Origin of the sequence: Aureimonas flava (assembly GCF_003583935.1) — a bacterium.
GTDB lineage: Bacteria > Pseudomonadota > Alphaproteobacteria > Rhizobiales > Rhizobiaceae > Aureimonas > Aureimonas flava.
The window spans coordinates 223,864-278,363 of the sequence record NZ_QYRN01000004.1 but is presented as its reverse complement, the minus strand read 5'-3'; the positions used below and the strand labels follow the sequence as shown (position 1 = coordinate 278,363).

The 54,500-nt window shown below is 68.4% G+C and carries 58 protein-coding genes and 1 tRNA gene; 30 read left to right on the top strand and 29 right to left on the bottom strand.

Annotated features, from left to right (window positions below):
* Positions 1-55 precede the first annotated feature (55 nt).
* From D3218_RS09020 to D3218_RS09005, 4 genes are read right to left on the bottom strand one after another with little or no spacing between them, the layout of a single operon-like run.
* Positions 56-706, bottom strand: a complete 651-nt coding sequence (locus D3218_RS09020) for a hypothetical protein (protein WP_136625076.1) — start codon at positions 704-706, stop codon at positions 56-58.
* The gene (locus D3218_RS09015) at positions 681-1,610 is read right to left on the bottom strand and encodes a DUF1376 domain-containing protein (RefSeq protein ID WP_119539681.1); all 930 of its coding nucleotides are present in this window, start codon (positions 1,608-1,610) and stop codon (positions 681-683) included. Before D3218_RS09015 ends, D3218_RS09020 begins: the two co-directional genes overlap by 26 nt.
* Positions 1,611-1,614: 4 nt before the next feature.
* Positions 1,615-2,211 carry a hypothetical protein gene (locus tag D3218_RS09010; protein WP_119539679.1) on the bottom strand — a complete coding sequence of 199 codons (597 nt, stop codon included), beginning with the start codon at positions 2,209-2,211 and terminating at the stop codon, positions 1,615-1,617.
* Positions 2,211-2,402 carry a DNA-binding protein gene (locus D3218_RS09005; RefSeq protein ID WP_119539677.1) on the bottom strand — a complete coding sequence of 64 codons (192 nt, stop codon included), beginning with the start codon at positions 2,400-2,402 and terminating at the stop codon, positions 2,211-2,213. Before D3218_RS09005 ends, D3218_RS09010 begins: the two co-directional genes overlap by 1 nt.
* A gap of 106 nt (positions 2,403-2,508) precedes the next feature.
* Here D3218_RS09005 and D3218_RS09000 point away from each other — a divergent pair, with 106 nt between their 5' ends.
* Both D3218_RS09000 and D3218_RS08995 read left to right on the top strand, forming a co-directional pair.
* Entirely contained in the window at positions 2,509-2,931 is a 423-nt protein-coding gene (locus D3218_RS09000; protein ID WP_119539676.1) for an Arc family DNA-binding protein, read from the top strand.
* Positions 2,932-2,935: 4 nt separating this feature from the next.
* Positions 2,936-4,171 (top strand): tyrosine-type recombinase/integrase, encoded by a 1,236-nt coding sequence (locus tag D3218_RS08995; RefSeq protein WP_119539674.1) that lies wholly within the window; start codon positions 2,936-2,938, stop codon positions 4,169-4,171.
* Positions 4,172-4,345: 174 nt separating this feature from the next.
* On the opposite strand, the gene D3218_RS08990 is transcribed toward D3218_RS08995, so the two are convergent.
* The 9 genes from D3218_RS08990 to D3218_RS08950 all read right to left on the bottom strand — a co-directional run bounded on the left by D3218_RS08990 (position 4,346) and on the right by D3218_RS08950 (position 12,335).
* Entirely contained in the window at positions 4,346-4,537 is a 192-nt protein-coding gene (locus tag D3218_RS08990; protein ID WP_119539672.1) for a helix-turn-helix domain-containing protein, read from the bottom strand.
* Positions 4,538-4,609: 72 nt separating this feature from the next.
* Positions 4,610-5,104 carry a hypothetical protein gene (locus D3218_RS08985; protein WP_119539670.1) on the bottom strand — a complete coding sequence of 165 codons (495 nt, stop codon included), beginning with the start codon at positions 5,102-5,104 and terminating at the stop codon, positions 4,610-4,612.
* 73 nt (positions 5,105-5,177) lie between these two features.
* A complete protein-coding gene (locus D3218_RS08980; RefSeq protein WP_119539669.1) occupies positions 5,178-6,077 on the bottom strand; it encodes a carbohydrate ABC transporter permease in 900 nt (299 codons plus the stop codon).
* Positions 6,078-6,088: 11 nt separating this feature from the next.
* Positions 6,089-7,030: a carbohydrate ABC transporter permease gene (locus D3218_RS08975; protein WP_119539667.1), complete on the bottom strand. Its 942-nt coding sequence runs from the start codon at positions 7,028-7,030 to the stop codon at positions 6,089-6,091.
* 76 nt (positions 7,031-7,106) lie between these two features.
* On the bottom strand, positions 7,107-8,423 hold the full coding sequence (locus D3218_RS08970) for an ABC transporter substrate-binding protein (protein WP_245414981.1): 1,317 nt from the start codon (positions 8,421-8,423) through the stop codon (positions 7,107-7,109).
* An 85-nt stretch (positions 8,424-8,508) separates the two neighbouring features.
* Positions 8,509-9,567 carry an ABC transporter ATP-binding protein gene (locus D3218_RS08965; protein WP_119539664.1) on the bottom strand — a complete coding sequence of 353 codons (1,059 nt, stop codon included), beginning with the start codon at positions 9,565-9,567 and terminating at the stop codon, positions 8,509-8,511.
* Positions 9,568-9,702: 135 nt separating this feature from the next.
* Positions 9,703-10,473 (bottom strand): SDR family oxidoreductase, encoded by a 771-nt coding sequence (locus tag D3218_RS08960; protein ID WP_119539662.1) that lies wholly within the window; start codon positions 10,471-10,473, stop codon positions 9,703-9,705.
* 44 nt (positions 10,474-10,517) lie between these two features.
* A complete protein-coding gene (gene denD, locus D3218_RS08955) occupies positions 10,518-11,507 on the bottom strand; it encodes a D-erythronate dehydrogenase (RefSeq protein WP_119539660.1) in 990 nt (329 codons plus the stop codon).
* Between the two features lie 51 nt (positions 11,508-11,558).
* Positions 11,559-12,335 carry a FadR/GntR family transcriptional regulator gene (locus D3218_RS08950; RefSeq protein ID WP_119539898.1) on the bottom strand — a complete coding sequence of 259 codons (777 nt, stop codon included), beginning with the start codon at positions 12,333-12,335 and terminating at the stop codon, positions 11,559-11,561.
* A gap of 221 nt (positions 12,336-12,556) precedes the next feature.
* Between D3218_RS08950 and D3218_RS08945 the strand changes: the two genes are divergently transcribed.
* Both D3218_RS08945 and D3218_RS08940 read left to right on the top strand, forming a co-directional pair.
* On the top strand, positions 12,557-14,191 hold the full coding sequence (locus D3218_RS08945; RefSeq protein WP_119539659.1) for a peptide chain release factor 3: 1,635 nt from the start codon (positions 12,557-12,559) through the stop codon (positions 14,189-14,191).
* Between the two features lie 106 nt (positions 14,192-14,297).
* Positions 14,298-14,885, top strand: a complete 588-nt coding sequence (locus D3218_RS08940) for an NADPH-dependent FMN reductase (protein ID WP_119539897.1) — start codon at positions 14,298-14,300, stop codon at positions 14,883-14,885.
* 16 nt (positions 14,886-14,901) lie between these two features.
* On the opposite strand, the gene pncA is transcribed toward D3218_RS08940, so the two are convergent.
* Complete coding sequence (gene pncA, locus D3218_RS08935; RefSeq protein WP_119539657.1) at positions 14,902-15,531, bottom strand: bifunctional nicotinamidase/pyrazinamidase; 630 nt, start codon at positions 15,529-15,531, stop codon at positions 14,902-14,904.
* Between the two features lie 119 nt (positions 15,532-15,650).
* Between pncA and D3218_RS08930 the strand changes: the two genes are divergently transcribed.
* Complete coding sequence (locus D3218_RS08930) at positions 15,651-16,073, top strand: DUF4174 domain-containing protein (RefSeq protein ID WP_119539655.1); 423 nt, start codon at positions 15,651-15,653, stop codon at positions 16,071-16,073.
* 10 nt (positions 16,074-16,083) lie between these two features.
* Here D3218_RS08930 and D3218_RS08925 read toward each other — a convergent pair whose 3' ends face one another.
* Complete coding sequence (locus D3218_RS08925) at positions 16,084-16,914, bottom strand: polyphosphate kinase 2 family protein (RefSeq protein WP_119539653.1); 831 nt, start codon at positions 16,912-16,914, stop codon at positions 16,084-16,086.
* Between the two features lie 145 nt (positions 16,915-17,059).
* Here D3218_RS08925 and D3218_RS08920 point away from each other — a divergent pair, with 145 nt between their 5' ends.
* Together D3218_RS08920 and D3218_RS08915 are read left to right on the top strand one after the other, a co-directional pair.
* Positions 17,060-20,374, top strand: a complete 3,315-nt coding sequence (locus D3218_RS08920; RefSeq protein ID WP_119539651.1) for a DEAD/DEAH box helicase — start codon at positions 17,060-17,062, stop codon at positions 20,372-20,374.
* Positions 20,375-20,634: 260 nt separating this feature from the next.
* Positions 20,635-21,672 carry an SOUL family heme-binding protein gene (locus D3218_RS08915; RefSeq protein WP_119539649.1) on the top strand — a complete coding sequence of 346 codons (1,038 nt, stop codon included), beginning with the start codon at positions 20,635-20,637 and terminating at the stop codon, positions 21,670-21,672.
* Between the two features lie 133 nt (positions 21,673-21,805).
* Here D3218_RS08915 and D3218_RS08910 read toward each other — a convergent pair whose 3' ends face one another.
* Entirely contained in the window at positions 21,806-22,150 is a 345-nt protein-coding gene (locus tag D3218_RS08910) for a cupin domain-containing protein (RefSeq protein WP_119539647.1), read from the bottom strand.
* Between the two features lie 288 nt (positions 22,151-22,438).
* Between D3218_RS08910 and rplM the strand changes: the two genes are divergently transcribed.
* The 4 genes from rplM to argC all read left to right on the top strand — a co-directional run bounded on the left by rplM (position 22,439) and on the right by argC (position 25,439).
* The gene (gene rplM / locus D3218_RS08905) at positions 22,439-22,903 is read left to right on the top strand and encodes a 50S ribosomal protein L13 (protein WP_119539646.1); all 465 of its coding nucleotides are present in this window, start codon (positions 22,439-22,441) and stop codon (positions 22,901-22,903) included.
* Positions 22,903-23,379, top strand: coding sequence for a 30S ribosomal protein S9 (gene rpsI, locus D3218_RS08900; protein WP_119539644.1), 477 nt, complete (start codon positions 22,903-22,905; stop codon positions 23,377-23,379). The genes rplM and rpsI overlap by 1 nt, the downstream gene beginning before the upstream one ends.
* A 115-nt stretch (positions 23,380-23,494) precedes the next feature.
* Entirely contained in the window at positions 23,495-24,466 is a 972-nt protein-coding gene (gene speB, locus D3218_RS08895) for an agmatinase (RefSeq protein ID WP_119539642.1), read from the top strand.
* Positions 24,467-24,515: 49 nt separating this feature from the next.
* On the top strand, positions 24,516-25,439 hold the full coding sequence (gene argC, locus D3218_RS08890; protein WP_119539641.1) for an N-acetyl-gamma-glutamyl-phosphate reductase: 924 nt from the start codon (positions 24,516-24,518) through the stop codon (positions 25,437-25,439).
* 7 nt (positions 25,440-25,446) lie between these two features.
* Here argC and D3218_RS08885 read toward each other — a convergent pair whose 3' ends face one another.
* Complete coding sequence (locus D3218_RS08885; RefSeq protein ID WP_119539896.1) at positions 25,447-26,496, bottom strand: COX15/CtaA family protein; 1,050 nt, start codon at positions 26,494-26,496, stop codon at positions 25,447-25,449.
* A gap of 264 nt (positions 26,497-26,760) precedes the next feature.
* On the opposite strand from D3218_RS08885, the gene D3218_RS08880 reads away from it, so the two are divergent.
* Positions 26,761-26,976: a DUF2842 domain-containing protein gene (locus D3218_RS08880; protein WP_119539639.1), complete on the top strand. Its 216-nt coding sequence runs from the start codon at positions 26,761-26,763 to the stop codon at positions 26,974-26,976.
* 34 nt (positions 26,977-27,010) lie between these two features.
* Here the strand turns inward: D3218_RS08880 and D3218_RS08875 are convergent, their stop codons facing one another.
* Positions 27,011-28,960 (bottom strand): coiled-coil domain-containing protein, encoded by a 1,950-nt coding sequence (locus tag D3218_RS08875; protein ID WP_119539637.1) that lies wholly within the window; start codon positions 28,958-28,960, stop codon positions 27,011-27,013.
* 185 nt (positions 28,961-29,145) lie between these two features.
* Here D3218_RS08875 and D3218_RS08870 point away from each other — a divergent pair, with 185 nt between their 5' ends.
* Positions 29,146-29,706 (top strand): polysaccharide biosynthesis/export family protein, encoded by a 561-nt coding sequence (locus D3218_RS08870; RefSeq protein WP_119539635.1) that lies wholly within the window; start codon positions 29,146-29,148, stop codon positions 29,704-29,706.
* A 126-nt stretch (positions 29,707-29,832) separates the two neighbouring features.
* Entirely contained in the window at positions 29,833-31,362 is a 1,530-nt protein-coding gene (locus D3218_RS08865) for an undecaprenyl-phosphate glucose phosphotransferase (RefSeq protein WP_119539634.1), read from the top strand.
* Between the two features lie 97 nt (positions 31,363-31,459).
* On the opposite strand, the gene D3218_RS08860 is transcribed toward D3218_RS08865, so the two are convergent.
* From D3218_RS08860 to D3218_RS08835, 8 genes are all read right to left on the bottom strand, one after another.
* Positions 31,460-31,804: a RidA family protein gene (locus tag D3218_RS08860; RefSeq protein ID WP_119539633.1), complete on the bottom strand. Its 345-nt coding sequence runs from the start codon at positions 31,802-31,804 to the stop codon at positions 31,460-31,462.
* A gap of 72 nt (positions 31,805-31,876) precedes the next feature.
* Positions 31,877-32,050: a hypothetical protein gene (locus tag D3218_RS19695; RefSeq protein ID WP_168990466.1), complete on the bottom strand. Its 174-nt coding sequence runs from the start codon at positions 32,048-32,050 to the stop codon at positions 31,877-31,879.
* Positions 32,051-32,376: 326 nt separating this feature from the next.
* A complete protein-coding gene (locus tag D3218_RS19690; RefSeq protein WP_168990465.1) occupies positions 32,377-32,541 on the bottom strand; it encodes a hypothetical protein in 165 nt (54 codons plus the stop codon).
* 58 nt (positions 32,542-32,599) lie between these two features.
* On the bottom strand, positions 32,600-32,869 hold the full coding sequence (minE, locus tag D3218_RS08855; protein WP_119539632.1) for a cell division topological specificity factor MinE: 270 nt from the start codon (positions 32,867-32,869) through the stop codon (positions 32,600-32,602).
* The gene (gene minD, locus D3218_RS08850) at positions 32,866-33,681 is read right to left on the bottom strand and encodes a septum site-determining protein MinD (RefSeq protein ID WP_119539631.1); all 816 of its coding nucleotides are present in this window, start codon (positions 33,679-33,681) and stop codon (positions 32,866-32,868) included. Before minD ends, minE begins: the two co-directional genes overlap by 4 nt.
* A 60-nt stretch (positions 33,682-33,741) precedes the next feature.
* On the bottom strand, positions 33,742-34,509 hold the full coding sequence (gene minC / locus D3218_RS08845; protein ID WP_119539630.1) for a septum site-determining protein MinC: 768 nt from the start codon (positions 34,507-34,509) through the stop codon (positions 33,742-33,744).
* Positions 34,510-34,659: 150 nt separating this feature from the next.
* Positions 34,660-35,412 carry an SDR family NAD(P)-dependent oxidoreductase gene (locus tag D3218_RS08840; protein ID WP_119539629.1) on the bottom strand — a complete coding sequence of 251 codons (753 nt, stop codon included), beginning with the start codon at positions 35,410-35,412 and terminating at the stop codon, positions 34,660-34,662.
* 102 nt (positions 35,413-35,514) lie between these two features.
* Positions 35,515-35,994 (bottom strand): TspO/MBR family protein, encoded by a 480-nt coding sequence (locus tag D3218_RS08835; protein WP_119539628.1) that lies wholly within the window; start codon positions 35,992-35,994, stop codon positions 35,515-35,517.
* A 109-nt stretch (positions 35,995-36,103) separates the two neighbouring features.
* Here D3218_RS08835 and D3218_RS08830 point away from each other — a divergent pair, with 109 nt between their 5' ends.
* From D3218_RS08830 to D3218_RS08790, 9 genes are all read left to right on the top strand, one after another.
* On the top strand, positions 36,104-37,273 hold the full coding sequence (locus tag D3218_RS08830) for a glycosyltransferase family 4 protein (RefSeq protein WP_119539627.1): 1,170 nt from the start codon (positions 36,104-36,106) through the stop codon (positions 37,271-37,273).
* A 135-nt stretch (positions 37,274-37,408) separates the two neighbouring features.
* A complete protein-coding gene (locus D3218_RS08825; RefSeq protein WP_119539626.1) occupies positions 37,409-38,542 on the top strand; it encodes a DegT/DnrJ/EryC1/StrS family aminotransferase in 1,134 nt (377 codons plus the stop codon).
* A gap of 120 nt (positions 38,543-38,662) precedes the next feature.
* Entirely contained in the window at positions 38,663-38,893 is a 231-nt protein-coding gene (locus D3218_RS08820; protein ID WP_136625075.1) for a hypothetical protein, read from the top strand.
* Positions 38,890-39,204 carry a hypothetical protein gene (locus D3218_RS08815; protein WP_119539623.1) on the top strand — a complete coding sequence of 105 codons (315 nt, stop codon included), beginning with the start codon at positions 38,890-38,892 and terminating at the stop codon, positions 39,202-39,204. Before D3218_RS08820 ends, D3218_RS08815 begins: the two co-directional genes overlap by 4 nt.
* Positions 39,205-39,338: 134 nt before the next feature.
* Positions 39,339-40,376 carry a cysteine synthase A gene (locus D3218_RS08810; protein ID WP_119539622.1) on the top strand — a complete coding sequence of 346 codons (1,038 nt, stop codon included), beginning with the start codon at positions 39,339-39,341 and terminating at the stop codon, positions 40,374-40,376.
* Positions 40,377-40,379: 3 nt separating this feature from the next.
* Positions 40,380-41,126, top strand: a complete 747-nt coding sequence (locus D3218_RS08805; RefSeq protein ID WP_119539621.1) for an alanyl-tRNA editing protein — start codon at positions 40,380-40,382, stop codon at positions 41,124-41,126.
* A gap of 29 nt (positions 41,127-41,155) precedes the next feature.
* The gene (gene sseA / locus D3218_RS08800; RefSeq protein WP_119539620.1) at positions 41,156-42,016 is read left to right on the top strand and encodes a 3-mercaptopyruvate sulfurtransferase; all 861 of its coding nucleotides are present in this window, start codon (positions 41,156-41,158) and stop codon (positions 42,014-42,016) included.
* Between the two features lie 10 nt (positions 42,017-42,026).
* Positions 42,027-42,551 (top strand): GNAT family N-acetyltransferase, encoded by a 525-nt coding sequence (locus D3218_RS08795; RefSeq protein ID WP_119539619.1) that lies wholly within the window; start codon positions 42,027-42,029, stop codon positions 42,549-42,551.
* Positions 42,538-43,593, top strand: coding sequence for an alpha/beta hydrolase (locus tag D3218_RS08790; RefSeq protein WP_119539618.1), 1,056 nt, complete (start codon positions 42,538-42,540; stop codon positions 43,591-43,593). The genes D3218_RS08795 and D3218_RS08790 overlap by 14 nt, the downstream gene beginning before the upstream one ends.
* A 9-nt stretch (positions 43,594-43,602) precedes the next feature.
* On the opposite strand, the gene ilvA is transcribed toward D3218_RS08790, so the two are convergent.
* Positions 43,603-44,856, bottom strand: a complete 1,254-nt coding sequence (gene ilvA / locus D3218_RS08785) for a threonine ammonia-lyase IlvA (RefSeq protein ID WP_119539617.1) — start codon at positions 44,854-44,856, stop codon at positions 43,603-43,605.
* Between the two features lie 366 nt (positions 44,857-45,222).
* Here ilvA and D3218_RS08780 point away from each other — a divergent pair.
* Positions 45,223-45,307 (top strand) — tRNA-Leu (locus D3218_RS08780).
* 219 nt (positions 45,308-45,526) lie between these two features.
* Entirely contained in the window at positions 45,527-45,715 is a 189-nt protein-coding gene (locus D3218_RS08775) for a hypothetical protein (RefSeq protein WP_119539616.1), read from the top strand.
* A 58-nt stretch (positions 45,716-45,773) separates the two neighbouring features.
* Here the strand turns inward: D3218_RS08775 and wrbA are convergent, their stop codons facing one another.
* Complete coding sequence (gene wrbA, locus D3218_RS08770; protein WP_119539615.1) at positions 45,774-46,373, bottom strand: NAD(P)H:quinone oxidoreductase; 600 nt, start codon at positions 46,371-46,373, stop codon at positions 45,774-45,776.
* A gap of 191 nt (positions 46,374-46,564) precedes the next feature.
* Between wrbA and D3218_RS08765 the strand changes: the two genes are divergently transcribed.
* The 4 genes from D3218_RS08765 (at position 46,565) to D3218_RS08750 (ending at position 52,890) form a co-directional block, all read left to right on the top strand.
* Positions 46,565-47,326: a competence/damage-inducible protein A gene (locus D3218_RS08765; RefSeq protein ID WP_245414980.1), complete on the top strand. Its 762-nt coding sequence runs from the start codon at positions 46,565-46,567 to the stop codon at positions 47,324-47,326.
* 66 nt (positions 47,327-47,392) lie between these two features.
* The gene (gene gpt, locus D3218_RS08760) at positions 47,393-47,890 is read left to right on the top strand and encodes a xanthine phosphoribosyltransferase (protein WP_119539614.1); all 498 of its coding nucleotides are present in this window, start codon (positions 47,393-47,395) and stop codon (positions 47,888-47,890) included.
* A 468-nt stretch (positions 47,891-48,358) separates the two neighbouring features.
* Complete coding sequence (locus D3218_RS08755; protein WP_119539894.1) at positions 48,359-52,177, top strand: vitamin B12-dependent ribonucleotide reductase; 3,819 nt, start codon at positions 48,359-48,361, stop codon at positions 52,175-52,177.
* A 239-nt stretch (positions 52,178-52,416) separates the two neighbouring features.
* The gene (locus D3218_RS08750) at positions 52,417-52,890 is read left to right on the top strand and encodes a hypothetical protein (protein ID WP_136625074.1); all 474 of its coding nucleotides are present in this window, start codon (positions 52,417-52,419) and stop codon (positions 52,888-52,890) included.
* 80 nt (positions 52,891-52,970) lie between these two features.
* Here the strand turns inward: D3218_RS08750 and D3218_RS08745 are convergent, their stop codons facing one another.
* On the bottom strand, positions 52,971-53,621 hold the full coding sequence (locus D3218_RS08745; RefSeq protein WP_119539612.1) for a DUF6891 domain-containing protein: 651 nt from the start codon (positions 53,619-53,621) through the stop codon (positions 52,971-52,973).
* A 114-nt stretch (positions 53,622-53,735) separates the two neighbouring features.
* Between D3218_RS08745 and D3218_RS08740 the strand changes: the two genes are divergently transcribed.
* A complete protein-coding gene (locus tag D3218_RS08740) occupies positions 53,736-54,158 on the top strand; it encodes a hypothetical protein (RefSeq protein ID WP_119539611.1) in 423 nt (140 codons plus the stop codon).
* The last annotated feature ends 342 nt before the right edge of the window (positions 54,159-54,500 follow it).

Below are 54,500 nucleotides of genomic sequence, written 5' to 3'. Positions count from 1 at the left end.
CCTGTGACGGTGGAGGGTCCCCAGGCGCAGACTTTCGCCCCCCCCACCCCTTCGGTCAGTCGCGGCCCTTCGGAAGGGGGTCGAAGCCCTTGCCGCCTGCCTGCGCCCTGTCAAAGGTCCTGCGAGGGGCATCAGGCACGCTCGCAAGGTCTTCGGCCGTCAGCTCGGGTCCTGGCATCCAGGCTTGCCCATTCCGATCCTCGAACATGACGCCTCGGCCGATGTGCCTCGCGTTGGAACGCGCCCGCAACTCGTAGACGCGTCGATCGCCTGCCGCCCGCAGCTCTGACGAACGGGCCTTGCGTCCCTGCTCTTCAGCCGCCAGCCGCGCCTCTTCCTCGGCCATCCTGCGAGCCTTGCGCAGGCGCTCCCGATGCCGGCTCACCCGCCGCTCAAGCTCACGACCGAAGACGGCTGTGTTCGGGCAGAAGTCGCCCCTGTAGGTCGGCACCTGGCCGGCGATGAATGCCGTCACCGCCTCCTTGATCGCCCACAGCGGATACAGCGCGACCACCGTTCGGAAGCCCTTCATCACGATCACCTCGTCGGCTCCCTCAGCGAACGGGAGATTACCGAACATCGGCTCTAGGGCCTTCAACGCCTCGACGTCGCCGCAAGGCATCAGGGCGCGCTCGCAAAGTTCGATCTCTTCTGCGCAGCGCAAGACCGAGCGCGAGCGCCTATTCACGTCGCTGGACATAGCCATCGATCACGGGTCCTTGTTCCGGTTCTGAAGGGGTTTCGCCCGTGTATCGGGCAAGTTCGTCAAGCATCCGCTGGCTGCCGGACTTCGGCCGCAACCTTTGCGCGTGCAAGTGTGGCGGTTCGGGCTGATCGAGCCATCGCCCTTGGTCCAACCAATTGGAGGGGTTGCACCACTGGTGATCGCGTGGCTTGTCTCGCCGATAGCGTTCGAGACCGTCCGCCAAATCTTCCGGCGAGGCACCGCCGTCTATCGCTGCCGCATACGCTCGTCGAGCGTGATTGATGGCAACCTTCCTCGGATACCTTTCCCACCAATCGTCGAAGGAGTGGGTCGCGCGCGCCTGCGATGTAGAAGCGTGAGCTTCTACATATTCTGATATCTGACTCTGGTTCTGGTTCGTTCGTTCCGAGTTACCATCCAAGTTCAACGGTCGTTGAACGTCCGTTCGTTCCTCGTCTTGTTTTCTTTGGCCTTTTTCCTCTCCTACGGCTCCACTTGCCGGAAACCTACCGTTCGCCGTTTCAGGATGTAGAATGGCACTTCTACCTTCTGATTTTTTCGCATGTAGCGTTCGGGAACGGCCGCTCGCTTTGCCGGCCTCACGAGCCTTTTCGATGCGGACAGTACGCTCCAGGTCCTCGGCGAGAGCCCTGTCGCTGATGAGAAGGCCATCGGCCAACCGCAGCTTGCCGCTGTCGGTCAGGCTCTGGATGATTTTTGCGAACATGCTGTTGGAAGCACCGCAGACACGGGCTAGGCGAGCCGGCTCGTAGGGGATGCCACCTTGCCGGTCGTACATCATCGCCACCATCGTGATGTAGACGCCGATCTCCGAGGCAGACATTCCCCGCGTGTCAGCAAGGAAGTCTGACGGAAAGAATTTGACCCAGGGCGGTGGCGACACAGGATTAGAGACCCCGCCGAAACCCGCGCACGCGGCTTGCCCCGGTGCTCGCTAAATGTGCGATCTCATCCCAAGCCGTGCCCTGCTCCATCTCGGCGGTGACGAGGATTTCGGCCTGGATCTGCGCGTCTGTGCGCTTCTTGGGTTGACGCCCTCTGACTTCCTCGTCCAATACGTCACAGGCGGAGTCCAGTACATACATCGTAGCCTGGATGTACTCTCCTACGTTGTTGTAGTTTCCTGCCTGATCGTAGCAGCGCGGTTGAGATACAAGTCCTGCCGATACTTCGATCATCGTTTTTAGTAGCGACCGCAGAGCGTAGATTTCCTGGATGCTGAGCGTGCTGAAGGCGTCGATGTCGTGCAACGTCGAAAGGCCCTTCGCCATGGACTTCGGCATTGTGTGCCGCACTGCGCCCATGTAAGAGTCCACGTTGTTCATTGCCGTCTCTTGCTCGGGATAGCTGGAACTATGACCCGGGAGCGTTGGCGCGCTTGCCGGGTCATTCTCATTCGACTGAAGCTTTGTCGGATGGGCGCCGAGGCGGGCAGCGATGAAGCTGCGATCGTCGGCGGCGATGCTCGCAGGGTCGAGGCTCATCAGGCGGCCTCCCCCGTGAAGGTCTCGATCAGCTTCGAGCGTTCGATTACCCAGCGCCCGCCAAGCTTACGGGCCGGTATCTCACCGATGGAGACCAGGTAATGCGTCTGCCGTTCACTTCGGCCGATGATCTCGCCTATCGCACCGATACCCCAAATCAGGTCTAGCGCCTGGTTCCCTTCTTTGGTCATTTCCGGTAACTCCCTGTTATCATCACGGTGATAAGGATTCTCACGGTGATAAACGGGTGTCAAGCGGCGTTATCACCGTGAGACGATTTGCTGCGAAGGGTCGGTGATGGCGAAGACGGGTCGCGAGTCATTTCAACAAATGTTGCGCTTACCAGACGGCATGCGCGAACGTTTGAAAGCCGTTGCAGATAGTAACGGCCGAAGCGTCAACGCAGAGATAGTCCAGCGTCTCGAAGACTCTTTCGACGTTTGGCCTGCGATAAGACTACCTTCCGACCTGCTAGACGAAGCAACAAAAGCTAACGAATTCGTTCGGAACGAGTTCGAGAAGAACGTCCGCGATGAGACTATCGCAATGGCAAAATCGTATTTCACAAGCGACGAAAAGCTCTTGACAGATATCCACTGGTCTTGGGACCAACTCACAAAACATATGGACCCGAAGGACAGAGATTTTTTGTTCAATCGCTTGGCTGGGTTGATCGGGGAGCTATTCGTAAAGAAAGCCGATACCAAAGAGGGGACATAAGGGTATGTCTGTTCGAAAGCGGGCCTGGTCCACTCCGGTTGGCGAGGTGAAAACCGCGTGGGTCGTGGACTACACGGATGCTACCGGCAAGCGTCGACTCAAGACCTTCAAGCTCAAGAAACAGGCTGATAGCTTCGCGGCCACCGCGAGCGTCGAGATTCGCGAGGGGGTCCACGTCGCAGATAGCGCCAGCGCCACGGTCTCAGCTGCCGGCAGATTGTGGCTCGCCAGCGCCGCAGCCGCCGGCTTGGAGCGCTCGACGATCGCCAGCTACGAGCAGCACCTCCGCTTGCACATGGAACCCTTCATCGGGGCAACCAAGATTTCCGCCTTGAGTATCCCTGCCCTTCGCGCGTTCGAGGACGAGTTGCGCAAGGGGGGACGGTCCCAGGCAATGACGCGGCGAATTCTCGTCAGCCTAGGAACGCTGCTCGCCGACGCGCAGGAGCGCGGCTTGATCGGCCGGAACATCGTGCGCGACATGCGGGGTCGACGAGGTGGCAAGGACGAGCGCCAGGAGAAGCGCCACAGAGGCCGTCTTAGGGTTGGGGTGGACATCCCTACCCGCGAGGACGTGAAGGCGCTCCTAGCCGCCGCCACGGGCCGGTGGCGTCCCTTCCTGATGGTGGCGACCTTTTGCGGTCTGCGGGCTTCCGAACTGCGCGGCCTTCGATGGGAAGACGTAAACTTCGTGAAGCGAACCGTCCGCGTGCATCAGCGCGCCGATCGCTTCAACGAGATTGGCGCACCCAAGTCCATTTCCGGCGAGCGCACGATCCCGGCACCGCCTGTCGTCATCAACGCACTGCGGGAATGGAAGCTGGCCTGTCCCAAGCGAGACACAGGCAAGCTGGACGACGCGGGCGCGAAGATCCTCGCCCACGACCTCGTCTTCCCGAACGGCGCCGGCAAGATCGAGCAGCTGAACAACATTCTGCGGCGCGGTCTTCACCCCACCTGGATCTCGGCCGGGATCACCGTCGAGACCGGCGAACTGGACAAGCAGGGAAAGCCGATCCTCGCTCCGCGCTACACAGGGATGCACGCGCTTCGGCACTTCTACGCGAGCTGGTGCATCAATCGCCGCGAGGACGGCGGCCTCGGCCTGCCGCCGAAGACGGTGCAGGAGCGCATGGGTCATTCGACGATCGCCCTGACGATGGACCGCTACAGCCACCTGTTTCCGAACGACGATGACGGCTCGGAAATGGAAGCCGCGTCCGCTTGGTTGGCAAGCTGACGCGACATGGATGCGACATGGACGGCGGAACGCCCTGCAATACTGGGGTTCGTAACCTATTTGTAAACCGAAGGTCGGGGGTTCAATCCCCTCAGCCGGCACCAGCAGAAGCCGCTGTCGCACTTATCGATCGACGCCCATCAGGGCCTGCCGTCGTTCGATGCGGGAAAGCCCTCAACGCATCAGCGTATCGACGCCGACGCCGAAATAGGCGGCGAGCGATCGCAGCGACTTGGGCGGCACCGAGACCCGCCCCGCTTCGATCGCCGCCACGAGCGCCGGCGGCACCTTGGCGCCGTCCGCTACTTCCTGGATCGTCTTTCCATCGGTGATGCGCAAGCGCGCGAGATTGTCTGCGAGCGGCATTCCGGCCTCGGGCTGAACGGAGCGTTCCGCGCGGTCCTTAGCCCGCCGAGCGCCGCCGCGCAAAGCCGGCCATCAGCGGGAAGGCCCGCGCAGGCTCTCGGTGATCGACTTCAGGAGACCGTCATAGGGGTCGCGCAGAGCCTCCGGGTAGCGCACCGATACGGAATGGGCGAGCCGGCCCCGGAAGATATAGCGTTCGTAGAAGATCCGGCCGTCCGACAGGAAACCGGACACCACCGCCCAGTTCCGGCCGGTGCGCTGGTAGGTGACCCGGTCGAGCCCCTTTCGCCAGCGGACGAGCTCGGCCGGGTTTGACCATTGGGGGTCCTCGATGGCGTAGACCACGAGTTCCGCCCCCTCGTCGGAGCGCCAGACCTGCCCCTCCGGCGAAGGCGGTGCGATGTTCGGGAAGGCGCGCGCCGGAAAGCTCGCCGAGGTGCCGAACGTCGGGTTGGTGTAGGTGTAGGCCAGCGCCGGTTCGGCCAGCGCAAGGCCTGCCGCGACCAGGAGGCCGCCGAGTAGCGGAAGCGGGCGCCGAAAGGCGCGCGCGAGCGGAACAGCCTTCATCGTCGGTCCTCGCGTCCTCGTCGGCGGTGGAACGCTCCGCCGCGGCGAAAGGTTCGCTCGCGGCAGCTCCGGCCTACTCCTTCACGGCCCCGGTCATGGACGACACGTAGTAGTCCACGAAGAACGAATAGAGCACCACCACCGGCAGCGACCCGATCAGCGCCCCGGCCATCAGCGAGCCCCACTCGTACACGTCGCCGCGCACGAGCTCGGTCAGCACGCCAACGGGCACCGTCTTGTTCTCCGACGACTGGATGAAGGTCAGCGCGTAGATGAACTCGTTCCAGGCCAGGGTGAAGGCGAAGATGCCGGCGGAGATCAGCCCCGGCACCGCCAGCGGCAGCACCACCTTGGTCAGGATCTGCCAGCGCGTGGCGCCGTCCACCAGCGCGCTCTCCTCCAGCTCGAAGGGGATCGAGCGGAAGTAGCCCATCAGCAGCCAGGTGCAGAACGGGATCAGGAACGTCGGATAGGTCAGGATCAGCGCCAGACGCGAGTCGAACATCCCGAGCTGGAACACGATGAAGGCCAGCGGGATGAACAGGATGGACGGCGGGATCAGATAGGCGAGGAACACCATCAGGCCGGTGATCCGCGCCCCGGTGAAGCGCACGCGCTCGATCGCGTAGGCCGCGAAGACCGAGGCGGCGAGCGCGATCACGGTCGAGAAGACGGCGACGATGATCGTGTTCCAGAGCCAGCCTGGATAGGAGGTCTCGAACAGGAGGTACTTGATGTGGTCCAGCGTCGGCCCGACCACCCAGAACGGGCTGTAGGTCGAGTAGTTCGTAAGCTGGTCGTTCGGCTTCACCGCCGTGATCGCCATCCAATAGAACGGGAACAGCAGCACGAAGACGAACACGGCCAGCGGCAGGTAGATCACCAGGATCTTGCGCGCTAGCGTGTCGTGATGGGACATGCCGACGACGTCGTCGGTGAGATGGCCTGCGGTGTCGGTGGTGTTTGCGGTCATCGCTCTCGTCCTCAGTCCGTTGCGCCCTGCTGCCACTTCCGGCGTTGCAGGCCGAAGAAGCTGAACAGGATGGCCGCCAGCAGGAACGGCACCATGGCCACGGCGATCGCCGCGCCCTCGCCCAGCGCGCCGCCGGGAATGCCGCGCTGGAACGACAGCGTGGCCATCAGATGCGTGGCGTTGACCGGGCCGCCCTTGGTCAGCACGTAGATGAGCTGGAAGTCGGTGAAGGTGAACAGCACCGAGAAGGTCATCACCACGGCGATGATCGGCGTCAGCAGCGGCAGCGTGATGCGCCGGAACCGCTGCCAGGACGTCGCGCCGTCGAGGGCCGCCGCCTCGTGCAGCGAGACGGGAATGGTCTGCAGCCCGGCCAGCAGCGAGATCGCGACGAAGGGGATGCCGCGCCAGACATTGGCGGCGATCACCGAGATCCGCGCGTTGGTGGGGTCGCCGAGGAAGTTGATCGGCGCATCGATCAGACCCGCCTGCATCAGCACCCAGGAGATGATGGAGAACTGGCTGTCGAAGATCCACCAGAAGGCGAGCGCCGAAAGGACGGTCGGCACCACCCATGGCAGGAGGATGATGGCGCGGAAGAAGGTCTTGAACGGCAGATGCTCGTTCAGGATGATCGCCAGCCACAGGCCGAGCGCGAACTTCAGGATCGAGGCCACCACCGTGTAGACGACGGTGTTGAAGACCGAGAGCCAGAAGACCCGGTCCTCCATCAGGTACTGGTAGTTCTCGAGCCCGATGAAGATGCCGGGCCGACCGATCCGCGTGTCGGTGAAGCCGAGCCAGACGCCGAGGCCCAGCGGATAGGTCAGGAAGCACAGGAGGAAGATCGCCGCCGGCAGCATGAACAGGAAGCCGAGCCCGTTCCGGCTTTGCGACAGACGCTCGAAGAACGACGGTTTGGGCGGCGGTCCGCCGGCCGTGATGGTGGACATGGCAAGTCCCGATCCGCGCAAGGGTTGGAGTAGCCGCGCCCGCCGGCTGGCGGACGCGGCGTCGGCTGGGGACGGCCTAGACGCGGTAGTAGCGGTTGGCCCGGCGCTCGGCGTTCTTGATCGCATCCTCGGGCGAGGACTGGCCCGTCACCGCTTCGGCATACATGTCGACCAGCACGTAGTCGGCCATCACGCCGGCCGAGGCGGCGCCGAGCGGGCCGGCGTAGCCGTTGGGCCGCAGGCTGGCCGAAGCCTTGGCGTAGGCCGCGTGGATCGGGTTCGACGTCCAGACCGGGTTGCTCTCGTAGGCCTTCAGCGGCTGGCAGCAATAGGCGCTGGCGCCCTGGATCCAGGCGTTCATGTTGTCCGGCTGGTAGAGGAACTGGAGGTAGGCCTTCGCCGCCTCCGGGAACTTCGTGTGCCGGAAGATCGAGATCGTGGACGCCTGATGCAGCTCCACCGACTGCCCGACCGGGCCGATCGGCAGGTTGGTGGACCGCATGTCGTCGGCGATCTCCTTGAGCGCCGGGTCCTTGATCGCGGCGTAGTAGACGGAGACGCCGTTGGCCGTGAGCGACACCTGTCCGGCCAGGAAGGCGCGGTTGTTGTTAACGTCCTGCCAGCTCTCGGTTCCCGGAATGAAGGTCTTGTAGAGCTCCATCGCGTATTTCACGGATTCGAGCGTTTCCGCACTGTTGATCGTGACCTTTCCGTCCTCGTCCACCATCTTCCCGCCATGGCTCCAGAGCAGCCAGTGGGCGTAGTTGTTGCCGTCGCCGACGGCCTTGCCGTGTGGGAAGCCGGCCGGGGTGCCCTTCGCCTGCATCGCCTTGCAGAGTTCCAGGAAGCCGGCGGTGTCGGCAGGGAATTCCGAGAAGCCGGCCGCCTTCATGTGGCTGTCGCGGTAGACCACGGCGTTGCCGATGGCGCAGAGCGGCAGGGCGATGAAGCTGTCGCCGCGCCGGGCGTAGGATTCGAGGCCCGGATACCAGCCGCCGCCGGCCTCGCCGATCGAGGTGCCGAGATCGGTCAGGTCGACCAGCTTGTCGGGATACTGCTGCGGATCGTCGAACCAGCTCATCACGAGGTCCGGGCCGGACCCGACATTGGCGGCCACGGCAGCCTTGGGCCGGACGTCCTCCCAGCTCTCCTTGTCGACGCGCACCTGAACGCCCGTCGCGTCGGTGAACTTCTTGGTGTTGGCGAGGAAGGCCTCCTCCTCGGCCGGCACGAAGGGCACCCAGCGCAGAAGGCGCAGGCTGGCGCCGGCCTCCGGCGTGAAGGTCGGCGCGGCGGTCTGCGCGAAGGCCTGTCCGATGCCGAGCCGGCCGCCGAGGGCCGAACCCGCCACGATGCCGGCCGTGCCGGCGAGGATCTGTCTACGATTGATCACGGTGTTCCTCCTCAAGGATCGGGGCGTTCTTTTGAGGTTTTCGCGCCGGTCGTGCCCCTTGCCGCCGGCGCCGATGCACTGGCGGCTAGAGGCGCTGCCCGGTGGCCGCGTCGAAGAGATGCACGGCTTCGGGGTCGATCGAGACGTTCAGCGTCTCGCCCGGCTTCAACGACACGCGCTCGCGGAAGACGCAGGTCACCGCCGTCTTGCCGAGTTCCCCCATCACCTGGCTCTCGAATCCGGTGGGCTCGATCACCACGACCTTGACCGGGATCGGGCCGCCGAGGCTCATCGCCTCGGGCCGGGCGCCGTAGACGAGGTCCCTGCCCCGCGCCGCCTCGTGACGCCCGCTCACCGGCAGCACGACGCCGTCCGAGGTAACGAACCGCGTCGGGTCGTCGGCGTCCAGCCGCCCGTGCAGCATGTTCATCGCGGGCGAGCCGATGAAGCCTGCCACGAACAGGTTGTTCGGCCTGTCGTAGAGCTCCAGCGGCGCGCCCACCTGCTCGACGATGCCGTCGTGCATGACCACGATCTTGTCGGCCATGGTCATGGCCTCGATCTGGTCGTGCGTCACGTAGACCGTGGTGGTCGTCAGGCGCTGGTGAAGGTTCTTGATCTCCGTGCGCATCGAGACGCGCAGCTTGGCGTCGAGGTTGGACAGGGGCTCGTCGAACAGGAACACCTGGGGATCGCGCACGATCGCCCGGCCCATGGCGACGCGCTGGCGCTGACCGCCCGAGAGCTGGCGCGGGAAGCGGTCGAGCAGGTGCGACAGGCCCAGGATGTCGGCCGCCGGCTTCACCCGGCGTTCGATCTCGTCGCGCGAGGCCTTCTTCAGCGCCAGCGAGAAGGCCATGTTGTCGGCCACCGACATGTGCGGATAGAGCGCGTAGTTCTGGAACACCATGGCGATGTCCCTGTCCTTCGGCGGCACGTCGTTGACGACGCGGTCGCCGATGCGGATCTCGCCGCTGGTCACATGCTCCAGCCCCGCGAGCATGCGCAGAAGCGTGGACTTGCCGCAGCCGGACGGCCCGACCAGGATGACGAACTCGCCGTCGTCGATCCGGATGTCGACGCCCTTGATGACCGGATGCGAGCCGAACGACTTGCGAACGTCGACGATATCCACTGACGCCATGTGGTTTCCTCCCGAGGAGCTCCGGCGCGAGATCCGGCTTGTCCCGCCGGTGGCCTCGGGGCGCGGAGCCCTGTTTCCGTTGCGGGCGGCATGCCGCCCGTTGAAGATGCGCGGCCCTCGGGGCCGCCTGCAAACTCAGCCGCGCCCGACGAAGGGCATCTTGGTCGCCATGATCGTCATGGTCAGGACGTTCGCCTCCAGCGGCAGCGAGGCCATGTGGACTACCGCCGCGCCGACATGGGCGGGATCCATGGTCGGCTCGGACGCCACGCGTCCGTCGGCCTGCAGCACGCCGCCCGACATGGCGGCCGTCATGTCGCTGGCCGCATTGCCGATGTCGATCTGCCCGCAGGCGATGTCGAAGGGGCGACCGTCGAGCGCGGTGGATTTGGTCAGCCCCGCGATCGCGTGCTTGGTGGCCGTGTAGGGTGCCGAGTTCGGTCGCGGCGTGGTGGCCGAGATCGAGCCGTTGTTGATGATGCGCCCGCCGCGCGGCGCCTGCGCCTTCATCAGCCTGAACGCCTGCTGGGTGCACAGGAAGGCGCCGGTGAGATTGGCCGAGACCACCGTGCTCCACTGGTCGAAGCTGAGCTCCTCCATCGGGATCGGCGGCGCGACGGAGCCGGCGTTGTTGACCAGGAGGTCGAGCCGGCCGAAGCGGTCGCGAATGCCGTCGAAGAGCGCGGCGACGGACGCCGGGTCGCCGATATCCGCCACGATCGGCGTGGTGCCGCTGCCGAGTTCGGCGGCGGCCTTCTCCAGCACCTCGGCCCGGCGACCGCAGATCGCCACCCGCCAGCCTGCGGCCACCAGCGCCTTCGAGATCGCCTTTCCGACCCCGGTGCCGCCGCCCGTCACCAGCGCGGTGCGGCCGTGCCCTTCCGTGGTCGCCGTCTCGTCCGCCATCGTCCACTCCCTGCTGCGTTCGCTCGTTGGTCGGGGCATGCCGGTCAGCTCCGCACCGCTCCGCCGAGTTCGTCCTCGATATGGGCCCGCACGATCTCCTCGAACGAGTCCTCCACGGTAAAACCGAGTTCACGCGCCCGCGCGGCCTCGATGTCGGGCGCCCAGCCGTCCACGATGCGGATGATCGTCTCGTCCGGCACGCGCTTCACCAGCGCCAGCGCGCCGTCGCCGGCCACCGCGCGCAGCGCCTCCAGCTCGTCGCCCACGGTGGCCGAAAGACCGGGCATGTTGAGGTTGCGGCGCGGGCCGATGCGCGCGGTGTCCATGGTCGCGGCGTGCAGGAAGAAACCCACCGCCGCGCGCGGGCTGGCGAAGTAGTGGCGCACCGTGTCGGCGACCGGCAGGACCGCCTCCTTGCCGGACATCGGCTCGCGCAGGATGTTGGAGAAGAAGCCGGAGGCCGCCTTGTTCGGCGCGCCCGGTCGCACGCAGATGGTCGGCAGGCGCAGGCCGACGCCATCGAGGAACCCGCGCCGCGTGTAGTCGGCCAGGAGCAGCTCGCCGATCGCCTTCTGCGTGCCGTAGCTCGTCAGCGGCGTCGGGGCGAAATCTTCGGGCACGCGGGCGTCGAAGGGCGCTCCGAACACCGCGATGGACGACGCGAACACGACGCGCGGCGTGTAGCCGGAGCGCAGATGCTCCGCGCGGATCGCCTCGAACAGATCGCGCGTGCCGTCGAGATTGATGCGATAGCCCTTGTCGAAATCCGCCTCGGCCTCGCCCGACACGATCGCCGCGAGATGGAACACGACATCCGGCCGGTCCGCGATCAGCGGCTCCGTGGCACGCGGCGACGACACGTCGATCGCCGCCGTCCGCACGTCGCCGATCGTCCCGCGGGGCGCCGTCGGCTCCACCACGTCGACCATCGTCAGGCGATCGACCGCGACGCCTCCCAGCATCCCGTCCGCCGCGATCCGCTCGGCGAGCTTCCGCCCGATCATCCCGGCCGCGCCGATGATGAGCACCTTCATGCCAGTCTCCTCCCATGCCGCCGGCCCTCGCCTCCTCGCGAGAACCGGCGTCTAGCCCGTAAGCCGGGCCTTCTCCCTCGTGCCCGCGACGGGCGGCAGGCCCATCACGCGCAACGTCGTCTCGTAGATGCGCTGGATATGCACGTCGAAGGCGCGCACCGTGGCCTCGCGGTCGCGCCCCCGCAGAGCGTTCACGATGGCCGTGTGGTCGGCGTGGCTCAGCGCGATCGCGCCGGGCTCGGACACCGCTCGGTGCCGCTGCTGCATCATGTAGCCGAAGAGGTCGCCCACGAATTCCGCGAGCACCGGGTTGGCGCAGCGGCGGTAGATCGCCAGATGGAACTCGCGGTCGAGCACCAGGAAGCGCACCGGGTCCTCCAGCGTGGCTTCCTGCATGCGCAGCGATTCCTGCAGGAAGCGCAGCGTCTCCTCGTCCATCCGCTCGGCCGCATCGCCCACCACGACGCGCTCGTTCAGGAGCCGTGCCTGGTGCACGTCGTCCAGCCCGTAGCTGTTGATGAGGTGCGGCTCGCGCGAGCGCCGGAACTCGGCTCCCACGTCGTCGGACCGCACGCGGGTGCGCGCCCCCTGCAGCACCGCTAGCAGCCCCTTCGCAGCCAGGATCTGCACGCCCCCGCGCACCGACTCCCGGCTTACTTGGAGCGCGGCGGCGAGGTCGCGCTCGCTCGGCAGGTCGTCCCCCACCTGGAAGATGCCGGAGGCGATCAGCATCGCGATCTTCTCGGCCACCACGTCCCGGACGTTCCGGCGCACGATGGCCTCGCGCAGCTCGGGAGCGTTCTCCAGGACGAATTCCGAAAGCGACATCAGCCCCAACCCCTGGCCGCTGGCACGACCAGCGGACCAGTCGAGCCTTTCAGGCGGCGATTTGTCTGTCAATTGCCCGCGAATGGTGCGTTGCGATGCCTCGTCCTACTGGTCCGCTTCGCCAGCGAAGCCCTTGCGATCGCTCGGCCAAGCCGTCATTGGGAAGGCAACCACCTCGGCGGATCGCGCATCCGCCCGCAGACGATCGGAAAGGGCGTGCCATGAGCGCCGCAACGGAAATCGCCGCATCGGCCTCCAAGGGCAATTCGGCGTCCCCGAAGGGATTCGCGGCCCGACGGACCTTCGCCATCATCTCCCACCCGGACGCCGGCAAGACCACGCTGACGGAGAAGCTGCTCCTCGCCGGCGGCGCCATCAACATGGCGGGTGCCGTGAAGGCGCGCGGCGAGAACCGGCGCGCGCGCTCGGACTGGATGGAGATCGAGCAGTCGCGCGGCATCTCCGTCACCTCGTCGGTGATGACGTTCGAGCGCGAGGGCATCACCTTCAACCTTCTCGACACGCCCGGCCACAGCGACTTCTCGGAGGACACCTACCGGACGCTCACCGCGGTCGACAGCGCCATCATGGTGGTGGACGTCGCCAAGGGCATCGAGAGCCAGACGCGCAAGCTCTTCGAGATCTGCCGCCTGCGCGACATTCCCATCATCACCTTCGCCAACAAGGTGGACCGCGAGGGCCGCAGCACCTTCGAGGTGATGGACGAGATCGAGGAGGCGCTCGCGCTCAGCGTCTCGCCCCAGGTCTGGCCGGTGGGCATGGGGTCGGACTTCCACGGCTGCTACGATCTCGCAACCGACGGATTCCTCTACTCTTCCGTGCGCGCGGGCGGCGCCTGCGACACCGCCCGGCAGATGTCGGGCATCCACGACCCGGCGCTCGACGCGATGGTGCCCGAGCATGTGCTCACGAAGTTCCGCGAGGAGGCCGAACTGGCACGCGAAGGCTATTCGCCCTTCGATGCCGACGCCTACCGCCAGGGCCATCTGACGCCCGTCGTGTTCGGCAGCGCCCTACGCGACTTCTCCGTCGACCAGCTCCTGCGCATCGTCGCGCGCTTCGCTCCGCCACCGCGCTCGCAGCCCTCGGACAAGGGGCCCGTCGATCCGCGCGGCAACAGCGTCTCCGCCTTCGTGTTCAAGGTCCAGGCCAACATGGACCCCAACCACCGCGACCGCGTCGCCTTCGTCCGCTTCTGCTCCGGTCATTTTAAGCGCGGCATGAAGCTGAACCATGTCCGGTCCGGCAAGCCGCTCGCGGTCAACAACCCGATCTACTTCTTCGCCCAGGAACGCGACCTCGCCGAGGAGGCCTTCGCGGGCGACGTGATCGGCATCCCCAACCACGGCACGCTGCGCGTCGGCGACACGCTGACCGAGGGAGAGACCTTCCGCTTCACCGGACTGCCGTCCTTCGCGCCCGAGGTCATGCGCCGCGTGCGCCTCGAAGACACGATGCGGATGAAGCAGTTGCGCCGAGCTCTCGAGGATCTGGCCGAAGAAGGTCTGGTCCAGGTCTTCAAGCCGATGATCGGCTCCAACTGGATCGTCGGCGTGGTCGGCCCGCTGCAGCTCGACGTGCTCGCCTCGCGCATCAAGCAGGAATACAAGACCGACATCGGGTTCGAGGCCGTGCCCTATTCCACCGCTCGCTGGATCTCCTCGACCGACGAGAAGAAGCTGCGCACCTTCATCGACGAGAACAAGATGGCCGTAGCGGAGGATCGCGACGGCCGCCCGGTGTTCCTTCCCAAGGGGGACTGGGAGCTGCGCTACGCCCGCGAGCGCCATCCCGACCTGCGCTTCGACGAGACGCGGGAACTGGTCGCGACCTGACAAGACGGCGACGGCGGCGACGCAGCGTTCACCCCCGTCGCCTCGGCGCATGGTTGCACCACAGCGGCAGCGGCGCACATAGGGATCGACACCATTGGAGATCCTCATGACCGACGTCGCCGTTCTCGTCGGATCGCTCCGCCGCGATTCGATCAACCGCAAGCTCGCTCTCGCCCTCGGCAAGCTGGCCGCGCCGCGCCTCGACTTCCGGCTCGTCGACCTGTCCGACGTGCCGATGTACAACGACGACCTCCTGCCCGACGCCCCCGAACCGGTGCTGCGCATGAAGCGCCAGATCGAGGCGGCCGACGCGGTGCTGTTCGTCACGCCCGAATACAACCGCTCGTTTCCGGCCGTCCTGAAGAACGCGATCGACTGGGGCACCCGGCCCTACGGGCGCAATTCCTTCAGCGCCAAGCCAGGCGGCCTCGTCGGCACCTCGCCCGGCCCCACCGGAGCGGCGGCGGGTCAGAACCACCTCAAGAGCGTGCTCAACGTGGTGGACGTCGTGCTCATGGGGCAGCCGGAGGTCTACCTCACCTGGAAGCCCGAGGACTTCGGCGAGGACGGCCGGATCGTCAACGATCACACCCGCGCGTTCCTGGAACGCTACGTCGACCGCTTCGTGAAGTGGATCGAGCGGACCTCGGAGCCGAAGACATCGGCGCAGGCCGACGCCAACGGCACGAACTGAGGCGCCCGGCGCCGGCTCAGCCGAGCTCGGACGACCGGACGCGCCCGATGCCCAGGCGATCGAACTCCGCGAACGCGCGCTCCAGCGAGCCGTCGAGGTCGATCGCCCGGCATGCGTCCTCCACCACCCAAACCGGCCAGCCGGCCTCGGCCGCGTCGAACGCCGTCCACGCCACGCAGAAGTCGGTCGCGAGGCCGCAGACGAACACCCGCTCCGCGCCGCGCTCCCGCAGGTAGCCGGCAAGGCCCGTCGCGGTGGCGCGATCGGCCTCGCGAAAGCCGGAATAGCTGTCGATCGCCGCGTCGTGGCCCTTGCGCAGGATCGCCTGCGCGTGCGGAACCTCGAGGCCGGGGTGGAACGCGGCGCCCGGCGTGCCCTGCACGCAGTGGTCGGGCCAGAGCACCTGCGAGCCGTAGGCAACATCGATCGCGGTGAAGGGTTCGGCTCCGTGCGTGCTGGCGAAGGAGATGTGGCCGGCCGGGTGCCAGTCCTGCGTCAGCACGACGATCGAGAACCGCCGGGCGAGGTCGTTGACCACCGGCACCACAGCGTCTCCGTCGGCCACCGCCAGCGACCCGCCGGGACAGAAGTCGTTCTGCACGTCCACCACGACCAGGGCGTCGCGCCCTCCGATGGCCTGCCGCATGGGATCGGCTCCTTTTCGCGATTGCGTCGATACCGGTCTAGGAACAACGGGCCGCCTTGCCAAGGAACGGCGGGCGCGCCGTCCCGTTGGAACGAGGATCCCGCAACGGAGGCGAAGCGATGGACACCGGACTTCTCGCACCGATCATCATGGCATCCACGATGGCCGCCTCCGCCGCGGGGCTCGACGCCTTGCGCTGGGAGCGCCGCGTCCTCCTCGTCTTCTCGTCCGCCGCGGGCGAGGCCGAGGCGAAGCGGCAGGAAACCCTTCTCAAGGGGCGCGAGCGCGACCTCGAGGAGCGCCGGATGACGGTGATCGCCGTCAGCGGCGACGTCGTGCGCGTTCTCGCCGGGCCGTCCGCGCCGGACCTTTCCGCCGAGGACTTGCGCCGGCGCACCGGGGTCGGCGACGCGCCCTTCGCCGCCGTGCTGGTCGGGCTCGACGGCGGCACGAAGTGGACCTCGCAGCGTCCGGCGAGCCTCGACGACATCAATGCCGTGGTGGATGCCATGCCGATGCGGCGCGCCGGGACCGACCGCTGAGGCGGCGCGCTCAGTCCCGCTTGTCTTCCTCGCCGTCGAGCCGCTGCAGCTTCTCGAACTGCTCGGCGATCTTCCGGTCGACCGGCTGCGGCTCGAGATCCACGCCGTCCGACAAGCGGGCGGCAATATGCTCGAGCACGGCGATCCGGGCGTAGCGCTTGTCGTTGGCCGGCACGACGAGCCAAGGTGCGCAGGTCGTGGACGTGCGCTCCAGCATCTCGTTGGCGGCATCCTCGTAGTCGGACCACCGTTCCCGATTGCGGAAGTCCTCGTAGGAGAGCTTCCAACGCTTCAACGGATCCTCCATCCGGCCCCGGAACCGCTTCAACTGCTCGTCGGGCGTGATGTAGAGGAAGACCTTGGTCATCCGCGTGCCGGAATCGGTCAGGAGCTTCTCGAAGTCGTTGATCTCGTCGTAGGCTCGTCCCCATTCCGACGGCTTGGCGTAGCCCTCCACGCGCTCCACCAGAACCCGGCCGTACCACGAGCGGTCGAACACGCAGATTTCCCCCGTGCCCGGCAGGCGCTGCCAGAAGCGCGACAGGTAGTGGTGACGCAGGTCCTCGGGTGACGGCGCGGCGATCGGCCAGACCTTGAAGCCGCGCGGGTCCATGACCGCAGCCATGCGGCGGATGGTGCCGCCCTTGCCCGCCGCGTCCCAGCCCTCGAAGACGCAGACCGCCGCATCGCCTGTGCGAAGGTAGGCCTGCTGGATCTTCAGGAAGCGGGTCTGCACCGCTTTCAGCCGGGCCTCGTAGTCGTCCTTGTCGATCGCCTTCGTCATGTCGAGGCGCCCCAGCGGGCGGTGCGCGTTGCGCTCTGCGATTTTGTCGTGGGCCATCCGTCACTCCGGCTGCCGGGGGCGCCTCCGCGAAGAGGCAAGCCACCGGCGACACATTGAACCACCCCAGGGCGGGAAAGGATCGGAGTCCGGTATCGCGCGTTCCTCCCGCGTCCCGGCCCTGCCGCCATGAGTGATGCGTTATATGCTCCAGTCCGTCGATCTCGACACCCGCGTCTCCACCGCCGAGACGATCACCCCGCTGCATCCCGTCGGCGCGACCGCCGTCCGGTTGCTCGACCGCATGGACGCGACGCAGACCGACCCGCTGGTCTTCGTGGCGCGCACCGAGCGCCGCGCGCGCGACATCGCCTCCCTCCTCCGCGCCATGGAGCCGGACACGGCGGTCGCCTACTTCCCGCCGTGGGACTGCCTCCCCTATGACGGCCTGGCTCCCTCCCGCGCCGCGATGGGCCAACGCATGGGAGTTCTCCGCTGGCTGACCAACCGTCGGAACCTTCCGCGGATCCTCGTCACCACGGCGGAAGCGCTCGTGCGGCGCGTGCCGCCGCGCTCCGCCTGGAAAATGCTTCATCGCGAGTTCCGGGCGGGCGACGCGTTCGATCCCGATGCGATGCGCCCCTTCCTGCAAAGCCTCGGCTACCTGTTCGACGACCGCGTGGACGAGCCTGGGGAAGCCGCGATCCGCGGCCGCGTGGTGGATTTCTTCCCGGCCGGCGGCTCGCTGCCTTGCCGCATCGAACACGCCGACGGCCGCATCGCCTCCATCCGGTCCTACGATCCGTTGACGCAGCGCACGATCCGGGAGATCGACTGCCTGATCGTGGATCCCGCCAGCGAACTCGTCGGCGACGACAGCGCGCCCGAGCCCGTCAGCGATGCGCGGCTGTCCCGCGCCCGCCGCACGGAAACCGTGTTCCACTATCTCGGCGACGCCCGCCTGCTCCTGGAGGACGGCGCGGAGGGCAACGGCGAGGCGTTCCTGGACGCCGCTCAGGCGGCCTTCGAGGAAGCGCGGGATGGCGCACGGCCTCGCGCCCGCGCCGGCCTTCCCGCGCCCGACAAGATCCTGATGCGCCCGGCCGAGTGGCGCGAGGCGCTGGCCGGCGCGCTGGACGCCGTGATCGCCGATCCGGGGGCGGACGAGCCGCAGGCCGTGGCCACCCTGCCGAACTTCGCGGCCGAAGCCGCCCCGTGGTCTGCCCTTCGCGCCTTCCTCGGCAAGGGCGACCATCCGATGCGGCTCGTCCTGGCCGCCGGCTCGCGGCCGCTTCTCAACGAATGGCATCGCCGGGCCCGGCGCAATCTCGGCGGCGACTGGGAGCGCGCGACGGCCTGGGCCACCGTGGGCGCTTCCGCCGGAAACAGCCGCTGGTCCATGCTGCTGCCGGTGGCGGAAGGGTTCGTCCTGCGCGATCGCGGCGTCGTCGTGGTCACGCCGCAGGACCTCGGCGGGCATACGGCGGCCGGTTCGGCCGAGCCGGGGTCCGCCGCCCTTCTCGCCGCGATCGACGACTACGAGATCGGCGACGCCGTGGTGCACATCGACCATGGCGTGGGCCTGCTGCGCGGGCTGGAGACGATCGAGCGCGATGGCCGCCCGCTCGACGCGCTGCGGCTCGACTATGCCGACGACGCTTCACTCCTCGTCCCGTTGGAGGAGATCGGCGCCCTCTGGCGCTACGGCGCCGATCCGGGCGACCTCAAGCTCGACCGGCTGAAGGGCGAAGGCTGGATCAACCGGCGCAACGACCTTCTGGGACGCGTGCAGGAAACGGCGCGCGGCATGGTCGATCTGATGAGCGTCCGGCGCAAGGCGAAGGCCCGCGTCCTGAAACCGGAACGCCGTGCATTCGAGCGCTTCTGCGCCGGCTTTCCCTATCCCCTGTCGCCCGACCAGTCGTCCGCCGTGGATGCGGTGCTGGCCGACCTCGCATCCGGTCGGCCGATGGACCGGCTGGTGTGCGGCGACGTCGGCTTCGGAAAGACCGAAGTGGGCCTGCGCGCGGCGGCGGCCGCCGTGTCCGCCGGACGGCAGGCGGCGATCGTCGCGCCGACCACGGTGCTCGCCAAGCAACACACCCGCACGGCGCTGCGCCGCTTTCGCGCGATGGGCGTCGAGGTCGCCCATCTTTCGCGCCTCACGTCGCCGGACGAGGCCAAGCGCATCCGGGCGGGGCTGGCGAGCGGCGAGATCCGCCTCGTGGTCGGCACGCATGCGCTCTGCGGCGACGGGGTCGCCTTCCGCGACCTCGCGCTGATGGTGATCGACGAGGAGCAACGCTTCGGCGCCCGGCACAAGGCGCGGCTGCGCAATCTGGCGAAGGGCGGTCACGTCCTCACCATGACCGCGACGCCGATTCCGCGCACGCTGCAAGCCAGCTTCGTCGGGCTCAACGACATCAGCGTGATCGCGACGCCGCCCATCCTGCGCCGGCCGATCCGCACCGTGCTCCAGCCCTTCGACGAGGGGCTGGTGCGCGATGCGCTGCTGCGCGAGAAGCGACGCCAGGGGCAGAGCTTCGTGGTCTGCCCGCGGGTGGAGGATATCGAGCCGATGGCCGAGCGGCTTCGGGCCCTGGTTCCCGAACTCGAGGTCCTCGTGGTCCATGGCAAGCTGCCTGCGGAAACGATCGACGAGGTCGCCCTCAGCTTCGGCGAGGGGGGTGGCGACGTGCTTCTGGCCACCAACATCATCGAGAGCGGGCTGGACGTGCCCGCCGCCAACACGATGATCGTCTGGCGCCCGGACCGGTTCGGCCTCGCGCAGTTGCACCAACTGCGCGGGCGGGTCGGCCGCGGCTCCCGGCGCGGCACGGCCTATCTCCTCACCGACCCCGAGGCGGATCTGGGCGAAGCGGCCGCCAAGCGCCTTCAGACGGTGGAACGCCTGTCCGGCCTCGGCGCGGGCTTCACCATCAGTACGCGCGATCTCGATCTGCGAGGCGCCGGCGAGCTCCTGGGCGAGGAGCAGGCCGGCCACCTCCAGCTCGTCGGCCTCAGCCTGTACCGACACCTGATCGAGCGCGCACTGGCCGTGGCCGAGGGAAAACCCGTGCCGGACGATTGGACCCCCGATATCGTCATGGGCGCCAGCGGCTCCATTCCGGCGGAATACGTCCCGGACCCGGCGGCCCGCATCAACCTCTACAGCCGCATCGACCGACTGCGCGATCGCTCGGGCCTCGAACTGCTCGTGGAGGAGATCGACGACCGGTTCGGCCCGATCCCGACGCAGGCGAAGATCCTGCTCAAGGCGGCGGAGCTGCGCCTGCGATGCCGGGAACTCGGCATTCAGAAGCTTGCATCCGGCCCGAAGGGAACGGCCGCGACGTTCCGCACCAGGGACGACGCGGCTCGCTACGAGGCGCGGCGCCTGCCGCAAGGATGGAAGCGTGCGGAGACGAAGCTCGTTTCGCCGAAGGGCGGGGAAACGACCGCCGAACGCTTCGTGGCCGCCCGCGAGCTCCTCGATGCGATCGACCTGCCGGCGGCGTGACGCGGACAAAAAAAGGGGCGGCACGAAGGCCGCCCAGTTTGGCTGGAGTATCAGGTCCATGAAAAAACCCGATGCCCCTAAATTGGTCATTGCGGCCGAAGGTTGCGACGATCCTTACCGAAATTTAAGCCGCGCCTCGCTGCGCGCTTTTCGTTCCGCGTCGCAACCAAGCTCGGTTCCCGACGTTCATTCCACGCCGCGCCCGTCGATCGAGGCGTGTTTCGACGCGGCATTCTGTTTGTGGAAGCGAGGAGAACGAGATGTTCCGCGAGAAGCCTTCGGCCTACGATCGGATGAGCGACGCGATCGGCGATATCGGCGAGCGGCTTTCGGACCTCGAGTCGCGGATCGTCGAGAGGTTGAACCCCCGGCCGTCCAAGGCTGAGCGGCTGCGCCGCGCCGTGGACCGTGAGATGAGCCGCCTCTACGCCTCGAGCGAGCCCGCCTATTCGCGCTACCTGCCGGGGTTCCTGACCGGCTGGTCCCTGCCCTCGGCCGACGACGCCCGCTCCGGCTATCATCGCGCCCGCCAGACCCTGGCGGACGGCGCGCAGGAAGTGCAGGAGCAGGCGTCCGGCCTTGGGCGCTACCTTCCGTCTACCTCGTCCCTGCTTCCTTCCTGGGGCCACCAGACGAGCTTCCGGGGCGGCCGCGGTTATCAGCGCGGCAAGGACTACCTGCGCGACAACCCCAACGTCTCCACCGCTCTCATCGCAGGCGGCGCCATCCTCGCCATCGGCGGCGCAATCTACATCACCAAGAAGATCGCCGACCATGCCGAGGAGCCGGACTTCGACGTGGTCCGCAAGGACGGCGACATCGAGATCCGCGACTATGACGGCCTCGTGGTCGCCGAGACGGTCAAGACGGGCTACCACGAGAAGGCCCGCCGCCGCGGCTTCGAGAGCCTCTACGACTACATCGCCTCGAACAACCGCTCGGGCAAGAAGATCGCGATGACCGTGCCCGTGCTCCAGCAGCTCTCCGAGGGCGAAGGCCGCACCAAAGGCTGGGCGATCCGCTTCATCATGCCGAAGAAGTACACCAAGGCCAGCCTGCCGACGCCGAACTCCAACGACGTGACGATCCACGAGGTGCCGGCCAAGCGCATGGTGGCGATCCGGTTCAGCGGCAACTTCACCGCCACCACCGCGTCCAAGAAGCTGATGACGCTGTACAACTACGTCTCGGACGAGAACCTGAAGCAGAAGGGCGACCCGATCTACGCCTTCTACGACGCGCCGTGGACGCCCGGCTTCCTGAAGCGCAACGAGATCCTGATCGAGGTCGAGCGCTGATCCACCGCGCCGGCTGCGAAAATGGAGGCGTCCGCTCCGGCGGGCGCCTTTCGTCGTTTCGGACATCTCGCGCCCCCTCGACCGTCGCGCACCACGCCCCCGCCATGCAAGCGCCTGCGATGCGATGGCGCGGCTACACCCGGATGACGTAGGTCTTCCGCGTCGTCTCCAGAACGCGCCAGGTGCCGCGGAAACCGGGACGGATCACCACGGCGTCGCCGGGTCCGAGCGCGCGCTCGACGCCCCCGTCCTCGCAGAGGACCGAGTGGCCGGAGAGGATCTGGCAGAATTCCCATTCGTCGTAGGCGATGCGCCACTCGCCCGGGGTCGATTCCCAGACGCCGGCATAGAGCCCGCCGTCCGCCGCCTCCACATTCCAGGTCCGGTGCACCGGGTCGCCGGACAGAACCTTTTCCGGCGCCGGTCGAGCGACCTCAGGCTCCACCCCATCGACCTGAACCATGATGGCGTCGCTCATCGACCCGCTCCCTTGCCGGTTTCCTGCGCTCCCTGTACCGCCGTTCCAATCGCGGTCAAGCATACGGTATCTGGGTACCAAATTTGCGGTATTCAATTACCTTAGGCACATCATATTGTAATCGCTTTCATTTTTCAGTACTGGCAACATCACACCACGCCCGATCCGCCTTGCGGAGCCGCTCCGGCCTGTGTATGGAGACCGCCAAGAAGTGCGGCTCGATCCACGCTTTTCCGGCGCGCGACGGTTTTGGCCGTCCCGCGCATCGAACGACCCAAGGATAACCTCATGAAGACCTTCTCGCAGAAGTCCGAGACGGTGGAGAAGAAGTGGATCATCATCGACGCCGAAGGGCTCGTTGTCGGTCGCCTCGCCTCTCTCGTCGCGCTTCGCCTTCGCGGCAAGCACAAGCCGTCCTTCACGCCGCACGTCGACGATGGCGACAACGTCATCATCGTGAACGCGGACAAGGTCGTGTTCACGGGCAAGAAGTACCAGGACAAGACCTACTACTGGCACACCGGCTATGCCGGCGGCATCAAGGAGCGCAAGGCGCGCGAGATCCTCGAGGGCCGCTTCCCCGAGCGCGTGCTCGAGAAGGCCGTTGAGCGCATGCTGCCGCGCGGGCCCCTGGGCCGTCGCCAGCTCAAGAACCTGCGCGTCTACGCCGGCGCCGAGCACCCGCACACCGCCCAGTCGCCCGAGTCGCTCGACGTGAAGGCGCTGAACTCCAAGAACGCGAGGGCTGCATAATGGCCGAACTCAATTCGCTGCAGGATCTCGCGACCGCGAACGTCGCCGAGACCGTCGCCGCCCCGGTGCACGTCCAGAAGCTCGACGCCCACGGCCGCTCCTACGCGACCGGCAAGCGCAAGGACGCGGTCGCCCGCGTCTGGGTGAAGCCCGGCTCCGGTCAGATCACCGTCAACGACAAGAACTTCGTCGACTACTTCGCCCGTCCGGTTCTGCAGATGGTGCTGCGTCAGCCGATCGTCGCCGCCAACCGCGACGGTCAGTTCGACATCGTCGTGACGGTGGCCGGCGGCGGCCTGTCCGGCCAGGCCGGTGCCGTGCGCCACGGCATCTCGCGCGCCCTCACCTTCTACGAGCCGGGCCTGCGCTCGGTGCTCAAGAAGGGCGGCTTCCTGACGCGCGACTCGCGTACCGTGGAGCGCAAGAAGTACGGCCGCGCCAAGGCCCGTCGTTCGTTCCAGTTCTCGAAGCGCTGATCGCTTCCCGTACGGAACCGCAGCTCGAGGGGCCCTGGGAAACCGGGGCCCCTTTTTCGTTCTTCAAGCCGTCGCGCTTTCCCACTATCTGTCGCGGCGACGACGGAGACATTTCATGGCCGGCCAATCCATCGACCACGCCTTCACCGCGAGCGACACGCTCGGCGCCGCGAGCGATCCCACCTATGCGGGCGCGCTGAGCTTCATGCGGCGGCGCTTCTCCAAGGACGTCTCGGGCAGCGACGTCGCGGTTTGGGGCATTCCGTTCGATGCCTCGGTGTCGAACCGGCCCGGCACCCGCTTCGGTCCGCAGGCGATCCGCCGCGCCTCCGCGATCTTCGACAACGATCCGCAATATCCGTTCCACGCCGACCTGTTCGAGCACCTGCGGGTGGTCGACGGCGGCGATTGCCTCCTGGACTACCGTCTGCCGGAGCGCGCCCACGCGGCCATGCGCGCCCAGGCCGAGGCGCTGCTGGCGCAGACCGGCTTCCTGCTGACGCTGGGCGGCGATCATTCGATCACGTTCCCGCTGCTCCAGGCCCATGCCGCCCGGCACGCCAAGCTCAGCCTCGTCCATTTCGACGCGCACCAGGACACCTGGCCGCTGGCGACCGATACCCACGGACGCCCGCGCGTCGATCACGGCTCGTTCCTGTCCGCCGCGCTGCGCGAGGAGCTGATCGATCCCGAAACGTCGATCCAGATCGGCATCCGCACGCATGCGCCGGAGACCGGGGGGCTCGAGATCGTCCATGGATACGAGGTCGAGGACCTGTCGTCCGTCGCGATCGCCGAGCGCATCTACCGGCGCACGGGCGGCACCAACTGCTACCTGACCTTCGACATCGACTGCCTGGACGTCGCCTTCGCACCCGGCACGGGCACGCCGGTGGCGGGCGGCCCCAGCAGCGCCAAGATGCTGGCGGTCCTGCATCATCTCAAGAATCTGCAGATCGTCGGCGCCGACCTCGTGGAAGTGTCGCCGCCCTACGATCACGCCGACATGACCGCAGTAGCCGGCGCGACGGTCGCCATGTACGTCCTCGGCATTCTCGCCGAGAAGAAAGCGGCACAGGCGGGGTGATCCACGCCCCGCCGAACGACATCCCTCACCCAAAAGGACGGAGCGCAGCATGAAGCCCCGCATTTTCATCGACGGCGAGCACGGGACCACGGGCCTCCAGATCCGCTCCCGCATGGAAGGGCGCGCCGACGTCGAGCTCGTGTCGATCCCGGAGGCCGAACGGCGCAACGAGGCGATGCGCGAGGACCTGCTGAACTCCGCCGACGTCGCGATCCTCTGCCTGCCGGATGACGCCGCGCGCAACGCCGTGGCGCTGCTGTCGGGCAACAACCGGACGCGCATCATCGACACCTCGACCGCACACCGCACGGCCGATGGCTGGGCCTACGGCTTCGCCGAGCTGACGCGCGAGCAGCCGGAGGCGATCCGCGCCGCGCGGCTGGTCGCCAACCCCGGCTGCTATCCGACCGGCGCGATCGCCCTCGTGCGGCCCTTGCGCGACGCAGGGCTTCTCTCTGCGGACGAGACGGTCACCGTCAACGCCGTGTCGGGCTATACCGGCGGCGGCAAGCAGATGATCGCGCAGATGGAGGACGAGACGCGCGAGGACCGGATCACCGCGCCGCACTTTCTCTACGGGCTGGACCTCGACCACAAGCATCTGCCCGAGATGCGGGTCTACGGCCGCCTGCCGCGCGATCCGCTGTTCGCCCCGTCCGTCGGCCGGTTCCCGCAGGGGATGATCGTGCAGGTTCCGGTGCTGCTCGACGGCGCGACCACGGCGGAGACGCTGCACGCCGCTCTCGCGGACCACTATGCAGGCTGCGCGGTGGTGACCGTGACGCCGCTCGCCGAGAGCGCCGCACTGAAGCGGATCGACGCCACGGAACTCGCCGGCACCGATCGGATGACGCTCCACGTGTTCCGCTCGCCGGACGGCGAGCGCGCCAATCTTGTGGCCGTGCTCGACAACCTCGGCAAGGGCGCGTCCGGCGCCGCCGTCCAGAACATGGACCTGATGCTGTCGGCCTGATCGCGCCTCAGATCGTCGCCGGCACCCGGTAGCGACCGAACAGCCCGCGGGCGTGGAACACCGCGCCCGCCAGCACCGCCAGTGCGCCCGCCTGGTGTGTCAGCGCCGCGTCGATCGGCACATGGAGGAGAAGCGTCGTGATGCCGATGGCGGCCTGCGCCACCACGGCGAGGGCGAGCCACGTGGCTCCGCGCGCGTGGCGCGATCCCGGCCCCATGCGCTGCGCCGCGACCGCGTGGACGATCGTCACGGCGAGGAGCGCGTAGGCGCCCAGCCGGTGCACGAACTGTACGGTCATCGGGTTCTCGAAGAAATTGCGCCAAGCCGGCGACATCGCGAGCAGATTGGCCGGCACGACCTGCCCGTCCATCAGCGGCCAGGTGTTGTAGCTGAGCCCCGCGTCGAGGCCGGCGACCAGCCCGCCGAGATAGATCTGGACGAGCACCATCGCGACGATCAGCAGGCCGACGAGCCAGGACCGATCCGTCGGAGCCGGCGCCGTCGGCCGCGCGACGAGGCCGCGCGCGATCCACAGCGTCGCCGTCAGGATCAGGCATGCCATGGTCAGGTGCACCGCCAGCCGATACTGGCTGACCTCGGTGCGCTCCACGAGGCCCGAGGCGACCATCCACCAGCCGATCCCGCCCTGCAGCCCACCGAGCGCCAGCAGCCCCACGAGGCGCGGCTTCAGCCACGGCTCGATCCGGCCGGTCAGCCAGAAGAACAGGAGCGGCAGCGCGAAGGCGAGGCCCACCGACCGGGCGAGGAACCGGTGCGACCACTCCCACCAGTAGATCGTCTTGAATTCGGACAGGGCCATGCCGCGGTTGATCTGCTGATACTGCGGGATCTGGCGGTAGAGATCGAACTCCTCCTGCCATTCCGCGTCGGACAGAGGCGGGATCACGCCGTGGATCGGCTTCCACTCGGTGATCGACAGGCCCGATTCCGTCAGCCGCGTCGCGCCGCCCACCACCACGAGCGCCATCACCATGGCGGCGATGACGTAGAGCCAGAGGCGGATGGCGCGCCGGTTGCCGGCGACGCGGGGCGGCATGGCGCCGGTGGCGATGAAGCTGTCGGTCGAACTGGTCGTGGTCGTCATCGTGCCCGCTGGCCCCGCCGGGCGCGTGGCCCGAGCGTTGCCCCTTCCGTGGATGGCGGCTCGGCGATGGGCCCGTCCGGGCCGGCCGCGCCGCGCTTCGACGGCTGGTGTGGGGCGAAGCGCGGGGAATGGCAAGGTTCATATTGTCCTACCCGCTTGCCGCAGGCGGCGGAACTTGCGAGGACGTGCGAACCGCCCGTTCGGATCGAGAAGCGCATGCCCGTTCGCATCAAGAAGCTCATCGGCGTCGTCGTCCTGCTCGCGCTGGTCGTCGTCTACGCCGTGTTCGCCACGGCCTTCGCCTCGCTGCGTCTGGCGAACTCGCCGGGCTGGGTTCACCTCGTCTACTTCCTGGTGACGGGGCTGTTCTGGATCGTTCCGGCGATGTTCGTCATCAACTGGATGCAGCGCGAACCCAAGCGCCGTTCCTGACCGACAGGCTTCGCGCCCGACGTCTCCCGCTTCGCTAGGTCGCGAGCTGCCGCCCGTCGGCGAGGATCATGTCGGCCAGCCCGGCCGCGCGAAGACGTGCGGTGCCCGCCGCGATGCCGTCTTCGTCCTCCCCCTCCACCGTCACGACCAGCGCGGCCTCCGGCGTCAGCAGGGATTTGACCGTCTCGAGCGGCATCCCGCCGCACACGACCAGAACCACCTCGTAATTGCGCTCGATGAAGTCGAGCACGTTGCGGCGCTCCATCGCGAGAAAGGCGGCCTCCTCCACTTTTGCGCGCCCGGCGCCGAAGGCTTCGGCCAGGGTCGCGAAGTCCGGGCGGGCGATCTCCGCGAAGGTGGCGTCGCCGGCGATCATATCCGACACGCCGAGCGCGTCGGGCGCCACGCCCATGGCACACGCGGCGAGCTGGCGCTCGCTGAGGTCCACCAGCGCGCCCGGCCGCCCCCGAAGGGCGAGGCGCCGGACGATCTCGACCGCGGCGGGACGCTCGTCGGATCCGATCGGAACGATCACCACCCGGCCGATCTCGCTGGCCAGGATGCCGCCCACCAGTTCGTCGGCCGGCGTGATGTCGAAGCGCAGGCTGCCGGCTCGCCTTTCGCCGGCCGCCTCCCCGTCCTCCCGGACAGCGCCACGCCGACGCCCCCTGACCGCGATCTCGGACGGAGCGGCCGGCACCGGCTGCGGGCGCGGCGCGGCCACCACGGCGTAGAGCGAGGACACGAGGAAGCCGAGCGCCGCCGACCCCGCGACGATCGGCCAAATGTCCGGCCGATACTCGGTCTCGGCGAGCGACGTCGAAACGAAGGGCACCGCCGAAACCTCCGGCGCGACGGCCTGGACGGCCGGCTCGCTCGCTGCCTCGGCCTCCGCCGCGCTGCGGGCCGTTTCGAGCGCATCGAGGGTCCGCCGTGCCGCGTCGACCTGCGCGGCGGCGGCCTCGCGGCGCGTCCGGGCCGCCTCATCGGCGCCGTCCGCCGCTTCCTCGCTCGCAACCGTTCGGTCGAGCCGGTCGGCCTCGCGCCGGAGCGTCGCCACGCGGCGGCCCAGCGCGTCGGCGAGGCGCCGGGCGGCGGTGCCGACCTCCCCTTCGAGGTCGTCCAGCCGCAGGCGCACCATCGCCATGCGCGGATGCCCGTCGAGAAGCGTGCGCGACAGCTCGGCCGCCTGGGCCGCCACGGCGTCGCGCCGCGCGCGGACATCGCGCCAGTTCCGCCATTCCGCGCGGCCCTGGACAGCCGGCGGCGCGGCGGACGGCGCCGCGCCCGGGAGCTCGCGGGCGAAGCGTTCGGTTTCCTGGAGTTCCTGGCGCGCCGCTTCGGCGGCCCTTCGACCGGCGTCGAGCGATGTCCGGCGCCGCGCGGCCGCGTCGCCCGCGGCCGGGGCCTCGGTCTGCGCCTCCGCCAGCCGCGCCTGCGCGTCCGCCAGCGCGATCCGGGCCTTGGCGATCGAGGCGTCCAGCGCCTGAACGCCCGCCGGCGTCGGCTGCGGGTCGGACCGGGTGGGCTCGGACACCCCAGCCGCCGGCCCTCGGCTCTCGATACGCGCCACGAGGCGATCAGCCATCGCCTCTGCGCGTCGGCGGGCCGCGTCGGCCTCGTGATCCTCGGCCCAGACCAGCACCGCGCCGTCGTCCGCGCGCTCGACGCCGCTGTCGGGCCGCAGCGTGGAGGACTGGTCGATGAGGTCGGCCCAGGCAGCCAGGACGCCCGCTCGCGCCGCGTTCGTCCGACCGGGCTGCTCGGCGGCGACGTCCCGCAGCACGGCATCGGTCCACTGCGCAGAGACCTCGGGCGCCGCGGCGACGCGAATGGTGGCTCGGTGAAACGGCGGGATCAGCGATCCCGCGAGAAACGCGGCGAAGCCCAGCGCCCCTGTCGACAGGACGATGCGCGCACGGTTCGACCAGAGCACGCGCGCAAGGCTCGCCCCTCGCTCGATCCGCCTCTGCCTGTCCGTCATACGGTTTCTCCGAAGGGCATGGCGTTGCCCCGTCCGGCTCGCCTTCCTCTGCGTTCACAGGATAAGGGCCGCAGCATCGCGGGCAACGAGGCATGGGTTTTACGGTTAATTAACCACGTTGCCGCTAGGTTTTTGCAGGAATTGAGGCGCCGCCTCCCCGTTCTCACGCGCTTCCGGAGTCCTCGATGCGAGTCGCACGCGCAGCCCTGGTGGCGCTCACGGCAAGCCTGCTCGCCGGCTGCGTGACCACGCCGCCCCCGCCCGAAGCGTTTCACGCCGCACTCAACCAGGACTATCGGCTGGATGCCGGCGACCGGCTGCGCATCACCGTGTTCGAGCAGGAAAGCCTGTCGGCGGTCTACGTCGTGGACAAGGCCGGCTACCTGTCCGTGCCGCTGATCGGATCGGTGCCGGCGCGGGGCAAGACGCCGGACGAGGTGCGCGCCGCCGTCGCGGGCGCCCTGCGCAACGGCTACCTGCGCAACCCGGACGTATCGGTGCAGGTCGAGCAGTACCGACCCTTCTTCGTCATGGGCGAGGTGTCCACCGGCGGCCAGTATTCCTACGTGCCCGGCATGACGGTGCAGAACGCCGTCGCCATCGCCGGCGGCTTCTCCGCGCGGGCGGAGAAGCGCACGGCCGACATCACGCGGCAGGTCAACGGCCAGGTCATCACCGGCCGCGTGGTCCTGTCCGACCCCGTGCTGCCGGGCGACACGATCACGATCCGCGAGCGCCTGTTCTGACGCGCCGGCACATATGCGCTCATTCCTTCGAATGATATAAGCGATCGTGAGCCTTCATTAGCCTATGAATGAGAGGGTCCCGTTCGGACGCGACACCATGCGCGCCGGACCACGAGGACCTTCGGAATGGCCGCCAATCGAAGCGAGCAGGCAACCTTCGCGCGCGAAGCGATTCGCACGTTCCAGCCCGATCGAAGACCCCGGATCGTCGAGGCCAGCGTCCTCAACCCGCATGCTCGCCGCGTGGCCGAGCAGTTCGGACGGAACGTCCTGTCGCCCCGGCTCCTGTCCGGCCTGTTCGGAGCGGGCGAGTTCCTGGCGCTGCTGCTGATCGGCTCGGCGGTCCTCGCCGCCTTCGATCGCCTCGCCGACGCGCTTCTGATCCTCCCCTTCGCCGGCGTCGCGCTCGCGTCGCTCGCCCTGCTTCACGGCTACGAGCTCTCCCAGCTCAGCTCGCAGCGCCGACAGCCGGCCCGCATCGCCATCGCGCTCGTGTCCGGCGCGCTGGCGACCGCGCTCTGCGCCGGGCTGACGGGCGCGGCCGACGTCGCCGGTGCCGCCTGCCTCGCGGCCTACGTCGCGGCGTCCATGGCCACGATGACGCTCGGCCGCCGCGTGCTGGCGCACCGCATCCGCCACTGGAGCCGAACGGGTCGACTGGAGCGCCGCGTGGTTCTGGTCGGCGGCGGCGGGGCGGCGGAGCAGTTTATCCGCCAACTCGAGGCTCATCCCTACAGCGACATCCGCATCTGCGGGATATTCGACGACCGCGAGGACGCCCGGTCGCCCCAGCTCGTCGCCGGCTATCCCAAGCTCGGCACGATCGCCGAACTGACCGAGTTCGCTCGGATCGCCAAGATCGACATGCTGGTCGTCACCCTGCCGCTCTCGGCGGAGAAGCGTATCCTCTCCATCCTGAAGTCGCTGTGGGTGCTTCCGCTCGACATACGCATCTCGGCGCTGTCGCAGAATCTGCGCTTCCGCTCGCGCTCCTATTCCTACATGGGCGACGTGCCCATGCTGGACATCATGGATCGCCCGATCGCCGACTGGAGCAAGGTCGCCAAGCGCGGCTTCGATCTCGTCTTCGGCGTCGCGGCGTTGGTGGCGGTGATGCCGATCATGGTGGTTACCGCGATCGCCATCAAGCTGGACACGCCGGGCCCGGTCTTCTTCCGCCAGAAGCGCCACGGCTTCAACAACGAGGAGATCCTCGTCTGGAAGTTCCGCTCGCTGCGCCACGACATGGCCGACCCGACGGCCCGCAAGCTGGTGACCAAGGGCGACCCTCGCGTCACGCGGGTCGGGCGCTTCATCCGCCGCTCCTCGATCGACGAGCTGCCGCAGCTCTTCAACGTGCTGATCGGCAACCTGTCGCTGGTCGGCCCGCGCCCCCACGCCGTGCACGCGCAATCCAGCGCCCAGATCACCTTCACCGAGATCGTGGACGGCTATTTCGGCCGCCACAAGGTGAAGCCCGGGATCACCGGTTATGCGCAGCTCAAGGGATGGCGCGGCGAGATCGACGACGACGTGAAGCTGCAGAAGCGCTTCGAGCACGACCTGTTCTACATCGAGAACTGGTCGCTGCTTTTGGATTTCTACATCCTCTTCGCGACGCCCTACAGCCTGATCAACGGCAAGGGCGCCTACTGAGGCGAAGACCGGAAGCGCCGGACCCCATGGGCCGACGCCCCCTCACGGGCGAGCGGCGGAGGCGGAGACCGCAGCCGCCGCCCCAGCCCGTGCGATCTCAGATCGCCGCGACGACGATGATCTCGACGCGGTAGTCCGGCGTGGCGAGTGCCGATTCGCCGGTCGCGCGCGCCGGCGGGTTCGCCGGGTCCACCCAGGCGTCCCAGACCGCGTTCATCGCCGCGAAGTCCGCCATATCGGCGAGCCAGATGGTCGCCGACAGGATCTTCGACTTGTCCGTGCCCGCATCGGCGAGCAGCCGGTCGATCTCGGCGAGAACGGTCTGCGTCTGCTGCGTGACGTCCTCGCCGGGATTGCCGACCTGTCCGGCCAGATACACCGTGTTGCCGTGCACCACCGCCGCGCTCATGCGACGGCCGGGTTCGATACGACGAATGCTCATGAAACTCTCCGAATCGTTCGGTTCTGCGAGAGCTTCTTACGGTGTGGCATCCGCCTTGGACAGGCCGGGCCGTCAGCGTCCGGCGTGGCTGCGAGCTCCCGCGAGACGGCCGCGCGGAGCCCAGCCGGCGGCGCGCGGGCCCTTCTCGTACAGTGCGTCGAGATTGTCGACGAGACCCTGTTCCACCGCCTCGTCGCGCGTGATCAACCCGGCCTCGTAGGCGTCGATGATGTCCGTCGTGCTCATAGCCCCACCCTTCTCTCGTCCAGTTCGCGGAATCCGCGGATCGGGGTTCGGTTCCGAACTTGTTAAGATTTTGAGGCGGCAAAGCGGCGCGGGCCCGTCGAGGGCGAGGAATCCATGCTCCCGCGCGGTCGGCGCCGGACCGAACGCACGGCCTTCGCGTCCCGTCCGCTCTGAGAGCGATTCGAGAGACGGATAGACGCAGGGCGACATATGCGTGCCCGCGAGCCTCGGGCAGCCGAGCGGCGCCGCGCCGGCAGGTCGGCGGCCGGACGCGCGGGACCGCGCAACGGAAAGGGCCCGGCGTTTCCGCCGGGCCCCCGTGTCGTCTATTGGCGGGTCGCCGCCTTCTCGGCCTGCGCCTCGCACACCTCGACGTGCTTCTGCAGGGCCTCGATCGAAAGAACCGCCGCGATGCTGCGGATGTTGCGCCCCTGCATCTGCGGCAGTTGCTGAACGCGTTGCAGGCGGACCAGGAGTTCGGCTCGGTTCATCGCTATCTCCTTTTCGCGATGGAGGATGAGGACCGGCGGCGCGGGGCCGCCGGACCGATCAATGCGCGGTGGCGGTGGCCAGCTGCGGCAGCTCGATGTCGACCTCGAGGGTCGAGATCTGCTCGCCGCGGTCCATCTTCACCTTCACCTTGTCGCGGTTCACCGGCATGTGCTTGGCGATCACCGCGAGGATCTCCTCGCGCAGCACGGCGACGAGATCGTTCTGGCCGATCTCGGCGCGCTCGTGCGCCAGGAGGACCTGGAGGCGCTCACGCGCGGCGGGCGCCGTGGTGGTGGAGCGTCGCTGGAAAAAACCGAACAGGCTCATGCGGCCCTCCGGTTGAAGAACTTCCCGAAGAGGCCCTTCTTGTCGGTGGGAACGTTCATCGGGATGGTCTGGCCCATCAGGCGCTTGGCGGCGTCCATGTAGGCGCGGGCCGGGGCGCTGCCGGCGTCGCTCAGGGTGACCGGCGTGCCCAGGTTCGAGGCGCGCAGCACCTCGGCGCTCTCGGGCACGATGCCGAGGAGCGGGATGGACAGGATCTCGAGGACGTCGTCGACCTTCAGCATGTCGCCGCGCTCGGCGCGGGCGGTGTCGTAGCGCGTCAGCAGCAGGTGTTTGTCGATGCGCCCACCGCTCTCGGCGCGCAGGGTCTTGGAGTCGAGGAGGCCGATGATGCGGTCGCTGTCGCGGACCGAGGAGACCTCGGGGTTGGTGACGACCACCGCGACGTTGGCGTGGCGCATGGCGAGGGTCGCGCCGCGCTCGATGCCGGCCGGGCTGTCGCAGATCACCCAGTCGAACATCGAACGGAGCTGGTCCATCACGCGGTCGACGCCGTCCTGCGTCAGGTTGTCCTTGTCGCGCGTCTGCGAGGCGGGCAGCAGGCAGAGCGTGTCGACGCGCTTGTCGCGGATCAGCGCCTGGTTGAGGTTGGCGTCGCCCTGGACCACGTTGATGAGGTCGTAGACCACGCGGCGCTCGGCACCCATGACGAGGTCGAGGTTGCGCAGACCGACGTCGAAGTCCACGACCACCACCTTCTGGCCGTTCTGTGCCAGCGCGGCGCCGAGCGCGGCTGTCGAGGTCGTCTTTCCGACGCCTCCCTTGCCCGATGTCACCACCATCACTTCAGCCATTGGGGGCCATCCTTTTCCTTGGGTTCTCTTCCGGTCGTCCCGCCGTCGCCGTCATGGCGATCAGTTCGCGAGGGCGACCGTCCTCAGCACGGTATCGTCGAGCCAGACGTGGACGGCCTGGCCGCGCATCTTCGGATCGATGTCCTCGGCGGTCTTGTAGAGACCGTCGATGGCGATGAGCTCCGCCTCGAGCTTGCGGCAGAAGATGCGCGCGTTGGCGTTGCCGGCCGAGCCCGCCAGTGCCCGGCCGCGCAGCGCGCCGTAGACGTGGATCGAGCCGCCCGCGATCACCTCCGCGCCGGACGAGACGGAGCCGAGCACGGTCACGTCGCCTTCCGGGAAGATGATCGACTGGCCGGAACGCACCGGCTCCTCGATCAGGAGCGACGGCGTCGTCGCCACATGCGTCGCGCGCACCGCCTCGGGCACCTTGGCGTCGGGCACGGCCGCGGCGGCCTTCGCCTGCCCCTTGGGCGCCTCGCCGGCCGGCGTTTCCGGCACCTCGATGTCGGCCGCGTTGCGCCCGCCCTTCATCTCCGGCGGCATGCCCGGCGCCAGGATGGACGGCAGCGCGCCCTCGATGCCCATCACCCGAACGTTGCGCTTGGTCAGCTCGGCCAGAAGCTCGGCGAGCTGCTCGCGCGTGATCGGCAGGCCGGCGACGTCCAGGACGATCGGACGACCCAGGAAGAAGCCGGTGGAGCGGCGCGCCAGGTCGTCCAACTGATGGAGCCATTCGCCGAAGGGAAGCTCGGGCGAAAGCACCAGGGCCAGGAAGGACCGGCCGCGAAGGCGGACCGCTTTGCGTGTGGGTAAGGCTTCGGTCATCTTGATTAACGTTTCGTTGCCAGCCGATCTAAGCGCCTCAGGCTTAACCGAGGGTTAACTGTCGCAACCCGTGCGAGGCTTGCGCCCTGCCGGGAAACGAAGCGGTCGCCCCTCGGGCGGCCGCGGCGCCGGTTCGGTCGAGAGGGTGGATCAGAGGGCGCCGGCCTCGACCATGAAGTTGTTGGCCGTGCACATGGCCGAATCGTCCGACGCCAGGAACAGCACCATCCGCGCCACGTAGACCGGTTCGACCGGCACCGGCAGGCACTGGCGCTCGAGCTGCGCGTCGAGGCTCTCCCGCGTGACCCAGAGCTCCTTCTGGCGCTCGGTCATGATCCAGCCCGGGACGACCGTGTTGACGCGGATGCCGTGGACCCCGAGGTCGCGCGCGAAGGAACGGGTCATGCCATGCACCGCCGACTTCGCGGTGGTGTAGACCGGCATGCCGCCGCTCGCCTGCATCCAGGAGTTGGAGCCGAAATTGACGATCGAGCCTGCCTTGGCGGCGATCATGTCCGGCGCCACGATCTGCGTGGCGAAGAACGCGTGGCGCAGGTTCGCGGCGATGCGCTCGTCGTAGTAGTCGGGCGTCACGTCCTCCCAGCCGTGCCGGTCGTCCCGCGCCGCGTTGTTGACGAGGACGCCGGCCGCGCCGACGCGCTGCTTCAGCCGCCCGAACGCCGCCCGCAGCGCGTCGATATCGCGCAGGTCGCACGCCTCGAAGGCCACGTCGGCGCCGAGCTCGGCGGCCAGCGCCTCGCCGCGCGCCGCGTCGATATCCACGAATCCGACGCGCGAGCCCTGCGCGGCGAAGGCACGCACAGTTTCCGCGCCGATGCCCGAGGCACCCCCTGTGACGAAGGCGGTGCGGCCTTTCAGGCTCGGGTAGATTGCAAAGCTCACTGCCGATTCTCCGGGAAGCCGATCTGGTTTCGACCCGGGCTTTGCGCCCGCCGGACCGGAACGGTCAAGGCGGCGTCCCCGGCGAATCGAACACGTCCGCGTTCAGGCGAAGACGCCCCGTTCGCGGTTGAGCCGCCAGACCGACAGGTTCAGAAGCGCCGCCACGCACACCCAGGCGAGATACGGCACGAGAAGCAGCGCGGCCGTCGCGCTGTGCGGGGCGAAGGCAAGTGCCGTGAGCGCCACCGCGAGCGCGAGGAGCCCGATATCGGCCAGCGCCCAGAGCGGACGACGCAGGCCGAAGAACAGCCACGACCAGAGGAAGTTCAGTGCCATCTGCAGGCCGAACAGGACGAACGGGACCGGCTGCCAGCCGGCGGCGCGCCAGACCAGCCAGCCGGACAAGGCGATCAGCAGGTAGAGGATCGACCACACGATCGGGAAGGCGCGGTTCGGCGGGGTCCATGTCGGTTTGCGTAGGCCCGCGTACCACGGGCCCGGCCGGAACAGGACGCCGCTCGTCGCGACCAGCCCCGACAGCGCCACGAAACCAAGGAGAACCAGTGCGTCCGCGAGCGTCATGAGCCGATGCCTTTCCCGTCGCCCCGAAGGATAGGGTCCTCGCGCCGCCCTTTCCATTCCGCGCGCCGACCGCTAACCCGGACCCATCGTCCCCTGGAGCCGCCCCCGCTTGCCCAAGCTCGCCTTCGTCGTCACCGAGGACTGGTTCTTCGCCTCGCATTTCCTGCCGATGGCGCGGGCCGCCGTCGCGATGGGGTTCGACGTGACGGTGATCGCCCGGGTCCGCGACCATGCGGCAGCGATCGAGGCGACGGGCGCGCGCGTCCGGCCGCTCGAGGCCGAGCGGCGCAGCCTCAACCCGCTCGCGGCCGGGGCGACGGTCGTTTGGCTGGCGCGTATCCTGCGCCAGGAACGGCCCGACATCGTCCACTGCATCTCGCTCAAGCCGATCCTGGTCGGCGGCGCGGCCTGCGCGCTGGCCGGCCTGCCCCGGCGGGTCTACGCGCTGACCGGGCTTGGCTTCCTGGGCGCCAAGACGGACCGAACGGGCCGCGCCGCGCGCCTCGCCCTGCGACGGATCATCCGCGGGCCGCTCGCCACGCGCCGCACGCGCTTCGTGTTCGAGAACGAAGACGACCCGAGGCTGCTCGGCCTCGACCCGTCGGCGCCCGATGTCACCATCCTCGGCGGGGCCGGGATCGACCCGGCGGCCTATCCCGAAACGCCGCTGCCGCCGGGTGGCCCGCTGCGCATCGCGGTGGTGTCGCGCATGCTGTGGTCGAAGGGCATCGACACGGCGGTGGAGGCGGTTCGCGAAGCGCGCGACCGGGGCCTCGACGTCTCGCTCTCGCTCTACGGGGCGCCCGACCCGTCGAATCCCAAGGCGATCCCGCCGGCGACGCTGCGCGAGTGGTCCGGCCGGCCCGGCATCGCCTGGCACGGCCCCACCACCTCGGCCGCCGCGGTATGGCGCGAGCACCACGTCGCCTGCCTGCCCTCGCGCGGCGGCGAGGGCCTGCCGCGCACCCTTCTCGAATCCGCTGCCTGCGGGCGCCCGTCACTGACCACCGACGTGCCCGGCTGCCGCAGCTTCGTGCGCGACGGGGTCGACGGCTACGTGGTGCCGGTGGAGGACGCGGCGGCGCTGGCGACGGCGATCGTGCGGCTGGCGGCCGACCGGGCGCTGGCCGAGCGCATGGGCGCGGCCGCTGCGGCCCGCGCGCGGCACGGCTTCACCGAAGCCGACGTCGCGGCGCGGATCCAGGACGTCTATCGTGCGCTGCTGTCCGCCGAAGGGCCCACCTCATCACGCCCCGCGAGCGGCGGGAGCCAAACGTGATGCGGCGGGGGCGCAACGCGCTTGATTTGCCGGCGTGAACCGGTAGCCCTGCAACCCGACGCTTCCAACCCCGCCGCGACCGGCCGGATGGGCCGCACGGCCCGCCGCCATGGGCGCGAATCCCGAAGGACCGACATGAGCCAGACCATCGCCTTCATCGACCTCGCCACGCAGCGCGACCGGATCCGCGACCGCGTGGAGGCCCGCTTCTCGCGCATCATGGACCAGGGCTCCTTCATCATGGGGCCGGACGTCGCCGAGCTCGAAACGAAGCTCTCCAACTTCGGCGGCATGGCCCACACGATCTCCTGCGCCTCGGGCACCGACGCGCTCCTGATGCCGCTCATGGCCTGGGGCATCGGGCCGGGCGACGCGGTGTTCGTGCCGAGCTTCACCTTTGCCGCCACCGCCGAGGTGGTCGGCCTCGTCGGCGCCTCGCCGGTTTTCGTGGACGTGCTGCCCGACACGTTCAACATGGACCCGGCGCACCTGCGCCGCACGGTCGAGGAGGTGGTCGCGAAGGGGCAGCTCAAGCCGCGTGCGATCATCGCGGTGGACCTGTTCGGGCAGATCGCCGACTACCCCGCGATCCGCGCCGTCGCGGACGACCATGGCCTGCGCCTGATCTCGGACGCGGCGCAGGGGTTCGGCTCCACGCTGGACGGTCGCATGGCCGGCGCCTGGGCCGATGTGGTGGCGACGAGCTTCTATCCGGCCAAGCCGCTCGGCTGCTACGGCGACGGCGGCGCGATCCAGACCGACGACGCGGCGCTCGCCGACGTCCTCCGCTCGATCCGCGTCCACGGCGGTGGGAGCGACAAGTACGACAACGTCCGTCTCGGCCTCACCGGCCGGCTCGACACCTTCCAGGCCGCCGTGCTGATCGAGAAGCTGACGCTGTTCTCCGAGGAGATCGAGGCGCGCATGCGCGTCGCCGCCCGCTACACGGCCGCGTTGTCCGGCATCGCCGCGCCGCAGGCGATCGCCGACGACATCGTGTCGACCTGGGCGCAATATACGATCCGCGTGCCGGACGGACGACGCGACGCCTTCATGTCGTCGTTGAAGGAAGCGGGCGTACCCACCGTCATCTATTACGGAAAGCCGCTCCACCGGCAGACCGCCTACCGGCACTGGCCGGTCGGCGGCAACGGGCTGCCCGTCACCGACAGGCTGTGCGACGAGGTGGTCAGCCTGCCGATGCACGCCTATCTCGACGAGACGACGCAGGATCGCATCGTCGCGGCGGCGCAAGCCGCGCTCGGCTGACGGACGGCCTCGGACCACAAGCTTGGAATTGGAATAATTATCATCTGATTCCAACGACTTGCGAAGTAGTCCTCGTGTGATACGACCACCCTGTTGCAGGTAATCTCGCGGGGACATGCGATGAGCGTCGTCACACCAGTCGAAGTCTTGGCCGTCCTGGGTCCGGTCAGTGCCGTCGTGGTGCAGGAAATGGTGCGCAGCCGTGTCTCGGCGGCCGAACTGCGGGAGGCGCTGCGCCGTCTCCGGCACGGCGAGATGGACGACTTCCAGTCCTATGCCGGCCTCGACGGGCGGACGCGGCGCGTGGTGGACCTCGTCGGAACCGCCGAACGCGCGGACGCCCGCGCATGAGCGCGCCGACATCGGCCGACGCGCTCGCGCAGGAGTTGGAGATCCGGCAGGGCCTCGCCCGGCTGTTCGAGGCTGCGATGCGCGACGGACGCACGCCGCCGCTCACGGCCCTGGAGTCCGTGGCGCGCGCCCTGGGCGCGGTCTATCGCGAGATAGCCGCGGTCCATCTCGACCCTGCCGGCTGCCCCTGCGGGTGGAAACCGGAGGAAGGCGACCTTCTTGCGCTGAGCGAGGCGATGCGCGGCGGCGCGCGCCCCGCACGGCCGCCACGGACCGACCTCCACCGCATGGAGCCCGCCGGTCACGCCTGAAACCGACTGGGGCTCCGCCTCCTCGTTCGCGAAAACGGGTTGCGCCCTTCGGGTTTCCCGCAGCAACCCCTTTCTTGTCTCGCCCGGCGCCGCACCTTACCGTCCGAACAAACGAATCCGGCCGCCAGGATCTCATGCCCAGATACAATGCCGTCATAGACGCCATCGGCAACACGCCGCTGATCCGCCTCGCCAAGGCTTCCGAGCTGACCGGCTGCGAGATCTACGGCAAGGCGGAGTTCATGAATCCCGGCCAATCGGTCAAGGACCGGGCCGCCCTGTTCATGATCCGCGACGCCGAGGCCCGCGGCCTGATCGAGCCCGGCGGAACGATCGTCGAGGGCACGGCCGGCAACACCGGCATCGGGCTCGCCATGGTGGCCGACGCGCTCGGCTATCGGACGGTGATCGTCATTCCCGAGACGCAGAGCCAGGAGAAGAAGGACGCCCTGCGCCTCTGGGGCGCGCAGCTCGTGGAGGTGCCGGCCGTCCCCTACAAGAACCCGAACAACTACGTGAAGCTGTCCGGCCGTCTCGCCGAGCGACTGGCGGGCACCGAGGCCGCCGGCGCGATCTGGGCGAACCAGTTCGACAACACGGCCAACCGCGACGGCCATGTGGTCACCACGGCCGAGGAGATCTGGCAGCAGACCGGCGGGCAGGTCGACGGCTTCATCTGCGCCGTGGGCACCGGCGGCACGCTCGCAGGCACCGCGATGGGCCTCAAGCGCCATTCCGGCCACATCAAGATCGGCCTCGCCGACCCGATGGGCGCCGCCCTCTACAGCTACTACACGACCGGTGCCTTCGAGTCGGAGGGAAGCTCGATCACCGAGGGTATCGGCCAGGGACGCGTCACCGCCAATCTCGAGGGTTTCGCGCCGGACTTCGCCTACCAGATCCCCGACCAGGAGGCGCTGCCGATCATCTTCGACCTGATCGGCGAGGAGGGCCTTTGCCTCGGAGGCTCGTCGGGCATCAACATCGCGGGGGCCATCCGCATGGCCTGGGAGATGGGGCCGGGCCACACGATCGTGACGGTCCTGTGCGACTACGGCAACCGCTACCAGTCGAAGCTCTTCAACCCGGCCTTCCTGCGCGAGAAGAACCTGCCCGTGCCGGCCTGGCTGGAGCGCGAGCCCGGCTTCGACATCCCCTACGAGGCGGCCTGAGCCATGGCGCGAACGGAAGCGGCCTATCTCGAGGACGCCTATCTCTCGACGCTGGAAGCGCGCGTCGTCGCGCTGGAGGGCGAGCGCGGCATCGTGGTGGACCGCTGCAACTTCTACCCCGCGGGCGGCGGCCAGCCGGGCGACACGGGCTGGATCGAGCTCGGCGACGGGCGGCAGATCGCCGTCGCCGACACGCGCTACGGCGAGGACCGCGCGACGATCGTTCTGCAGATCGCCGAAGGCGAAGGCGAAGGCGACCGGCCGGCCCCGGGCGACACGATCGTCCTGCATGTGGACTGGCCGCGCCGCTACAAGCTGATGCGCATGCACACCGCGATGCATCTCCTGACGGTCGTGTGCCCCTACCCGGTCACCGGCGCGGCGGTCGGCGAGGACGAGGGTCGGCTCGACTTCGACCTTCCCGACGCCGAGACCGACAAGGACGAGGTGACCCGCGCGCTCGCCAGGCTCGTGGCTGAGAACCACAAGGTGTTCACCCGCTGGATCACCGACGAGGAGCTCGACGCCAATCCGGGCCTCGTGAAATCCGCAAACGTGCGCCCGCCTCGCGGCAACGGCCGGGTGCGCGTCGTCGCCATCGGCGAGGACGGCGCGGTGGATTCCCAGCCCTGCGGCGGCACGCATGTCGGCGAGACGCAGGAGATCGGCGAGATCCACGTCGCCAAGATCGAGAAGAAGGGGCGCAGCAACCGCCGCTTCCGCCTTCGTTTCGGCGCGCCGACCGCCTAGACCGACGCCCTTCACGCAGCGAGGCCGCGATGACCACCAACCCGTTCCTGGTTTCCGCGCAGCAGCTCGGCGCGGAGATCGGCCGCCCCGGCCTGTCGATCGTCGACGCTTCCTGGTACCTGCCGGCGCAGCGGCGGTTCGCCCATCCCGAATACATCGCCGGGCACGTTCCGGGCGCGGTGTTCTTCGACCAGGACGCGGTGGTGGACACCGCTTCCGACCTGCCGCACACCCTGCCCTCGCCGGCGGTGTTCGCCCAGGCCGCCGGCGCGCTCGGCATCCGTCGCACTGACACGATCGTCGTCTACGACGGCCTGGGCCTGTTCAGCGCGCCGCGCGTCTGGTGGATGTTGCGAACGTTCGGCGCGAAGGACGTGCGCATCCTGGACGGCGGGTTTCCCGCCTGGGTCGCGTCGGGGCTGCCGGTGGAAACGGGCGAGCCCGACCCGACGCCGGCGCGCTTCGAGGCGACGTTCGACGCGGGCGCGGTTGCCACCTTGGACGAGATGCGCGCCATTGTGGCCGGCGGTTCGCGCCAGATCGCGGACGCGCGCCCCGCCGCCCGCTTCCACGGCGAGGCGCCGGAGCCCCGCCCCGGCGTGCGCGGCGGCCACATGCCGGGCGCGCACTCGCTGCCCGCCTCGGACCTGTCCGAGGACGGCCGCCTGAAGGCGCCGGAGGCGCTGGAGCGGCTGTTCGTGCAGGCGGGGATCGACCTCGACGCACCCGTGGTCACATCCTGCGGCTCGGGCGTGACCGCCGCCGCCATCAATTTCGCCCTGGCCTCGCTCCACAAGAGCGATGTGAAGCTCTATGACGGCTCCTGGACCGAATGGGGCTCGCGCCCCGACACGCCTGTGGAAGGCGGACCAGCCAAGCCGGGGACTTGAACCGACCTCCATGCGCATTCTGAGGACAACCGTCACGCAGCTCGTGATGCACCAGCCTCCCGAGCCGCCCGTGCCCGCGCCCCGCAACGGCCGGGTCTACGAAGTCCTCAAGGTGCGGCAGATTCCCCTGGCCTACTACCGCTTCCTGTACGCGGCGGTGGGCCGGGGCCACCACTGGACCTCGCGCAACCTCGGCGACGAGGCCCTGTCGCGCGAGATCCACGCTCCCAACGTGCGCATGCGCATCCTCTACTGCGACGGCGCCCCGGCCGGCTGGTTCGAGCTCGACGCCGGCCGCGCCCCGCGCGAGACGCGGCTCGTCCATTTCGGCATCATGCCGGAATTCCGCGGCCAGGGGCTGGCGCGACATCTCCTGAGTCAGGCGATCGTCGCCGGCTTCGACGAGATGCCGAGCGCGCTGACGGTGGAGACCAACACCTTGGATCACCCCGCCGCCTTGCCTCTCTATCGGAAGGTCGGCTTCCGCCCGGTCTCAACCCGCGAAGTGACCACGGCCGCCCATGACGACGACTGATCCCGCACCGAAGCCCGGCGCGGCCGGGCCGACGCCGGCCGCCGCACGCAGGCGGCGCATCCTGTGGCGCATCGCACTGGTCGTGGTCGGCCTCGTGCTGGTCGCGCTGGCGCTTGCATGGGCCTTCGGCCCGCGCGAGCCCGTGCGCCTCGACACCCGGTTCGACCCGGCCGTGATCGGCACCGACCCCGTGGCCTACCTTGCGGGCGAGGAGGCGAACGTGCCGAACCTGCGCCCGCAGGCGGAGAAGGAGATCGTCTGGGCGTATCCCGCCTCGCGCGCCAAGACGCCGCTGGCGATCGTCTATATCCACGGCTTCTCCGCCTCCAAGGGCGAGACGCGCCCGCTCGCCGACGACGTGGCGCGCGCGCTCGGCGCCAACCTCTTCTACACCCGCCTTTCGGGCCACGGCCGCGACGCCGCTGCGATGGAGCAGGCGGAGGTCGGCGACTGGATCGACGACTTCGCCGAGGCCATGGCCGTGGGGCGCGCGATCGGCGAACGCGTGGTCGTGATCGGCACCTCCACCGGCGCGACGCTCTCGACGGTCGCGGCGAGCCGGCCGGACCTGTCGGAGGGGCTCGCCGCGCTAATCGAGGTGTCGCCCAACTTCGCGCTCCGGGACTGGCGCTCGTTCCTGCTCACCGTTCCCTTCGCGCGCGAGTTGATGCCCTACCTCTCGTCGCAGACCTACGGCTCGGAGCGTCCCGCCGCGGAGGCTGCGACCGGCGTCTGGACCGCCACCTACCCGACCGCCGCGCTGCTGCCGATGGCCCGGCTTACGGAAGTTGCGAACGGTCTGGACGTTTCGGCGATCCGAACGCCCGCGCTGTTCGTGTATTCGCTGCGCGACGAGGTGGTGCGGCCGGAGCGGACGGAAGCCATCGCCGCGCGCTGGGGCGGCCCGCACGAGACGATCCTGGTGGACGACAGCACGGACCCTTCGCAGCATGTCATCGCGGGCGACATCCGCTCGCCCGCCACCACCGAACCCCTGGCCCGGCGGATCGCCGATTGGCTCCGCCGGACCCTCGGCACCTGACGGATCCGCTCAGATCAGGAGATCCGACATGATCTGGTTGTCCGTGATGTCCTGATAGCGGATGCCCGACTCCGCGAAGCGCGCCAGCAGCGTGTCGAAGTTTCCGGCGTTGCGCGTCTCGATGCCGAGGAGGATCGATCCGAAGTCGCGCGCCGACTTCTTCAGGTACTCGAAGCGCGAGATGTCGTCCTCCGGGCCGAGCAGCGCCAGGAAGTCGCGCAGCGCGCCCGGGCGCTGGGCGAGGCGAAGGATGAAGTACTTCTTCAGCCCCTCGAAGCGCAGCGCCCGCTCCTTCACGTCGGGCAGGCGCTCGAAGTCGAAGTTGCCGCCCGAGACGACCAGCACCACCGTCTTGCCGCGCACCTCGCCGCCGAGCGCGCGCAGGGCGTCGATCGCCAGCGCGCCGGCCGGCTCCAGCACGATGCCCTCGACGTTGAGCATCTCGATCATGGTCTGGCAGAGACGGCCTTCCGGGCACAGCAGGACATGCTCGGGCGTGAAGCGGCTCAGGATCTCGAAGGGCAGCGCCCCGATCTCGGCCACCGCCGCACCGTCCACGAACCCGTCGACCTGCTCGAGACGGACGCGGCGCCCCTCGATCAGGCTGGTGCGAAGGCTCGGCGCGCCGAGCGGCTCGACCAGACGAATGTCAGGCGAACCCGGTCCCTCGAAGATGCGGGTCATGCCCGAGGCGAGGCCGCCGCCGCCGACCGGAAGCACGAGCATCTCGGGATGCTCGGTCCCGAGCTGCTGCATCACCTCCAGCCCGACGGTCGCCTGACCCTCCACGATGTCGGCATGGTCGAAGGGCGGCACCATGGCCGCGCCGCTGGTCTCGGCGTAGCGACGCGCGGCAGCGTAGCTTTCGTCGAAGATGTCGCCCACCAGCTCGATCTCGATGGCGTCGCCGCCGAACATGCGTGTCTTGGCGATCTTCTGCTGCGGCGTCGTCACCGGCATGAAGACCCGGCCCTTGAGACCGAAATGCTTGCAGGCGAAGGCGAACCCTTGCGCGTGGTTGCCCGCCGAGGCGCAGGTGAAGCGCGCGGCGGCCTCGCCCGCCTCGATGCGCTTGCGCATGAAGTTGAAGGCGCCCCGGATCTTGTAGGAGCGCACGGGGGTGAGGTCCTCGCGCTTCAGAAAGACGCGCGCGCCGTAGCGGCGGGACAGGTGCTCGTTGAGTTGGAGGGGCGTTTCGGGAAACAGGTCGCGCAGCGCGGTCAGCGCCGCCTCGACGCCCGGACGGAAATCGGCGTTCGGCATGGGAGGTGTCTATATCTCGGAACGGCGCGAAGCCGGATCGGCGCGCCTGGACATCGGTGGGGCCGTGGCCCGGTCGGTGGGGATGGGACGATGCGCTTCGCGCGCCCTGTCGTCGCCGCCGGACGTGCTTTCGGCGACCGCGCTATCGGGCGGCGGTCAGAGCGAAAGGACGCCGGCGCCGATAATCAGGAGCGGGACTCCGCCGATCGAAGCAACAAATGGCATCGCGCGCTCCCTTTCCATCGCGTTTCCGTGACCCGCTCCATGCGGCAACGGAGCCGACTTGTAAAGCCGCACCCCTTCCGCCGTGCCGCGCGCCGGACTAGAAGCGGACACCGCGCAGGACGAGATTGCGTCCGGCGCGTCGCAGGCGTGGCGAAACGGTATACGCGACGGACTTAAAATCCGTTGTCCGAGTGGCATGCGGGTTCGAGTCCCGCCGCCTGCACCACATCGGTCGTTTGCGACCCGATCTTCCGGCTTTAAATCAGACCAAATAATCGGGGCGTACGGAAACGCTCAAAACTTGGTGCGCCGGGCTACCCGATCAGCATGTGGCTGCGAAAGTGTCGCAAACACTTTCGCAGGTTTCATTTGTCTTCCGCCCGACGGCGTGTTCATCTCGGGCCGAGGGTTGGATCCATGGAGGCGGTTCGAGGAGGATCGGTCAATGTCTGAAATCAAGCGCATCCCCTTGTCAGCATCCGTTCCGTCCGATCCCTGGCTCGAGTTCGGGGACGAAAAAGCGTCCGACCTGCTGCTGCACTTGCGCCGCGACAATCTGGCGCTCGGCCGGCTGCGCGACGCGCTGTCCGCTGACATGGACACCGCCTCCTTCGCCGAGACGCCGCACCGGTAAGCCGGCCGACGGGTGGACATGCCCGGCCGCCGCGTCGCGACGGGCCGGGCATGGTCGATCAGGCCGAAAGCTTGCCCGCGATCTGCGCGATGTGACGGCCCTGGAACCGGGCGCCGTCGAGTTCGATCTCGCTCGGCTGGCGCGAGCCGTCGCCGTTGGCGATGGTGGTCGCACCGTAGGGAGAGCCGCCCACGATCTGGTCCGACGCCATCTGCCCCTGGAACGAATAGGGCAGGCCCACCAGCACGAGCCCATGATGCAGCAGCGTCTTGTGGACCGAAAGGATCGTCGCCTCGTTGCCGCCGTGCTGGGTCGCCGAGGAGGAGAACGCGCCGCCGACCTTGCCGATCAGCTTGCCCTGCGCCCAGAGGCCGCCCGTACGGTCCCAGAACGCGGCCATCTGCGAGGCCATGTTGCCGTAGCGGGTCGGCACGCCGACGATGATCGCGTCGTAGTTCGCCAGGTCCTCCGGCTGGGCCTCGGGGAAGTCGTGGTCCGCCTTGAAGCCCGCGGCCTTCACCACCTCGGCGGGCGCCGTTTCGGGCACGCGGCGGATATCGGCTTCGGCGCCGCCCTCGCGCGCGCCCTCGGCCACGGCCTTCGCCATGGTCTCGATATGGCCGTAGCTCGAATAGTAGAGAACCAGTACCTTCGCCATCGCAACCTCGTCTCGTGTCGGCCGTCCGGGCGGCGCCCGGACCCTTTCCGTGGCCGCACTTAGAGCGCCTCGCGCCCCGGAATACGAGGGGGCGCGACGTGACGCACCGTTTACCCGATCGCACCGTCGGGCCCGCCCTTCCCTCGGGCGCGGTTTCGCCGCAAACCTTGGGCGGCACGCGGAGGGATTCGATGATCGACGAGACGAGGGTTCACACGGCGGCGATGCTGGCGATCGGGGACGAGCTCCTGTCCGGCCGCACCAAGGACCGCAACATCGCGCATCTGGCGCAGGTGCTGACGCTAGCCGGGCTCGACCTGCGCGAGGTGCGCATCGTGCCGGACGTCGAGGACGAGATCGTCGCGGCGCTGAACGCACTGCGCGCGCGCCACGACTTCGTCTTCACCTCGGGCGGCATCGGCCCGACGCACGACGACATCACCGCCGATGCGGTGGGCCGGGCGTTCGCCCTTGCCGTGGAGCCCCATCCGGAAGCGGAGCGCCGGCTCGCCGCCTATTACGAGGGCCGCTCGCTGCCCTTCACCGAAGCCCGCCGCCGGATGACGCGCACGCCGCGCGGCGCCACGCTGATCGACAATCCGGTCTCCGTCGCGCCCGGCTTCCGCGTGGAAAACGTGTTCGTGATGGCGGGCGTGCCGGGAATCTTCACCGCGATGCTCGACAACGTGCTGCCGACCCTGCCGGCCGGCCCCGTGATGACCAGCGTCGCGATCCCCTGCCCCGTCGGCGAAGGCGATGTCGGCGGGCCGCTCGGCGAGATCCAGAAGCGGCACCCCGAAACGGCGATCGGCTCCTATCCGAAGTTCGACGGCCATCGCTGCACGACCGAGCTCGTGGTCCGCTCGCGCAGCGAGGCCGCCCGGGACGACGCCGCCGCCGACATCCGCACCATGATCGAAGGGCTTGTCGCGGCGGGCGCCAAGCCTGCCTGAGCCTCCGGCTTGCCGCTCGCGCGCCGACGCGATAACGGGTGCGGCAGGTTCAAGGAGTCGTCGCCGATGTCCACCCCCGAGAAGTCCTTTCCCGTCTCCTGGGAGCAGTTCCACCGCGACGCGCGGGCGCTGGCCTGGCGGCTGGCGGGGCAGCGCGCGGAGTGGAAGGCGATCGTCTGCATCACGCGCGGCGGCCTCGTGCCGGCCGCGATCATCGCCCGCGAGCTCGGCACGCGCCTGATCGAGACGGTCTGCATCGCCTCCTATCACGAGTACGACACGCAAGGGGAACTGCAGGTCCTCAAGGACATCGCCCCTTCCCTGCGCGAGGACGACGGCGACGGCATCCTGATCGTCGACGACCTCACCGACACCGGCAAGACGGCGGCCCTGGTGCGCGCCATGCTGCCGAAGGCGCATTTCGCCACCGTCTACGCCAAGCCCAAGGGGCGGCCGCTGGTGGATACGTTCATCACCGAGGTGAGCCAGGACACGTGGATCTTCTTCCCATGGGATCTCGGCCTGTCGTTCCAGGCGCCCATCGCCAAGGGCTCGGCCGGCTGACCTGAGGTCGCGGTCGGGCGTGCGCTCAAGGAGCGCACCGCCTTGCGGCACACGTGCCAAACTGCCTCAGTCCGGCGTCGATCGGTCCACCCGTCCCGGCGTTCCGAGACGTCGTCGTCCCCAGTTCTCCACAGGCCGCCGCCAGGGACGGACGCCGACCGGAAAATATTTAAATGTGTGGCTCGTTGGTCCCCCGACACCGTTCGGCGTTGGTTTTCCGAGCCTTGCGAGCGGTTCGCGCGATCCGCTCCCGCATCGAATCGGGCATGTCCGGAACGGACTCCAAAACGCCCCTGGCGCAAGCCCCTGCCATTCGGTGCCCGAACACCATATTTTGGGTTCAGCAGCGCGTAAGCTACCACCGTTAGTGCCGACACGCTGGATCAGTTCAATTCACTGGCCGAGATGCCGCATCCGTAGGGTGCGTCGACCATCCGAGCCGGTCGTCGTGAGGGCAGAGCCATGGGCATGAAGATCGAACGCCGATACACGCGGGCCGACCAGGGCGCCTACGACTCCATCGAGTTCCGCAAGGCCACGAGCGAGATCCGCAACCCGGACGGCTCGGTGGTCTTCCGCCTGGCCGACATCGACGTTCCTGCCCAGTTCAGCCAGGTCGCGAGCGACATCCTCGCCCAGAAGTACTTCCGCAAGGCGGGCGTGCCCAAGGCCCTGCGCAAGGTCGAGGAGAACGACGTCCCCTCCTGGCTCTGGCGCTCGGTCGCCGACGAGGACGCCCTGTCCGCCCTGCCCGAGGCTGAGCGCACCGGCTCGGAGATGGATGCCCGCCAGGTGTTCGACCGCCTTGCCGGTACCTGGACCTACTGGGGCTGGAAGGGCGGCTACTTCCAGTCGGAGGAGGACGCGCGCGCCTTCCGCGACGAGCTGGCGTATATGCTCGCCACCCAGAAGGTCGCGCCCAACTCGCCGCAGTGGTTCAACACCGGCCTCCATTGGGCCTATGGGATCGACGGCCCGGGCCAGGGCCACTTCTACGTCGACTACCGCACCGGCGAGCTGACGCGCTCGGCCTCCTCCTACGAGCACCCGCAGCCGCACGCCTGCTTCATCCAGTCCGTCGCCGACGACCTCGTCAACGAGGGCGGCATCATGGACCTTTGGGTGCGCGAGGCGCGCCTGTTCAAGTACGGCTCGGGCACCGGCTCCAACTTCTCCGCCCTGCGCGGCGAGGGCGAGAAGCTGGCCGGCGGCGGCAAGTCCTCGGGCCTGATGAGCTTCCTCAAGATCGGCGACCGCGCGGCGGGCGCCATCAAGTCGGGCGGCACGACGCGCCGCGCCGCCAAGATGGTCGTGGTCGACATCGACCATCCCGACATCGAAGCCTACATCCAGTGGAAGGTGCGCGAGGAGGAGAAGGTCGCCGCGCTGGTGACCGGCTCCAAGACCGTGTCGAAGCACCTGAAGGCGATCCTGTCGGCCTGCGTCAACTGCGAGGGCGGCACCGGCGACGAGTGCTTCGACCCCAACGTGAACCCCGTGCTGAAGCGCGCCGTGAAGGACGCCAAGCGCGCCCAGGTGCCCGAGAACTACGTCAAGCGCGTCATCCAGTTCGCGCGCCAGGGCTACACGGACATCGACTTCCCCGTCTACAACACGGACTGGGACTCGGAAGCCTATCTCACCGTCGCCGGTCAGAACTCCAACAATTCGGTGCGCGTCACCGACGAGTTCCTCCAGGCGGTGGAGCAGGACGGCGAGCACAAGCTGGTGGGCCGCACCACGGGCAAGGTGACGAAGACGCTCAAGGCCCGCGAGCTCTGGGACCGGATCGGCTACGCCGCCTGGGCCTCGGCCGATCCCGGCATCCAGTTCCACACCACCATCAACGACTGGCACACCTGCGCTGCGGCCGGCGCGATCAACGCGTCGAACCCCTGCTCCGAATACATGTTCCTGGACGACACGGCCTGCAACCTGGCTTCCATAAACCTCCTGCAGTTCCGCGAAGCCAACGGCCGCTTCGACGTCGACGCCTACGAGCACGCTACGCGTCTGTGGACGATCGTGCTCGAGATCTCGGTGCTGATGGCGCAGTTCCCCTCCAAGGAGATCGCGCAGCGCTCCTACGACTACCGGACGCTCGGCCTCGGCTTCGCCAATATCGGCGGCCTGCTGATGACGGCCGGCATCCCCTATTCCTCGGCCGAGGGCCGGGCGATCTGCGGCGCCCTGTCGGCCATCATGACCGGCGTGTCCTACGCCACGTCCGCCGAGATGGCCCGCGAACTCGGTCCCTTCCCGGACTACGAGCGCAACGCCGACGGAATGCTGCGCGTCATCCGCAACCATTCGCGCGCCGCGCAGGGGCTCGCCAACGGCTACGAGGGCCTGGCGGTCGATCCGGTGCCGCTCGATCACGCCTCGCTGAAGGACAAGCGCCTGTCGGCGCGCGCCCGGCAGGCCTGGACGCAGGCCCAGGAGCTCGGCGAGAAGCACGGCTACCGCAACGCGCAGGTCTCGGTGATCGCACCCACCGGCACGATCGGCCTCGTGATGGACTGCGACACCACGGGTATCGAGCCGGACTTCGCGCTGGTGAAGTTCAAGAAGCTGGCCGGCGGCGGCTACTTCAAGATCATCAACCGCGCCGTGCCGGAAGCCCTGCGCACGCTCGGCTACTCCGAGGCGCAGATCGCCGAGATCGAGGCCTACGCCGTCGGCCACGGCAACCTCAACCAGGCGCCTGCCGTCAACCCCGGCTCGCTTCGGGCCAAGGGCTTCGGCGACGATCAGATCGCTGCGCTGAACGAGGGGCTGAAGAGCGCCTTCGACATCAAGTTCGCCTTCAACAAGTGGACGCTGGGCGAGGCCTTCTGCAAAGAGGTGCTCGGCATCTCCGACGAGCAGCTCGCCGACTTCTCCTTCGAGTTCCTCCCCTTCCTCGGCTTCTCCCGCAAGGATATCGAGGCCGCCAACATCCACGTCTGCGGCGCGATGACGCTGGAAGGGGCCCCCTTCCTCAAGGCCGAGCATCTGCCGGTGTTCGACTGCGCCAGCCCGTGCGGGCGCATCGGCAAGCGCTCGCTCTCGGTGGAATCGCACATCCGCATGATGGCGGCCTCGCAACCCTTCATCTCGGGCGCGATCTCCAAGACCATCAACATGCCGAACGACGCGACGGTGGAGGACTGCAACAGCGCCTACATGCTGTCGTGGAAGCTCGCGCTGAAGGCGAACGCCCTCTATCGCGACGGCTCCAAGCTCTCCCAGCCGCTCAACGCCTCGCTGATCGCCGACGAGGACGACGAGGACGATCTGGTCGAGGAGACGGCGGCCGCGATCGCCGCCGCTCCCGCGGCGGTGCAGGCGACCGAGATCGCCGAGCGCATCGTGGAGCGCGTCATCGAGAAGGTGGTGCGCGAGCGCGAGAAGCTGCCGAACCGTCGCAAGGGCTACACGCAGAAGGCCATCGTCGGCGGCCATAAGGTGTATCTGCGCACCGGCGAGTTCGACGACGGCCGCCTCGGCGAGATCTTCATCGACATGCACAAGGAAGGCGCCGCCTTCCGCGCGATGATGAACAACTTCGCCATCGCCATCTCGCTGGGCCTTCAGTTCGGCGTGCCGCTCGACGAATACGTGGAGGCCTTCACCTTTACGCGCTTCGAGCCGGCCGGCATGGTCCAGGGCAACGAGGCGATCAAAAACGCGACGTCGATCCTCGACTACGTGTTCCGCGAGCTGGCCGTGTCCTATCTCGGCCGCCACGACCTCGCCCACGTCCAGCCGGAGGACTTCGGCGCCTCGACCATCGGGCGCGGCGTGGAAGGCGACAAGCCGGCCGCCCTGCCGATCTCCAGCGGCATGGTGCGCGGGCAGACGGCGAAGTTCCGCCTCGTGTCTTCGGACGCGCAGGGGTCGGGCGCACCGGCCGGCCAGTCGAAGCCCGCCGGCGGCACCGGCGCGGTCGCGCGCCCGGTGACCGTGGCCTCCGCCCCGGTCCGCGGCGCCGCGACGATGGGCGGCAGCCAGGCGGCGGCCTTCAAGCGCGACTACGAGACGGCGCCGCTGGACGAGCCCGCCCCCGTGGCCGACGCCTCGCCGGCCCAGGGTCTCTTCGACAGCCCCCTCGCCTACGCCGCGACGGCGCGCGACGTCTCCCGCGTCGAGGCTCCCGCCAAGGCTACCAGCGCCGAACGCCGGGCCCAGGCCCTGATGAAGGGATACACCGGAGACTCCTGCTCCGAGTGCTCGAACTTCACCATGGTCCGCAACGGCACCTGCCTCAAATGCGACACCTGCGGCTCGACGTCGGGCTGCTCGTGAACGGTTAGCTGCCTTTAGAGCAAGCGACCACAGTCGAGATAAACCTGCGCGGCTCCCAGCCGCGCAGGAATGCTTACGAGAACAAACCGTGATTCGGGCATCCAGCGTCATAACGGACGTTCAGCACGCCAAGAGGCCCTGGCACGGGCCTTCTTCCCGGAGTGTCAGTCATGCTCGAACCAACCGCTCCCGTTCCGCCTCCAAGTCCGGCCCACCCATCCGCGACACGGCTCCTGTGCATGGTCCACGAGTTGCATAGGGGCGGATACCAGCATCTCCGTTTCGCCTCGGGACTGGCACCGAGCGGTGTGCACTGGCGCTGCTCGATCACCCATGCCGGCAACATGAGCGACGACGGGCTGCGTATCGTCGACCATTCATCGAGCGAAGACGTGGCTTCCTACTCGACGGGTTCGAAGGACCGGTACTTCGGCTGGTCGGACACGCCGGGCCTCCCAGCAAAAGAACTGGCCACGTTGTTCGCGGAGCGCTTCCCACGGATCGTGCGGATGGGCAGAGGCCGGGACTGGGCCTATGCCGGCTGGCTGACGGAGGCGATCGGCCGCGCCGAGCGGGGCGGGCCGTCCAGCCTGCCCGTTTTCTTCGCGGATTACCCGTTGGAGCTCGATCCGACCCATCTGCCTCCGCCCGTGCGAACGCGAACTCGCTGGCGGAGGGCATGGGACGCCGTACGCCGTGAGCGGCGACGCTAGGGGCTGCTCGATCGCGAGCTTTCGCCCCGAGGCGGCCGTCGAAGGGTTCGGCGAGGTTTTGGTAAGCGGTCCTCGGCGGATCAGTCGACAGGACTGCGTTTTCGCCAATCGATCGGCCATATCAGGATGCGCGTGTCCACGTCGCCCTCCCACCGCGTGCCCAATCCTTGCGCCTCGACGGCGGAGACGATCTCGCCCCCGATCCGGCGCGCCATCTCGTCGCGTTCATCGAAGGCACCGAACGCGAGATACAGACCGCCGTCGCCCACCGCCTCCACGTCCTGCCCGTGGTAGAACGCGAAGCCCCGCGCCTCGACCCCTTCCTCCCGACCCTGGTGGTAGACCTCCCAGGCGTCCGAGATGCCGTCCGAACGTGTGTAGCCGGCGCGGTGCAGGGCGACGATGCCAGTCGCCGTCAGCGCGTCGAAGGCGGCGACAAGGCGGTCGAAGTCGGTGATCGCCGGCCAGACCGCCTCGTCCGCCCGCTTGGTCTCGAAGGCTCGCTCGACCTCCGCCTCGACCCAGCGCCGGTCCTCCGGGTCGAGACGGTCGGGGTCGAGGTAGTCCTCGACGACGGCGGTGAGCGCGGACACTTCCGAGTGGAAGCCTCCCCGTGCCAGAACGTGGATCTGGTGCACCACGTCGGCCCGATCGAGGGGCTCCGGTTCGGCGACCGCCTGTTCCGGGACCCCTTGCGCGCGGCCGAGAAGACGATTCAGAAAACCCAACACGCCGATCCCCCGCCTGCAACTCAACGGATCCTAAGCCGGATGCATCCACTATCAATGCAGAATGCACCCCGAGCGACGTCTCGACGGTGACGCGCCGTTCAGAACGGGACGATCATGCACGACACCACCGATTCCGAACGGGATCGCGCGGCGGAAGCCGCGACGGCACGCAGACGGTCCACCAAGCGACGCCGCCCGGTTCAGCGCAGTTTAGGCGACCTGTTGGACGCCGTCCCCTACATCGCTTTCCTCGGCGTTCCGGTCGCGGCTCTCATGCTCGACGCCGCCATCCCGGGCAGGCCGGACCCGGGTGATGCGTACCGCAGGTGGTGGATCGTCGGTCGCTTCGCGCTTTGGTTTTATGTCCCGTCGATACTGGCCTGCGGCCTCGTCGAGTGGCAGGCGCGCCGGCAAGGTTGGGCGCGGACTTGCGTGATCGTTCGCGTGGTCCGATGGGCGCACTTCCTCGCAGCCTTCGGCCCGATCATCGGCCTCGTGGTCTTCCTTGCGATGAGCGGCGCCCTGGTGCCCTTCTGAACACGAACCGAGAAGAACGGCGATCAGCAAAACGTGAGGGCAGCGCGATGTGCACGATGTCCGCATCGTGGCGGCGGACGCCATTCGAGCCCGCGGCAGCGCCATACGAGCCATCATCGCACCGCTGATCCGTGGATTGTCGGCGTCGGATCGGGCGCGCAAGGCACGAACATCGCCAAGGTCCATGCGGCAGCGCGCACCGCGCCGTCGGCGACGACGGAAGGCACTCGACCGAGGACCGATTGTGGCAGACGCATGGCCGACGTCGATTGGCGAGGCGAGCCGGGCACCCACGAAAACGCTGCCCGTCGAGTGGTTTAGCCGGCAATTTACCACCTCCGA

What these genes read in the sequence shown, in the direction of transcription:
- D3218_RS09020 (WP_136625076.1), bottom strand. Translation starts at nt 706, where the DNA reads ATGGCTATGTCCAGCGACGTGAATAGGCGCTCGCGCTCGGTCTTGCGC.
- D3218_RS09010 (WP_119539679.1), bottom strand. Translation starts at nt 2,211, where the DNA reads ATGAGCCTCGACCCTGCGAGCATCGCCGCCGACGATCGCAGCTTCATC.
- D3218_RS09005 (WP_119539677.1), bottom strand. Translation starts at nt 2,402, where the DNA reads ATGACCAAAGAAGGGAACCAGGCGCTAGACCTGATTTGGGGTATCGGT.
- D3218_RS09000 (WP_119539676.1), top strand. Translation starts at nt 2,509, where the DNA reads ATGGCGAAGACGGGTCGCGAGTCATTTCAACAAATGTTGCGCTTACCA.
- D3218_RS08995 (WP_119539674.1), top strand. Translation starts at nt 2,936, where the DNA reads ATGTCTGTTCGAAAGCGGGCCTGGTCCACTCCGGTTGGCGAGGTGAAA.
- D3218_RS08990 (WP_119539672.1), bottom strand. Translation starts at nt 4,537, where the DNA reads ATGCCGCTCGCAGACAATCTCGCGCGCTTGCGCATCACCGATGGAAAG.
- D3218_RS08985 (WP_119539670.1), bottom strand. Translation starts at nt 5,104, where the DNA reads ATGAAGGCTGTTCCGCTCGCGCGCGCCTTTCGGCGCCCGCTTCCGCTA.
- D3218_RS08980 (WP_119539669.1), bottom strand. Translation starts at nt 6,077, where the DNA reads ATGACCGCAAACACCACCGACACCGCAGGCCATCTCACCGACGACGTC.
- D3218_RS08975 (WP_119539667.1), bottom strand. Translation starts at nt 7,030, where the DNA reads ATGTCCACCATCACGGCCGGCGGACCGCCGCCCAAACCGTCGTTCTTC.
- D3218_RS08965 (WP_119539664.1), bottom strand. Translation starts at nt 9,567, where the DNA reads ATGGCGTCAGTGGATATCGTCGACGTTCGCAAGTCGTTCGGCTCGCAT.
- D3218_RS08960 (WP_119539662.1), bottom strand. Translation starts at nt 10,473, where the DNA reads ATGGCGGACGAGACGGCGACCACGGAAGGGCACGGCCGCACCGCGCTG.
- denD (WP_119539660.1), bottom strand. Translation starts at nt 11,507, where the DNA reads ATGAAGGTGCTCATCATCGGCGCGGCCGGGATGATCGGGCGGAAGCTC.
- D3218_RS08950 (WP_119539898.1), bottom strand. Translation starts at nt 12,335, where the DNA reads ATGTCGCTTTCGGAATTCGTCCTGGAGAACGCTCCCGAGCTGCGCGAG.
- D3218_RS08945 (WP_119539659.1), top strand. Translation starts at nt 12,557, where the DNA reads ATGAGCGCCGCAACGGAAATCGCCGCATCGGCCTCCAAGGGCAATTCG.
- D3218_RS08940 (WP_119539897.1), top strand. Translation starts at nt 14,298, where the DNA reads ATGACCGACGTCGCCGTTCTCGTCGGATCGCTCCGCCGCGATTCGATC.
- pncA (WP_119539657.1), bottom strand. Translation starts at nt 15,531, where the DNA reads ATGCGGCAGGCCATCGGAGGGCGCGACGCCCTGGTCGTGGTGGACGTG.
- D3218_RS08930 (WP_119539655.1), top strand. Translation starts at nt 15,651, where the DNA reads ATGGACACCGGACTTCTCGCACCGATCATCATGGCATCCACGATGGCC.
- D3218_RS08925 (WP_119539653.1), bottom strand. Translation starts at nt 16,914, where the DNA reads ATGGCCCACGACAAAATCGCAGAGCGCAACGCGCACCGCCCGCTGGGG.
- D3218_RS08920 (WP_119539651.1), top strand. Translation starts at nt 17,060, where the DNA reads ATGCTCCAGTCCGTCGATCTCGACACCCGCGTCTCCACCGCCGAGACG.
- D3218_RS08915 (WP_119539649.1), top strand. Translation starts at nt 20,635, where the DNA reads ATGTTCCGCGAGAAGCCTTCGGCCTACGATCGGATGAGCGACGCGATC.
- D3218_RS08910 (WP_119539647.1), bottom strand. Translation starts at nt 22,150, where the DNA reads ATGAGCGACGCCATCATGGTTCAGGTCGATGGGGTGGAGCCTGAGGTC.
- rplM (WP_119539646.1), top strand. Translation starts at nt 22,439, where the DNA reads ATGAAGACCTTCTCGCAGAAGTCCGAGACGGTGGAGAAGAAGTGGATC.
- rpsI (WP_119539644.1), top strand. Translation starts at nt 22,903, where the DNA reads ATGGCCGAACTCAATTCGCTGCAGGATCTCGCGACCGCGAACGTCGCC.
- speB (WP_119539642.1), top strand. Translation starts at nt 23,495, where the DNA reads ATGGCCGGCCAATCCATCGACCACGCCTTCACCGCGAGCGACACGCTC.
- argC (WP_119539641.1), top strand. Translation starts at nt 24,516, where the DNA reads ATGAAGCCCCGCATTTTCATCGACGGCGAGCACGGGACCACGGGCCTC.
- D3218_RS08885 (WP_119539896.1), bottom strand. Translation starts at nt 26,496, where the DNA reads ATGCCGCCCCGCGTCGCCGGCAACCGGCGCGCCATCCGCCTCTGGCTC.
- D3218_RS08880 (WP_119539639.1), top strand. Translation starts at nt 26,761, where the DNA reads ATGCCCGTTCGCATCAAGAAGCTCATCGGCGTCGTCGTCCTGCTCGCG.
- D3218_RS08875 (WP_119539637.1), bottom strand. Translation starts at nt 28,960, where the DNA reads ATGACGGACAGGCAGAGGCGGATCGAGCGAGGGGCGAGCCTTGCGCGC.
- D3218_RS08870 (WP_119539635.1), top strand. Translation starts at nt 29,146, where the DNA reads ATGCGAGTCGCACGCGCAGCCCTGGTGGCGCTCACGGCAAGCCTGCTC.
- D3218_RS08865 (WP_119539634.1), top strand. Translation starts at nt 29,833, where the DNA reads ATGGCCGCCAATCGAAGCGAGCAGGCAACCTTCGCGCGCGAAGCGATT.
- D3218_RS08860 (WP_119539633.1), bottom strand. Translation starts at nt 31,804, where the DNA reads ATGAGCATTCGTCGTATCGAACCCGGCCGTCGCATGAGCGCGGCGGTG.
- D3218_RS19695 (WP_168990466.1), bottom strand. Translation starts at nt 32,050, where the DNA reads ATGAGCACGACGGACATCATCGACGCCTACGAGGCCGGGTTGATCACG.
- D3218_RS19690 (WP_168990465.1), bottom strand. Translation starts at nt 32,541, where the DNA reads ATGAACCGAGCCGAACTCCTGGTCCGCCTGCAACGCGTTCAGCAACTG.
- minE (WP_119539632.1), bottom strand. Translation starts at nt 32,869, where the DNA reads ATGAGCCTGTTCGGTTTTTTCCAGCGACGCTCCACCACCACGGCGCCC.
- minD (WP_119539631.1), bottom strand. Translation starts at nt 33,681, where the DNA reads ATGGCTGAAGTGATGGTGGTGACATCGGGCAAGGGAGGCGTCGGAAAG.
- minC (WP_119539630.1), bottom strand. Translation starts at nt 34,509, where the DNA reads ATGACCGAAGCCTTACCCACACGCAAAGCGGTCCGCCTTCGCGGCCGG.
- D3218_RS08835 (WP_119539628.1), bottom strand. Translation starts at nt 35,994, where the DNA reads ATGACGCTCGCGGACGCACTGGTTCTCCTTGGTTTCGTGGCGCTGTCG.
- D3218_RS08825 (WP_119539626.1), top strand. Translation starts at nt 37,409, where the DNA reads ATGAGCCAGACCATCGCCTTCATCGACCTCGCCACGCAGCGCGACCGG.
- D3218_RS08820 (WP_136625075.1), top strand. Translation starts at nt 38,663, where the DNA reads ATGAGCGTCGTCACACCAGTCGAAGTCTTGGCCGTCCTGGGTCCGGTC.
- D3218_RS08815 (WP_119539623.1), top strand. Translation starts at nt 38,890, where the DNA reads ATGAGCGCGCCGACATCGGCCGACGCGCTCGCGCAGGAGTTGGAGATC.
- D3218_RS08810 (WP_119539622.1), top strand. Translation starts at nt 39,339, where the DNA reads ATGCCCAGATACAATGCCGTCATAGACGCCATCGGCAACACGCCGCTG.
- D3218_RS08805 (WP_119539621.1), top strand. Translation starts at nt 40,380, where the DNA reads ATGGCGCGAACGGAAGCGGCCTATCTCGAGGACGCCTATCTCTCGACG.
- sseA (WP_119539620.1), top strand. Translation starts at nt 41,156, where the DNA reads ATGACCACCAACCCGTTCCTGGTTTCCGCGCAGCAGCTCGGCGCGGAG.
- D3218_RS08795 (WP_119539619.1), top strand. Translation starts at nt 42,027, where the DNA reads ATGCGCATTCTGAGGACAACCGTCACGCAGCTCGTGATGCACCAGCCT.
- D3218_RS08790 (WP_119539618.1), top strand. Translation starts at nt 42,538, where the DNA reads ATGACGACGACTGATCCCGCACCGAAGCCCGGCGCGGCCGGGCCGACG.
- ilvA (WP_119539617.1), bottom strand. Translation starts at nt 44,856, where the DNA reads ATGCCGAACGCCGATTTCCGTCCGGGCGTCGAGGCGGCGCTGACCGCG.
- D3218_RS08775 (WP_119539616.1), top strand. Translation starts at nt 45,527, where the DNA reads ATGTCTGAAATCAAGCGCATCCCCTTGTCAGCATCCGTTCCGTCCGAT.
- wrbA (WP_119539615.1), bottom strand. Translation starts at nt 46,373, where the DNA reads ATGGCGAAGGTACTGGTTCTCTACTATTCGAGCTACGGCCATATCGAG.
- D3218_RS08765 (WP_245414980.1), top strand. Translation starts at nt 46,565, where the DNA reads ATGATCGACGAGACGAGGGTTCACACGGCGGCGATGCTGGCGATCGGG.
- gpt (WP_119539614.1), top strand. Translation starts at nt 47,393, where the DNA reads ATGTCCACCCCCGAGAAGTCCTTTCCCGTCTCCTGGGAGCAGTTCCAC.
- D3218_RS08755 (WP_119539894.1), top strand. Translation starts at nt 48,359, where the DNA reads ATGAAGATCGAACGCCGATACACGCGGGCCGACCAGGGCGCCTACGAC.
- D3218_RS08750 (WP_136625074.1), top strand. Translation starts at nt 52,417, where the DNA reads ATGGTCCACGAGTTGCATAGGGGCGGATACCAGCATCTCCGTTTCGCC.
- D3218_RS08740 (WP_119539611.1), top strand. Translation starts at nt 53,736, where the DNA reads ATGCACGACACCACCGATTCCGAACGGGATCGCGCGGCGGAAGCCGCG.